Raw genomic sequence first — 52,861 nt, forward strand, 5'->3', positions numbered from 1 at the left:
GCCGTCAATGCAATCCGTGAGCTGGCCAAGGAGCCTGTGCCTCAGGAAATTTGCGAGGCATACGGTGTGGAGAGTTTCGAGTTCGGGAAGGAGTACATCATTCCCAAGCCGATGGACGTCCGCTTGCTGGAAGTTGTGCCGGCCGCCGTTGCTCGCGCTGCCGTGGATTCCGGCGTTGCACGTAATCCATACCCTGCGCACTACCCGCTGAAGTCAATGGACGACATTATCTGATCTGTCATCCAGGGTATAAAAAAACCGGCGGTGATCCCGCCGGTTTTTTTGTGCCTGCTCCTGATGTCAGAAGATTCGCCTTGACAGATCGTCTTCCTCGGAGCCTCCATTGCGGTCGTTCTCGGTTTCGGATGTCAGGGGCGGTGGCGCATCCTCTTCCCGGAAGACCTCGAAAATGCCATCCTCGCCCGGTCTTGCGCGCTGTCCGGTTTCGGGGTTGATCCGGATATTGACGATGCCATTGGGGCGAGGCATGAAGGAAGAGGGTGCCCCTTCGAGCGCTACTTCCATATAGTCCAGCCAGATGGGGAGCGCGGTGCTGGCGCCAAACTCGCGTCTGCCCAAAGGTGCCGGTTGGTCGAATCCGACCCAGGTGGTTGTGGCCACTTCGTGATTAAAGCCGGCAAACCAGGTGTCTTTCTGTTCGTTGGTGGTGCCGGTTTTACCGGCGATGTCATCCCGGCCAAGGGCCAGCGCCCGTCTGCCGGTACCGCGACGAATGACGTCCTGCATCATTGAATGCAGAATAAAGACCGAGCGTTCGTCCGCCAGTCTGGGCATAACCCGAACCTCGGGCGAGTCCTCACTTGTTTCAGAGACATTGGCGACGGTGTTTGGCGAGCCTTCTTGCTCGCCCGATGGTTCCTGTGCTGTATCGTCGTCGCAGTCTTTGTCGCACAGAACGGTTTTCGGCGCCTGGTAAATGGTCTCACCGCTAAAGTCAGTGATAGTCTCGATGAGGTAGGGTTCAACGTCGTAGCCTCCGTTGGCAATCACGGCCATGCCTCGGGCAAGTTCCATGGGAGTAAGCTGCCCGCTGCCCAGGGAGAGTGACAGGTCGTCCGGCATGTTTTCTACCGGGATTTCCAGTTGTGCCAGGTAATCCAGCGTGTTCTGGATGCCCAGGTCGCGCAGCAGTCGGATTGAGACCAGGTTGCGTGAGCGATAGAGTGCTTCCCGCAGGCGGGTTGGGCCATAGAACTGTCCGGAGGAGTTCTGGGGGCGCCAGGCAGTCTCCAGTTCCGAGTCATCGAAGACAATCGGCGCATCGTTGTAGATGGTCGCCGGTGTCATGCCGCTTTCCAGAGCGCTCAGATAAAGAAAGGGCTTGAAGGTGGAGCCAGGCTGTCGTCTTGCCTGTATGGCACGGTTATATTTGCTCTGACCAAAACTGTAGCCTCCGCTCAGTGCCTCAATGGCGCCGGTTTTGGCTTTCAGTGAAATGAGCGCGCCTTCAACCCTCGGGATTTGAGCAAGCGCAACAGAGGCTTCAGCGAGCTGCTCCGACTGCTCATTCGGGGATTCGTTCCCGTTGGCTTCTGGCTCTGGCGAGGCCGATTCCGGGTTCTGGGCGCGCACATAGATAACGTCGCCGGGAGCCACAACATCGGAGGGCTTCTCAGGCTCAGGGCCTGTGAGATTTTCAGTTTTGTAGCGCCTCGCCCAGGTCATGGTTTCGAAAGGCATGGTGGCGGGGCCGATGCGGCGCGCGTGGACCGCCACTTTGCCGGATTCGTCGTCAACCTCTGTGACGATTGCGGGAAGCAGGGACTCCACGCGAGGGTAGTTCAGGATGAGATCTGATGGCTCACTCTCGGCGAGGGTTTCCTGATCAATCTGCCCAATGGGGCCCCTGAAGCCGTGGCGCCGATCATAGGCTTCAAGGCCGTCTCTTAATGCCTCTGTGGCAACCTGCTGTTTCTTGCCGTCAACTGTGAGGGTGACGGTGTAGCCATCGGTGTAGGCGTCCTCGCCGAACCGCCGAACCATCTCGGATCTCGCCATTTCGGCAACATAGTCGGCGTCGACTTCAGTCTCCGTGCTGTTGTAGCTGGCAGTAATGGGGGCGGAAACAGCAAGTTCGTGGGCATCCGGAGTGATGTATCCCAGGTCGCGCATTCGTCCGAGAATCCAGTTGCGCCGGATCATCGCACGGTCCGGATTGGCCAGGGGGTTGAATGCCGAGGGCGCTTTTGGCAAGCCGGCGAGCATGGCCATTTGGGCCAGGGACAGTTCCGAGACCGGCTTGTTGTAATAAACCTGTGCAGCGGCGGCAATTCCGTAGGCCCGATTGCCCAGATAGATCTTGTTCAGATAGAGCTCGAGAATGCGGTTTTTATCCAGTTCACGTTCGATCTGAAGAGCCAGAAGTATCTCGTTGAACTTCCGGATAAAGGTTCTGTCCCGTGACAAAAAGTAATTTTTTGCAACCTGCATTGTGATGGTACTGCCCCCGGACTGGATCTCGCCGGTAGAGACCAGTTCGATTGCAGCCCGCGCCAGGCCTTTGATGTCGACCCCGAAGTGCTCGTAAAAACGCGAGTCTTCAGCTGCCATAAAGGCTTGTAACTGAATTGTTGGGATCTGTTCGATTGTGATGGGTGCCCTTCTCTTTTCACCGAATTCTGCTATTAATCTGTTGTCTTTGCTATAGACCCGTAATGGCGTCTGAAGCTTGATGTCCAGAAGCTGATGTACCGGCGGAAGGCCAGGGCGAAGGTAAAGATAGAAGCCTGACGTTACGATAACGGCGACACTCAGTCCGGTAAGAAACAACCAGGCAAAAAGGCGAGATGTGCGCAACAAATGAGACATTTTTTTCTGACAACTGTTGGATATAGGTCTATCATTTGAGAAATTGCTTTAGGATGGAAGAGGTGCTTCACCGCTGCAATAGTTCTCAACTAAAGAAGAACACGCATTGTAGACGGAATGGTGAAGAAATTCTCTTAAATAAAAAACACATAAGTTACGTAACCGGGTGCATCTAACCAGGTATAGGGTGAGCGCGTGTTTGGATTAGGAAAGAAATCCAGTGCAGTGCTGGGCGTGGATATAAGCTCCAGCTCGGTCAAACTTCTGGAGCTATCGAAGCAGGGCGACCGTTATAAGGTCGAAAGCTACGCGGTGGAGCCTTTGCCGGCCAATGCCGTGGTGGAAAAGAATATTACGGACGTAGAAGCTGTGGGCGAGGTAATGAAGCGCGTAGCTTCCAAGTCCCGTTCTGGTGTCAAACAGGTGGCTGTTGCGGTTTCAGGTTCTGCAGTTATTACCAAGCTCATCCAGATGGATGGCGGCCTGAACGAATTCGAGATGGAAGATCAGATTGCCCTGGAGGCCGATCAATATATTCCATACCCGCTGGATGAAGTGGCCATCGATTTCGAGGTTCAGGGACCTTCCGAGAACAACCCCGACCAGGTGGATGTGCTTCTGGCTGCTTGCCGGAAGGAAAACGTCGACATCCGCGAGGATGCACTCGAGATAGCTTCACTGACTACCAAGGTGGTTGACGTTGAAGCCTATGCCCTTGAGCGTGCCTACGCACTGATCGAGCCTCAGCTGGACTCTCAGGGAGAGGAGCTGGTGGTAGCGATCGTGGACATTGGCGCGACCATGACCACGCTGAGTGTTCTGGCCGGTGGCAAGACCGTTTATACGCGAGAGCAGATTTTCGGTGGCAAACAGCTGACCGAGGAAATCCAGCGCCGATACGGTTTGTCGCTCGAGGAAGCCGGTCTTGCGAAAAAGCAGGGCGGACTGCCTGACGATTACGAGTCAGAAGTGCTTACGCCGTTCCGCGAGGCTGTCGTGCAGCAGGTTGCCCGCGCGCTTCAGTTCTTCTTTGGTGCCAGTCAATACAATGCCGTCGATTACGTAGTTCTGGCCGGAGGCACGGCCTCGATTCAGGGGCTCACTGAAATGGTCGAAGAAAAAACGGGAACGCCGACCATGGTCGCGAATCCTTTTGCAGATATGGCGGTAGGTTCGAAGGTGAACGCGTCGGCACTGAGTAATGATGCGCCTTCCCTGATGATTGCCTGCGGCCTGGCAATGAGGAGCTTCGACTGATGGCAAAGATTAACCTCCGACCCTGGCGTGAAGAACTTCGTGCCGAAAAGCAGAAACAGTTCGTTGTGATGATTCTTGGTGCGGCGATCATTGCCGGTGGCCTGGTATTCCTCTGGAAGTCCGATATGGACAGCCGGATCGCTTACCAGCAATCGCGGAACGCTTATATTGAAACGGCGGCCAAGAAGCTGGACCAGCAGATCAAGGAGATCGAGAATCTCAAGCGCAAGCGGGATGAGCTTCTTGCCCGGATGCACGTTATCCAGGACCTTCAGGGTAAACGCCCGGTTATTGTCCGGGTTTTTGACGAGCTGGTCAGAACGCTGCCCGATGGTGTTTTCTATACTGACCTCAAGCGCACGGGAGACCGGCTGGATATCGTGGGCATGGCGGAATCCAACAGCCGCGTTTCCACGTTGATGCGCCAGTTCGAGGAGTCCTATTGGTTTTCTGATCCCAACCTGTCAAACGTGTCGGCAGCAGACAGCCGCCGGGCCGGCTACAGTCAGTTCAACCTCTCGGTACAACAAAACACACCTGAGCCCGAAGGGGAGGATAAGTAATGAGCCTCGCGGACTCACTCAAAAGCCTCAACGAATTTGATATCAACGACCTCGACGTCAACAACGCCGGTATCTGGCCAGCACCGATCAAGGCTGTTGTGGTTCTGATCATCTTCGGGCTCATTTTCGGGGGCGGGTACTGGTTCTTCATCAAGGATCAGTACGCCCAGCTTGAACGCGTTGAAAAAACCGAGCAGGAGCTTCGTAAGAAGTACGAAGAGAAAGCCTACCAAGTGGCGAATCTTGAAGTCTTCAAGGCTCAGATGGCGGAGATGGAAGAAACGTTTGGCGCGCTGGTAAGGCAGCTTCCCAGCGAGACCGAAGTGCCAGGCTTGCTGGAGGATATTACCAATACCGCCCTGGGTAGTGGTCTTGCGCTCCAGGAAGTGAAGCTGCAGCCGGAGCAGCGCCGGGATTTCTATTCCGAATTGCCGATCAATATCCGGGTGTCCGGTTCCTATCATGAGCTGGCGTCCTTTGTCAGCAGTGTGGCAAGCCTTCCCCGGATCGTGACCTTGCACGACTTGACCATCGAACCAACTGGCGGAGACGGAGAGCGGCTTGATATGCAAGTTGTGGCTCGTACCTACCGCTACCGGGCTGGAGAATGAGCATGACAGCAAAGCATGCGGTAAAAGCCTGGCTGGGTGTGTGTCTGGTGTCTCTCCTGGCAGCCTGTTCCCAGGACAGCGGATTTTCAGATCTTGACAAATTCATGGCGGAAACGAGGGCGAAGCCGCGGGGATACGTGGAGCCCCTGCCCGAGTTCAAGGCCTATGAAGCATTCACTTACTCGGCCGCAGACAGGCGGTCACCGTTTGAGCCGCCGATTGACATCCAACTGACAATGGTGGATGAGAAGCCGGTCAGTGATGTTGAGCCGGATCTGGACCGGCCAAGAGAGGTGCTTGAGAACTTTGATCTCAAGGCGCTTCGGATGGTCGGAACACTTCAGGGCGCCTCAGGTAACCTGTTCGCTCTTGTCGAAGACGATACCGGTGGCATTCACAGGGTGCGCGCCGGAAACTATATGGGGCAGAACTACGGTCGTATTGTGGGCGTCAGTGAAACCCGTATTGAGCTGATTGAAATTGTTCCCAATGGCCGGGGTGGCTGGGTCGAGCGTCCCCGCTCGTTGACCCTCGAAGAAGGCGCAGGCTAAGGAGCGGCTGGATGAAAGTTGAAAGAAACATGCACGTACAAAAAAGTTCAGGGTCGAGGCTAGCGATGTTCAGAAAACTCAATGTATACGTCAGCGTGATTGCTTTTGGGTTGTTCTCCGGCCTGGCCAACGCGGTCACGCTGGAAGACGTGTCGTTTTCGTCGCTACCGGGCGAGCGGCTTGAAGTAACGCTGGAATTCGATGGGCCGCCGCCGGAACCCACCGGTTACACCATTGAGCGCCCCGCTCGCATCGCGGTCGATCTGAGGGGCACGATCAGCGGTCTGGACAGTCGCAGCATTCCCCTGGGCTCCGGGAACGCCCAGAGCATGACGGTGGTGGAAACCAGGGACCGGACACGGCTGATTTTCAACCTCGTTGAGCTGGTTCCTTACGACACGGTTCGCAGGGGTGATTCACTGGTTATGACTATTGGTGGCGAGGCAGGGGGCAAGGCTCAGGGTGCCGTGGCGGGCGCGCCTGATTCGTCCTCCCGGGGTGGCTCGGGAGCATCGGGTTCTTCTTCGGCCAACGCCCTTGGCGGTGTGGATTTCCGTCGTGGCAAGGAGGGCGAGGGCCGGGTTGTTGTCGATCTGGGCAGCTCCGGCACGCCTGTGGATTTGTCGGAACGGGCCGGCAAAATCCGGCTGACCATGGGTGGGATTACCGTTCCTGCCAACCTGCGTCGCCGGCTGGACGTTACGGATTTTGCAACGCCGGTTACCCGCATCGATACCTTTATCGAGGATGGCAATGCAGTGGTCGAGATCAGCCCGCAAGGAAACTACGATTACATTGCCTATCAGTCCGGCAGCCAGTTCACGGTCAGTGTGGAAAAGCTTACTGAACAGGAGGCGGAGTCACGCCGTGAAGAGAAATTCCCGTATACCGGCGAGAAGCTCTCACTGAACTTTCAGGACATTGAGGTTCGTTCGGTTCTCCAGCTGATTGCGGATTTCACAGGCCTGAACCTGGTTGCCAGTGACACGGTGGGCGGCAGCATTACGCTTCGTTTACAGAATGTTCCCTGGGACCAGGCTCTGGATCTGATTCTGAAGACCAAGGGGCTCGACAAGCGGCAGATCGGTAACGTGCTGTTGGTGGCTCCGGCGGATGAGATCGCTGCCCGGGAAAAGCTGGAGCTGGAAACCAATAAACAGATTGCAGAGCTGGCGCCGGTGCGGCTGGACATTGTTCAGGTCAACTACGCCAAGGCTGCCGACATTGTTGCCCTGATCAAGGAAGATGAGGAGCTGATTTCAGACCGCGGATTTGTCTCCTCGGATGTTCGCACCAACACCATCAGTATTCGTGAGACTGCGCAAAAGCTCGAGGAAATCCGTCGGCTTGTCTCCACATGGGATGTGCCGGTGCGGCAGGTATCCATCGAGGCGCGAATTGTCCGGGCCCAGACCAATGTGGCTGAAGATCTCGGTATTCGCTGGGGTGGTGCCGCTTACGATGTGAGTGGCGATAATGTATTCACTGTCGGAGGCTCGCAGCAGTCCTTGCAGGAGGCGCGTGATGCTGCAGCCGGAAACAGCAGTACAATCACCTTCCCGGGTGCGCTGGCGGTCGATCTCGGTGTGAGCGGTGAAGGCACTTCCTCGTTTGCCATTGGCTGGGGCAGCGATGACTTCCTGGTTGACCTGGAGCTGTCTGCGCTGGAGAGCGACGGCCAGGCCGAAGTGGTTTCACAGCCTCGTGTTGTGACCGCGGATCGCCAGACAGCGTCTATCAAATCCGGTGAGGAAATTCCTTATCAGCAAGCGTCTTCCAGCGGTGCGACAGCGGTCTCGTTCAAGGAAGCCGTGCTTTCTCTCGAGGTGACGCCGCAAATCACCCCGGATGACAAGATTATTATGGATCTGGTGGTCAACCAGGACTCCCGTGGTGAAGTTACCGCCGGTATTCCTTCGATCAATACCAACCAGGTGACCACCCAGGTTCTGGTTGGCAACGGTGAGACGGTGGTGCTGGGTGGTATCTTCCAGTCGCAAGTTGCGACCCAAACTACGAAGACCCCGTTCCTTGGGGATATTCCCTACCTGGGTCGTCTTTTCAAGCGTACCGAGAAAATTGATGAGCGCAGTGAGCTGTTAATTTTCATAACGCCCAAGATCATCAAGAGCGATCTTGTCCGGTAACCGGGATCCCGAAAAAAAGCCGCCGCCTGGAACCCGGCGGCTTTTTTGTGCCTGAATTCCCCACAGGCCGGGTACGGAGCTTATGCAAGTACCGGCCCTGTGATATTCTCACCCGCCTGATCAAAACTGAGCGGAAGTTATGTCTTTGCCGAAACGCGTTGTCCTGGTTGGCCCCATGGGAGCAGGGAAAAGCACGATTGGCCGGATGCTCGCCAAAGAGCTCGGCTATCGTTTTCTTGATTCTGATCGCATCATTGAAGAGCGGTGCGGGGCTAACATTCCGTGGATTTTTGATGTTGAGGGCGAGGATGGATTCCGTTTGCGGGAAACAGCCATGCTGGACGAGTTGTCCCACGAGGACCGAACCGTGCTGGCTACTGGTGGCGGAGCTGTGATGCGCCAGGAAAACCACCCGATTCTCAAGAGAGATGCAACGGTCATCTATCTGAAAACATCCATAGAGCAGCAGGTAGAGCGAACACGCAAGGACCGCAATCGGCCTTTGCTACAGAACGACGACCCTGAGGCGGTCTTGCGGAAACTTTTCTCAATCCGCGATCCGCTGTATTCAGGTCTCGCGGACATCATCATGTTCACGGACAGAAAGAGTCCCCGGCTGGTGGTACGTCAGCTGGTCAATCGGCTGAACCCGAAAACGCCGCGTCACAAAAGGCAGATACGTAAGGAAGGTCGCAACCATGTCTAATCGGTATCGGGAGCTCTCGGTAGAGCTCGGTGAACGCAGCTACCCCATATTTATCGGTGAGGGTCTTCTCGGCACTCAGGATCTATCAGCTTTTGTTTCCGGGGCGCAGGTCATGATCGTCACCAATGAGACTGTGGCACCACTCTATCTTGAACGGGCGAAAGCCTGCTTTCCGGGGAAGCGGGTTGATACCGTCGTACTTCCGGATGGCGAGAAGTTCAAGGATTGGCAGACTCTTAACAGCATCTTTGACGGTCTCCTTGAACAGCGCCACACCCGAAAAACCACTCTGGTCGCCCTCGGTGGAGGTGTGGTCGGGGATATGGCTGGTTTTGCAGCAGCCTGTTATCAACGTGGTGTACCGTTCATCCAGATTCCAACGACGCTGCTTTCCCAGGTCGACTCTTCTGTCGGCGGCAAAACTGGCATCAATCACCCGCTTGGCAAGAACATGATTGGGGCTTTTCATCAGCCGCAAGCGGTGTTGATAGACACGGCAAGTCTACAGACTTTGCCCGCCAGAGAGGTGTCAGCGGGGCTGGCGGAAGTTATCAAATATGGGCTGATCCGGGATCAGGGCTTTCTTGGCTGGCTTGAAGAGCGCATGGATGCATTGGTCAGTCTTGATCCGGAGGCGCTGGCAGAGGCCATCTTCAGGTCCTGCGCTTGCAAGGCCGAAATTGTTGCACTTGACGAGCGCGAAGGTGGCCTCAGGGCGATCCTGAATCTTGGTCACACCTTCGGCCACGCGATCGAAACCTATGCCGGTTATGGCAACTGGCTGCACGGGGAAGCAGTGGGCACCGGTATGCTGATGGCCGCCGAATTGTCCGCGCTTGAAGGGATGATCAGCCGTGACGATTGTGATCGTATTAACCGACTGATCCTCCGGGCCGGTTTACCGGATAAGCCCCCGGCTGCGATGACGGCCGATGACTTTATGGGTCTGATGGCTGTCGACAAGAAAAACGTGGATGGCCTTTTAAGGCTGGTCCTGCTTCGTTCGGTTGGAGACGCCGTGGTCACATCCGAAGTGAGTCCTGAAAACCTTGCTCTCACCTTTGCGCGTTTTTGCAGCTCGATATGATGACGGCCCGAAGGCATCAATGATTTGGTAGCGGACCAGAAGACAAGGAAGACCCGTGACTGAAGAAAGCTTGAACAGTCTTGATGGCGGAGGCCTGTTCCCCAGGTTGCAGCAGCGCTACAGCCTCCGTGCCAACCCGCTGGAAATGGAGACGCCGTTCTTTCCGGATGCCATGCGTCATCACGCTCTGGAAGCGTTGCGCCATCTATGCGGCTTCGGTGATATGGCTCTGTTATTAACCGGAGCTGCTGGCTCGGGCAAAACCCGAATACTGGCGGAGCTGGTCCGCAGCGAATCATCCAGACTCGACTTTCACCGTATACCGGCGGCAGCGCTGACCAGCGCCCAGGCCCTTGCCCGGGACCTGAAAGCGGTTTCCCGCTCAAATCTCGGCCCGGAAGACAGCCCCCGAGACCTGGTTTATGGCTTTTTCAAGTGGTCTGAATCGCGGGTCCGAAAGGGCCAGCGTATGGTCCTTTTGATTGACGATGCCGACCGGGCGCCGACGGAGTTGCTAAGGCTTATCCTGTCCGCCTATCTGGCTTCAGAGCGTGGCTCTTCTGCCGTTCCGGTGTTTGCCGGAACGGATAGCCTGGTCCAGTCGATGGGCCTGGATGATGCGAGCACAAGTGTCCACCAGATACATCTGCGGCCTCTCACCAGGGATGAAATCGTTGCCTATCTGGAACCACGGGTTCACGCTGCCGGCGGCAAGGCAGGGGAACTTCTGAGTCCGGCCCGGGTCTCCAAAATTCACGCCCTGAGCCAGGGTAGCTTTGCGCGACTCAAGCGTGTGACTCCGGGCGTTTGGCTGGACATGGTGGCCTCGCGGAGTGTCGATCGCCCTAAGCACGTTCCGTGGAAGCGGTTCCTTTTGCCCGGGCTGGCCCTTGTGCTCCTTGCGGGCTCCTGGTGGTTTGTGTCGCGCCAGTATGATGAATCCGTGGCCGGCGAGACTGTAAAAGCACCGGAGCCGGTGAGAAAGAGTATAACCATTGGGCCTGAAACAGAGAATTCAGTGCCATCCCCGGAAGAGCCGTCGCAGGACCAGCCTGCCGTGGAGCCTGAAACGGTATTGACAGAGCCGGTAACCGAGCCGGAAGCTGATCAGCCAGAGCCAGAGCCAGAGCCAGAGCCAGAGCCAGAGCCAGAGCCAGAGCCAGAGCCAGAGCCAGAGCCAGAGGCCGCGCCGAGCTTCACTCCAGCAAACCCGGCGTATTTTTCGGCGATTGATCAGGTTCGGGCGCGTGGAGGCTGGACCATTCAACTGGTGGCCGGCAATCTCGAACAGACTGCTCTGAACGTTATTTCCCGCTATTCACAGCTTGGTGATCTGGTCTACACCCGCGGGGAAAGGCAAGGCCAGCCCTGGTTTATGGTATTCTATGGGGAGTTTCCTACCCGGGAGGCGGCAAATGCCGCGGCAGCTGGTTTGCCAGAGGAGCTGGCTTCCAGGTCACCCTGGGTGCGTCCGGTCGACAATTTATAGCGCCGCTGTTTCGGCGCTAACTCGTTGTTCCATAACCTTGTCGACTGGTAATCCCGGTTTCGGCTTCCCACAATAACGTCACGCCGATTTGAGTACGTATTTCTACGTGTGTAAAATAGCCAGCCCCCATTTTCAGTGTCGAAGGGTGGTTGTTTGGCTGTGCGCCAATTAACTCTTTGATTGAAAAGCATTTCTACGCGAGAGAACGCTTATGATGACAGGTTTGTATCATCCCGATGAATTCAGGGACAACTGCGGATTCGGTCTGATTGCCCACATGAAGGGCGAGGCCAGCCACAAGTTGTTGCAAACTGCCATCGAGTCTCTGACCTGCATGACCCACCGAGGTGGTATCGCTGCAGACGGAAAGACCGGCGATGGTTGTGGCCTTCTGATCCAGAGCCCGGATGGCTTTCTGAAAAAAGCCGCCAAGGCAGCGTTTGGTAAGGAGCCGGGTGATCTTTTTGCTGTCGGCCAGGTCTTCCTGAACCCCGACGAAGCCAAGGCTTCGGCTGGTCGTGCGGCCATCGAGAAACGGTTGACCGAGCAGGGCCTGGAGATTCTCGGCTGGCGCGAAGTGCCGGTCGATGACAGCTGTCTCGGTCCTATGGCGCTTGATTGCCTGCCCCGTATCGAGCAGGTCTTCGTGGTGCCTGGTGGCAAGGCGGAGCGTGATTTTGCGATCAGTCTGTTCGTGGGCCGTCGCCACGCCGAAAGCGATATGGCCGACGATCCCGAGTTCTACATCTGTAGCCTGTCACACCGCACCCTGGCCTATAAAGGCCTGATGATGCCGGCAGATCTGGCCAACTTCTACAAGGATCTGGGTGACCCCGATCTCGAGACCGCCATCTGTGTTTTCCATCAGCGGTTCTCCACCAACACCATGCCACGCTGGCCGCTGGCCCAGCCGTTCCGGTATCTGGCTCACAACGGTGAGATCAACACCATCGACGGCAACCGTAACTGGGCCATCGCCCGGGCCGCCAAGTTCAGCTCTCCGGAATTGCCAGATCTGCAGACCCTGCAGCCTCTGGTGAACCTCACCGGTTCTGACTCCTCAAGCATGGACAACATGCTGGAAGTGCTGCTTGCCGGCGGTGTTGACCTGTTCCGCGCGGTCCGCATGATGATTCCGCCAGCCTGGCAGAATGTCGACAGCATGGATTCAGAGCTGCGTGCGTTTTACGAGTACAACTCCATGCACATGGAGCCTTGGGATGGTCCTGCCGGTCTGGTCATGTCGGACGGCCGCTATGCCGTCTGTATGCTCGACCGGAATGGTCTGCGCCCGGCCCGGTGGGTCATCACCAAGGATGATTTCATCACGCTGGCCTCAGAGATCGGAACTTACGGTTATCAGCCGGACGATGTGGTAGCCAAAGGCCGTGTCGGACCGGGTCAGATGCTGGCGATCGACACAGAGTCCGGTGAAGTCCTGCACACCAAGGACATTGATCAGCGTCTCAAGACCGCTCAGCCTTACAAGCGCTGGCTGCGGGAAAACGCTCTCCGCGTCGAGACCACTCTGAATCAGGACACCCCGGATTTCAGGCTGATGGATTCCGGCGAGCTTCTGGTGCACCAGAAGATGTTCATGGTCTCCTTCGAAGAGCGTGACCAGGTATTGCGTCCGCTTGCGGAGAACGGCCAGGAAGCGGTTGGATCAATGGGCGACGATACCCCAATGGCCGTGCTCTCGAGCAAGGTACGCCACGTGGCGGACTACTTCCGGCAGAAGTTCGCCCAGGTGACCAACCCGGCGATTGACCCTCTGCGTGAGTCGATTGTCATGTCCCTGGAGACCTGTCTGGGTGCCGAGCGCAACGTATTCGAGGAAACCGCCGATCACGCAGACCGCATTATTCTGACGACACCGGTTCTGTCGCCTGCCAAGTTCCTCAAGATTGCCAACAATGAGCGCCCGGGTTTCGAGGTCGCGCGTATTTCCATGAGCTACCGCCCGGAACAGGGATTGGAGCAGGCGATTCGCCAGGTTTGTGAGGAAGCGGAACAGGCCGTCCGGGATGGTAAGGTGCTGCTGATCCTCACCGACAAAGATTTGAAGGAAGGTGAACTGCCGGTCAATGCCCTGATGGCAACCGGTGCGGTCCACCACCATCTGGTCAAGAAAGGACTGCGTTGCGATTCCAACATCGTTGTTGAAACCGGTTGGGCTCGCGATCCCCATCATTTCGCCGTGCTCTTCGGTTTTGGTGCAACAGCGGTCTATCCGTACCTGGCTTACCAGGTTCTGAACGACCTGATCCGTACCGGCGAACTGCTGATGGATCCGATTGATGCCAAGAATAACTACCGGAAGGGCATCAACAAAGGGTTGCTGAAGATACTGTCGAAGATGGGAATTTCCACCATCACTTCCTATCGTGGCGCCCAGCTGTTTGAGGCGGTCGGTCTGGCCGATGATGTCGTTGACCTGTGCTTCAAGGGTGTGCCCAGCCGAATCCAGGGTGCCGGGTTCTACGATTTCCAGCAGGACCAGGAGCAATTGGCGTCCGTGGCCTGGAAGCCGCGCAAGCCCATCATTCAGGGCGGTCTTCTGAAGTACGTCCATGGCCAGGAGTATCATGCCTTTAACCCGGATGTGGTCGGTAAGCTCCAGGAGGCGGTGACCAGCGGCGACTATGGCCACTACAAGGAATACGCGGGTCTGGTTAACGAGCGTCCGGTTGCGACGCTCCGTGACCTTCTTGTCTTCCGGAAAGACATCAAGCCGATTGATATTTCGGAAGTAGAGCCGGTTGAAAACATCTTCACCCGCTTTGATTCGGCCGGTATGTCACTTGGTGCCCTGTCACCCGAGGCCCACGAAGCCTTGGCGGTGGCCATGAATACCCTGGGCAGCCGGTCTAATTCGGGCGAGGGCGGTGAAGATCCCGCTCGCTATGGCACTGAAAAACGCTCGAAAATCAAACAGATCGCGTCCGGACGTTTTGGCGTTACAGCCGAATATCTGCGTAGTGCGGATGTCATGCAGATCAAGGTGGCCCAAGGTGCCAAGCCGGGCGAAGGCGGCCAGTTGCCCGGTGGCAAGGTCAATGAACTGATCGCCCGCCTGCGTTATTCGGTCCCGGGCGTAACGCTGATTTCACCGCCGCCGCATCACGATATCTATTCCATCGAGGATCTGGCCCAGCTGATTTTCGACCTCAAACAGGTCAATCCGCAGGCTCTGGTGTCTGTGAAGCTGGTCTCTGAGCCCGGCGTCGGTACGATTGCCGCAGGTGTGGCTAAGGCGTACGCCGACCTGATCACGGTGTCCGGGTACGATGGCGGTACAGCGGCGAGCCCGCTGACGTCGATCCGCTACGCCGGTTCTCCCTGGGAGCTGGGGCTTACCGAAACCCAGCAGGCGCTGCGAGCCAATGACCTGCGTGGCAAGATTCGCCTGCAGACTGATGGCGGCCTGAAAACAGGTCTGGACGTGGTAAAGGGCGCGATCCTTGGTGCCGAGAGCTTCGGTTTTGGTACCACCCCGATGGTTGCGCTGGGTTGTAAATACCTGCGTATCTGTCACCTGAATAACTGCGCGACCGGTGTGGCTACACAGAACGACCACCTCCGTGAAGAGCACTTCAAGGGCACGGTGGAAATGGCGATGAATTTCTTCCGCTTCGTGGCCGAAGAGACCCGGGAGTGGATGGCCAAGCTGGGCGTGCGTACCCTGGAAGAGCTTGTGGGTCGCGTTGACCTGCTGGAGCGCCTGCCCGGTGATACCGAACGTCAGAAGAAACTGGATCTGAGTCGCCTGCTGTCTAACGACCATATTCCTGCAGACAAGCCGCAGACCTGTCAGGTCGAACGGAATCACCCGTTTGATGAGGGCAGGCTCGCGGAACAGATGGTTCAGGATACCGCTGCGGCGATCAAAGAGAAGAGTGGAGGCGCGTGGTCCTATCGAGTCACCAACTGTGATCGCTCTATTGGCGCCCGCCTCTCTGGCGAAATCGCCCAGATCCATGGTAACCAGGGTATGGTGGATGCACCGATCACCCTGGACCTGACCGGTACCGCTGGCCAGAGTTTTGGTGTCTGGAACGTGGGTGGTCTCAACCTGATCCTTGAAGGGGACGCCAACGACTACGTCGGTAAGGGCATGACCGGTGGCAAGCTGGTTGTGAAGCCGCCCCGCGGCAGCGCGTTCAAGACCCAGGAAACCTCTATCGTCGGCAATACCTGTCTCTACGGCGCAACCGGCGGCAAACTCTTTGCTGCCGGAACCGCGGGTGAGCGATTTGCAGTTCGTAATTCCGGTGCCCATGCCGTTGTGGAAGGCGCCGGAGACCATTGCTGTGAATACATGACCGGTGGTCTGGTGACGGTGCTGGGCTCTACTGGCCACAACTTCGGTGCTGGTATGACCGGTGGCTTTGCTTACGTCATGGATATCAACAACACGTTCGTGGACAAATACAACCACGAGCTGGTGGAAATTCAGCGGATTTCCAGCGAGGACATGGAGTCCTACCGCAATCACCTGCGTGGTGTAATCCGGGAGCATATCTCGGAAACCGGCAGTGAGTGGGCAGAGCACATTCTTGAGAATTTCGACGACTACATTGGCCGCTTCTGGCTGGTGAAACCCAAGGCTGCGAATCTGCGCAGTCTGCTGGCCAGCACCCGGGCGCGTCCGGAATAAGAGGCTGAGAGGGTTTGGGGCGAGCAGCCTGGCTGCCGCCCTTGTCGAAATCGAGTTGATGAGAGCATCCAGATGAAAGAACGACTGAGTAATGACTTCCAGTTTGTCGAGGTTGGACGTGTCGACCCGAAAAAGGTCCCGGCCAAGAAGCGGAAGAAAGAGTTTGGTGAAATTTACCACCCCTTCACAGCAGATAACGCGGCGTCCCAGTCCCATCGCTGTCTTGAGTGTGGTAACCCCTATTGCGAGTGGAAGTGCCCGGTTCACAACTATATTCCGAACTGGCTCAAGCTGGTTTCCGAAGGCAATATCATGCGGGCCGTCGAGTTGTGTCACCAGACCAACTCCCTGCCTGAAGTTTGCGGCCGCGTTTGTCCGCAGGATCGCCTGTGTGAAGGTGCCTGCACGCTGAACGACGGGTACGGCGCGGTTACCATCGGGTCTGTCGAGAAGTACATTACCGATACCGCCTTTGCCCTGGGCTGGAAACCGGATATGTCCGCCGTGAAGTGGACAGACAAGAAGGTTGCCGTCATCGGCGCTGGGCCTGCGGGTCTGGGCTGCGCGGACGTTCTGGTTCGCAATGGCGTCAAGCCGGTTGTATTCGATATCTATCCGGAAATCGGTGGTCTGCTGACCTTCGGCATTCCCGAGTTCAAGCTGGAAAAATCCGTTATGACCCGCCGCCGCAAGGTGTTCGAGGAGATGGGCGTGGAATTCCGCCTGTCTACCGAGGTGGGCAAGGACGTTCAGTTGCAGGAGATCATTGACGAGTACGATGCCGTTTTCATGGGCATGGGCACCTACACCTACATGAAGGGAGGTTTCCCGGGTGAGAACCTGCCGGGCGTGTACGATGCACTGCCGTTCCTCGTTTCGAACGTCAACCGTCGTCTCGGCTTCGAGAAAGACGAAGCAGACTTCATCGACATGAAAGGCAAGCGGGTTGTTGTCCTGGGTGGCGGCGATACGGCCATGGACTGCAACCGCACCTCGATCCGTCAGCAGGCCGAGAGCGTCACCTGTGCCTACCGCCGGGATGAAGCCAACATGCCGGGTTCTCGCCGGGAAGTGGCCAACGCCAAGGAAGAGGGCGTTAAGTTCTTCTTCAATCGTCAGCCCATCGCCATTATTGGTGAAGACCGGGTTGAGGGTGTGAAGGTGGTTCAGACCCGTCTGGGCGATCCCGACGAAAATGGTCGTCGCCGTCCGGAAGTGGTCCCGGGTAGCGAGGAGGTTATTCCTGCGGACGCGGTTCTGGTCGCCTTCGGTTTCCGTCCGAGCCCGGCCGACTGGTTCGATGAGCTGAAGGTGAATACCGACGATTCGGGCCGGGTAACTGCTCCGGAAGGCGCAGAATTCATGTTCCAGACCAGCAACGAGAAAATCTTTGCGGGCGGGGACATGGTCCGTGGTTCCGATCTGGTCGTAACCGCTATCTGGGAAGGCCGTCAGGCTGCCGAAGGTATCATGGATTACCTGGATATCTGATTGCACGGTTGATCCTGATCAGAAGGGCGGTTTCCTAAGGGAAAGCCGCCCTTTTTTATTCCCGCAAACCGGGTATTATGGCCTCCATCCAATTTTCCCCTTTGTACAGAACACGCTGGATTTCCTATGACCGAGCTGAAGAATGATCGTTTCCTGCGCGCCCTGATGCGCCAGCCCGTGGACCGCACACCGGTTTGGATGATGCGACAGGCAGGGCGATATCTGCCGGAGTACCGTGCGACCAGGGCAAAAGCCGGCGACTTCCTCAGCTTGTGCAAGAACACGCCGTTGGCCTGCGAGGTAACTCTGCAGCCTCTCGAACGTTTCCCACTGGACGCGGCGATCCTGTTTTCAGACATCCTGACGATTCCGGACGCTCTGGGTCTTGGCCTGTACTTCGAAACCGGCGAAGGCCCGAAATTCCGGAATACGATCCGCTCCGAAGCCGATGTTGCGGCTCTGCCGAAGATCAACGCTGAGGTGGATCTGGACTACGTTATGAACGCGGTTTCCACCATCCGCGGAGCCCTGAACGGCAGCGTTCCCCTGATCGGTTTCTCCGGCAGCCCCTGGACCCTGGCGACTTATATGATTGAGGGTGGCTCGTCCAAGGATTTCCGGGAGGCCAAGAAGCTCATGTACGGTCAGCCGGAGGTGATGCATCGCCTGTTGGACCATCTGGCGGATGCGGTCATTGATTACCTCAACGGCCAGATCAAGGCCGGTGCCCAGGCTGTACAGATTTTCGATACTTGGGGCGGCGTTTTGAGCAGCTGGGCGTACGAAGAGTTCTCGCTCCGCTACATGAAGAAGATCGTTGACGGTCTGATTCGCGAGAATGATGGTCGCCGGGTACCGGTGATTCTGTTCACCAAGAACGGCGGCCAGTGGCTGGAAACCATTGCTGATTCCGGTGCAGATGCCGTTGGCCTGGACTGGACCACCGATATCGGCAATGCCCGCGCCAGAATTGGTGACCGTGTGGCACTCCAGGGCAACATGGACCCAGCCATGCTGTATGCGCCGCCAGAGCGGATTCGCCAGGAAGTGGCCGATATCCTGCGTCGCTTTGGCTCTGGCAACGGGCATATCTTTAACCTTGGTCACGGCATTACGCCGGATGTCGATCCGGAGCATGCCAAGGCGTTCATTGAGGCTGTTGTTGAACTCAGCCCCGAGTACCATCGCTGAGTATTGGAGTTGGTTTTCACCCAGCCTGCTGACCATGCGGGCTGGGCCGTGGTGGGGCCCTTTCCAAAAACCGCTACGAGCACGTCCATGTGCGCTTGTCCTCGGCCATCCTTGGCCTCCGACATTTTTGGAAAGGGCCCCACCACGGCCCGAGACCAACTTCAGAGCTATACCCGTTTCCCCAAAATCCTCTGGATGCAATCTCCTGTCCGGTCTATAGTCAGGTGAAACAAGACCGGTAAACAGGAGTAACCACTTGCCCCCCAAGAATCCCGAAAAACGCCGGTTCCACCGGATCGAATTCGATGCGCCCTGTGAACTCCATTGTCAGGAATCTGTCTGGACGACGGAGGTACTGGATATTTCGCTGAAAGGTGTTCTGGTCAAGCGGCCGGAGGGTTGGCAGGTCCCGTTAAAGCAGCCCTGTGAGGTGATTGTCCATTTGAACGACCATGAGGCTGGTATTGTCATGGCTGTTGAGTTGAGGCACGTGGAACCGCACCGGCTGGGCTTCAAATGTCAGTACATTGACCTTGATAGCGCCACGCACCTTAAACGCCTAGTGGAACTGAACCTGGGCGACCAGGCGCTGTTGGAAAGAGAGTTTGCACATCTGATTGATTAAAGCCGTTTGAAGTCCGAGTCTTGCAACTTCGTTTGCAGGACAGTCTGTTATCGGTATTTCCAAAATGTCTGAGGCCAAGGATGGCCGAGGACAAGCGCACATGGATGTGCTCGTAGCGGTTTTTGGAAATACCGATAACAGAGTGGCCGTCGACTCCAGAAAACTCAGGCTTAGAGTTCTTCGAGGGCAGTAAGCGCATCACTCAGTTTGGTAACGGGAATCACCTTCATGCCGTCGATGGTCTTGCGTGGAGCATTGGATTTTGGCACCAGGGCCCGGGTGAAACCGTGTTTGGCGGCTTCATAGATGCGTTCCTGGCCGCTGGGCACCGGGCGGATTTCACCAGAGAGGCCCACTTCTCCGAAGATCACCAGATCCTGGGGTAGGGCACGGTCTCGGAAGGAGGAAACGATGGCGGCAAGAAGTGCCAGGTCGGCGCTGGTTTCGTTTACCTTTACGCCACCAACCACATTGACGAACACGTCCTGGTCGGAGACGTGCATGCCGCCATGGCGGTGCAGAACGGCAAGGAGCATGGCGAGCCGGTTCTGATCAAGGCCGACCGCGACCCGTCTGGGGTAGCCGCCCTGAGCCATATCCACCAGGGCCTGGATCTCCACGAGCATCGGACGGGTGCCTTCCCAGACAACCATCACCACGCTTCCCGGGGCTGCGTCTTCGCCGCGGTTCAGGAAGATCGCGCTGGGGTTCTTCACTTCCTTCAGGCCCTGTTCCAGCATGGCAAACACGCCGAGTTCATTGACTGCACCAAACCGGTTCTTGATCCCCCGAAGGGTTCGATAACGGCTGTCGCTGGAGCCTTCCAGCAGGATCGAGCAGTCAATCATGTGTTCCAGAACCTTCGGGCCGGCCAGGCTGCCGTCTTTGGTGACATGGCCGACCAGAAACAGGATGGTGCCGGTCTGCTTGGCGAAACGGGTGAGGTAGGCGGCGCTTTCGCGTACCTGGGAGACACTGCCGGGGGCGGACTCGATATCCGCCATGTGCATCACCTGAATACTGTCTACCACCAGAATCCGGGGTTTTTCTGCCTCGGCCACCTGCATGACCCGTTCGACACTGGTTTCGGACAGCATCTTCAGGTCTTTGGTTGGAAGGCCCAGCCGTTTGGCGCGCATGGCCACCTGCTGCAGGGATTCTTCACCGGTGACGTACAAAGCGGGGACGCTTGCAGCCAGATGGCAGACGGCCTGGAGTAGAAGGGTACTCTTGCCCGCGCCCGGATGGCCGCCCATCAGAACAGCCGAGCCCTCGACGAGACCTCCGCCCAGAACCCGGTCAAACTCCTGCATGCCGGAGCTGATACGGGGCTGCTCTGCCAGGCTGACATCATCCAGGCTCTGGACCTCGGACAGGCTGCCGGCAAAGCCCTCAAAGCGGCCACCGCGGGCGCCTTTGCTGTTGCTGCTGACGCCGCGGACTTCGCTGATGGTGTTCCAGGCCTGGCAGGCCGTGCACTGGCCCTGCCATTTGGAATAGTCTGCACCGCATTCGGTGCAGACGTAGGCGGTTCTGGTTTTCGCCATCAGGCCAGCTTCTTGTACTTCATGCGCTGCGGCTGCATCGCCGAATCACCCTTGCGCTTCTTGAAGTCCTCGTCGTACTCGGTGAAGTTGCCTTCGAAGTACACCACCTCGCCATCATCCTCGAATGCCAGGATGTGGCTGGCCACACGGTCGAGGAACCAGCGGTCGTGCGAGATAACCAGGGCAGAGCCCGGGAAATTCAGCAGGGCTTCTTCCAGGGCGCGAAGGGTTTCCACGTCGAGATCGTTGGTCGGCTCATCCAGCAGCAGCACGTTGCCGCCCTGTTTCAGCAGCTTGGCCAGGTGCAGGCGGTTGCGCTCACCGCCGGACAGGTCGCCAACCCGTTTCTGCTGGTCGCTGCCCTTAAAGTTGAAACGGCCAACGTAGGCCCGGGAAGGGGTCTCGTAGTTGCCCACCTTGATGATGTCGTTGCCGTCGGAGAGCTCCTCCCAGACGGTTTTGCTGCCATCCAGATCGCGCATCTGATCCACGTAGGCCAGTTCCACGGTTTCCCCGACGGTGATGTCGCCAGAATCCGGCTTGTCGAAACCGGCAATCATCTTGAACAGAGTGGATTTACCGGCACCGTTACCACCGATAATGCCCACGATGGCGCCGGGTGGCACGCTGAAGGACACGTTTTCATACAGCAGGCGGTCACCGAAGGACTTGCTGATGCCGTCAACCTCGATCACCTTGTTGCCCAGACGGGGTCCGGGTGGAATGTAAAGCTCGTTGGTTTCGTTTCGTTTCTGGAACTCCTGGGAACTCATCTCCTCGAAACGGGCCAGACGGGCCTTGCTCTTGGACTGACGGCCCTTGGCATTACTGCGCACCCATTCCAGTTCCTGCTTGATGGCTTTCTGGTGAGAGGCTTCCTGCTTGGATTCCATCTCCAGGCGCTTCTCCTTGTTCTCCAGCCACTGGCTGTAGTTGCCTTCAAAAGGAATACCGTGGCCACGGTCCAGTTCCAGAATCCAGCCAGCGACATTGTCGAGGAAGTAGCGATCGTGGGTGATGGCTACCACAGTACCTTCGTAATCGTGCAGGAACCGCTCGAGCCAGGCGACAGATTCGGCATCCAGATGGTTGGTGGGCTCATCGAGCAGAAGCATGTCAGGGCCGGACAGCAGCAGACGGCACAAAGCTACCCGGCGACGTTCACCACCTGAAAGTACGTTCACTTTCTGATCCCAGGGTGGGAGACGCAGTGCGTCCGCGGCAACTTCCATCTTGCGCTCAATATCGTGGCCGTCAGTGGCCTGGATGTAGGCTTCCAGCTCGCCCTGCTTCTTGGCCAGGGCATCAAAATCCGCATCCGGTTCGGCGTAGGCGGCGTACACCTGGTCCAGTTCGGCCAGGGCGTCATGCACACCGGAAACCGCTTCATCGACGATTTCCTTGACGGTTTTCTCTTCGTCCAGCTCTGGCTCCTGGGGCAGATAGCCCACGTTGATGCCAGGCTGCGGACGGGCTTCACCGATGTAATCCTGGTCTACGCCCGCCATAATGCGGAGCAGGGTGGATTTACCGGCACCGTTGAGACCCAGAACGCCGATTTTGGCGCCAGGGAAGAAGCTCAGTGAAATGTCCTTCAGAATCTCGCGCTTGGGCGGGACCACCTTGCCCACGCGGTTCATGGTGTAAACGTATTGGGCCATGTTGGCGTACACCTCTTGATATAACAGGTTCGTGAATTCGGAAACTGACGGCTCGGGCTAATTGCTATTGATCCGGTAAGGTATCGAAACCTACCTTTGATAGCAATTGAGCAGAAACCGGAGTTGGCCGCATGCCGGTATCTGCGGACGGTATAAAGGATGATTTTTTACCCGTTTGTAAGATAGAATAGCGGCCCAATTTTTCAGGGAGCCTGCGGAGATCGCCAAAGCTCTCCGGGCCAGCCAAGCACACAGGGGCAGCGCATCCATGTTTAATCGTGAAATGAAAATCGCCGGCTTTGACGACGAACTCTGGAACGCCATGCAGGCGGAAGAGAAGCGCCAGGAAGCTCACATCGAGCTGATCGCGTCCGAGAACTATACCAGCCCCCGGGTGATGGAAGCCCAGGGCAGCGTGCTGACCAACAAGTACGCGGAAGGCTATCCGGGCAAGCGCTACTATGGCGGCTGCGAGTTCGTGGATATTGCCGAAGACCTTGCGATTGAGCGTGCCAAGGAGCTGTTTGGTGCTGCCTATGCCAACGTCCAGCCGCATTCCGGCTCCCAGGCCAACTCCGCTGTCTTCATGGCCCTGCTCAAGCCCGGTGATACGGTTCTGGGCATGAGCCTCGCCCATGGTGGGCACCTCACGCACGGCGCCAGTGTCAACTTCTCGGGCAAGATCTACAATGCCGTGCAGTACGGTATTAACACCGACACCGGCCTTCTCGACTACGATGAGATCGAATCGCTGGCTCTCGAGCATAAGCCAAAAATGATCATCGCCGGCTTCTCCGCTTACTCCCAGGAGCTGGATTTTGCCCGCTTCCGCGAGATTGCCGACAAGGTGGGTGCCTATTTGTTCGTTGATATGGCCCACGTAGCGGGTCTCGTAGCCGCCGGCGTCTACCCGGATCCAGTTCCCCATGCCCACGTTGTTGCAACCACGACTCACAAGACCCTTCGCGGTCCCCGTGGTGGTCTTATCCTGGCCTGCGATGACGCTGATCTGCAGAAGAAGCTGAACTCTGCGGTATTCCCGGGCGGCCAGGGTGGCCCGCTGATGCACGTGATTGCCGCGAAGGCGGTGTGCTTCAAGGAAGCCATGAGCGACGATTTCAAGACCTACCAGCAGCAGGTTGTGAAGAACGCCTCCGCCATGGCCCAGGTGTTTGTGGATCGTGGCTATGATGTGGTTTCCGGTGGCACCAAGAACCATCTGTTCCTGGTCAGCCTTATCAAACAGGACATTACCGGAAAAGATGCGGATGCGGCGCTCGGTCGTGCCCACATCACCGTTAACAAGAACGCGGTTCCCAATGATCCGAGGTCTCCGTTTGTCACCTCCGGTCTTCGCATTGGCACTCCGGCAATCACCACCCGTGGTTTCGGCGAGTCCGAGTGTCGCGACCTCGCTGGCTGGATCTGCGACATCCTCGATAACCTGGACGACGAGGCGGTCAACAGCCGGGTTCGTGAGCAGGTAAGTGCACTCTGCGCCCGTTTCCCTGTCTACGGCTAATCGTTTTGTAGCTAGACTACAGGCATGACCTGTCGGGCCGACTTTTCGGCCCGGCTTCCTCTTCGGAGCTCCTGACTATGCATTGTCCCTTCTGTGGTGAAGCAGATACCAAGGTGATTGACTCCCGGCTGGTGGCCGAGGGTGATCAGGTGCGTCGCCGCAGGGAATGTCTGTCCTGTCGGGAGCGTTTTACTACCTTCGAATCTGCCGAGTTGGTGATGCCAAGGGTGGTCAAACAGGATGGTACCCGACAACCGTTTGATGAGGAAAAGCTGCGCGCCGGGCTGATGAAAGCGCTGGAAAAGCGCCCCGTGAGCATTGAACAGATTGATGCGGCTCTCAATCGGATCAAATACCGGTTGCGGGCGACCGGAGAGCGGGAAGTGAAGTCCATGCAGTTGGGTGAAGAGGTGATGACCGAATTGCGCCAGTTGGACAAGGTTGCCTATGTCCGCTTCGCCTCGGTATATCGCAGCTTTCAGGATATCAACGAATTCAAGGAAGAGATCGAGAGGTTGTCTGCCAGCAACGGTGAGGCGGCCGTGGATGTTGCCAAAGCGCTGGCGGATAACCACGCCCCGAAAGGCAAGGCATGATTGAGAACCGCGACAGGGCCATGATGGCGCGGGCTGTCCAGCTTGCCTGGCGCGGTCGGTACTCTACCCACCCTAATCCCCGGGTTGGGTGTGTCATTGCCCGGGGAGATCTGGTCCTTGGCGAGGGGTGGCATGAACGTGCCGGAGAAGCCCACGCCGAGACCCGTGCCCTGAGCCAGGCCGGTCCGGATGCCCGGGGTGCGACAGCGTATGTAACACTGGAGCCGTGTAGCCATTTTGGCCGGACGCCGCCCTGCGCCAGGGCGCTGATTGATGCTGGTGTTGCCCACGTCTACGCCGCAACCAAGGACCCGAACCCCTCGGTGTCTGGCCGGGGGCTGGATATGCTCAGGGAAGCTGGAATCCGGGTTACCGAAGGCCTGCTGGCGGAAGAAGCTGCCCGCCTGAATCCGGGCTTCATGAAACGCATGAACACCGGCCGACCCTGGGTGCGGCTCAAAATGGCGGCAAGTCTTGATGGCCGTACCGCCATGGCTTCCGGCGAGAGCCAGTGGATTACCGGTCCTGAGGCTCGTCGGGATGTCCAGCGTCTGAGAGCGATTAGTGATGCCATTCTGACTGGTGTCGGAACCGCTCTCGCCGACGACCCCTCATTGACGGTCCGGCGCGAGGAACTGGGGGATATTGGTGACGCGACGGAGCCGTCCAGGCAGCCGCTTCGGGTGATTGCCGACCGCGATGCGCGCACACCGTCGTCTGCGAAGATCCTCCAGGGCGGTAACGTGCAGGTGTTCTGTGCGTCATCGACGCTGGCCACTGCGCCAGCCCAGGACCTCGCGGCCCTGGGCATCAGCCTTACCGGTGTCGCCTGGAAAGATAACGGGATCGATCTGGCCGAGCTGCTGGACTCGCTCGGCGAGCTCGGAATCAACGAGCTGCTGGTCGAGGCGGGACCCACTCTGGCCGGCACGTTTATTAACGAAAATCTGGTCGACGAACTCTGGCTCTATCAGGCGCCGGTTTTCCTCGGCAGCACGGGACGTCCGACCGCACATCTGCCGCTGGAGACCATGGCAGATAAAGTACAATGGAAGGTGCTGGACCGACGTCAGGTAGGTGAGGATCAGCGTCTGATCCTCACCCGCCGGTAATCCATAAACTCAGGTTGTTCCGGCAGCAATTATTTGCCGGAGCGCCGCAAGGGTGCAAAACCATATGGCACTGAACAGCATTGAAGACATCATTGAAGATATCCGTCAGGGCAAGATGGTCATACTGATGGATGACGAAGATCGCGAGAATGAGGGCGATCTCGTGATGGCTGCTGAGCATTGCACGGCCGAAGCCATCAATTTCATGGCTCGTTTTGGTCGTGGCCTGATCTGTATGCCGATGACCCGGGATCGCTGCGAGCAACTGGGTTTGCCTTTGATGGTCCAGCAGAACGCCTCCGGCTTCGGAACCAAGTTTACCCTCTCGATTGAGGCTGCCGTGGGTGTGACCACTGGCATCTCGGCGGCAGACCGTGCACGTACGGTGCAGGCAGCGGTAGCACGCAATGCAAAAGCCAGTGATCTGGTTCAGCCTGGCCATATTTTCCCGTTGATGTCTGATCCCGGCGGTGTTTTGAGCCGCGCGGGGCACACCGAAGCATCCTGTGACCTCGCCGCACTGGCAGGTTGCGAGCCGGCAGGCGTGATCTGCGAGATCATGAATGACGACGGCTCTATGGCCCGCCGCGAAGACCTGGAGCGATTCGCCGAAGAGCACGACCTGAAGATTGGCACCATTGCCGATCTGATCCACTACCGCACCATGAACGAGCGAACCGTTGAGTGTGTGGAAGAAAACGACCTCGACACCGAGTACGGCGTGTTCAAGCTTCGGACATACCGTGACAATATCCAGGGAGCCACCCATCTGGCGATGTTGATGGGAGACATTTCTCCCGATGAACCGGTCTATGTCCGGGTCCATATCACGGACACCCTTCGGGACCTCCTCGGTGCGCGCCGCAAGGATTCTCGCAGCTGGCCCCTGCATCACGCCCTTGAAAAGGTGGCAGAGGAAGGCCGGGGCGCGGTCGTCCTGCTGAACAGCGCCGAGGACAGCTATAACCTGGAAGACCGGATCCAGGAATTCTTTGATGAAGGTAAGGGCTCCTCTGGCAAGGGAAGCTCCGGCGTTTACTTCACGGTAGGTACCGGCTCCCAGATTCTCCGGGATATTGGTGTTGGCAAAATGCGCCTGCTGAGCCCGCCGATCAAATTTTCCGCCATTTCCGGTTTCGATCTGGAAGTGGTCGAATACGTTCCCTACACCCCCGAATGATAAACCCGGTCGTGGCCCCGATGCCGCGACACGTGAAGGAGCCATCGATGGCAGATATCAGAGTAATTGAAGGTGATTTTACCGAGTGCAGCGGGCGCTATGCGCTTGTAGTGGGCCGTTTTAACGGCTTTGTTGTGGAAAGCCTGGTAGAGGGCGCGCTGGATACCCTGCGCCGTCACGGTATTTCCGATGACGACGTCACCGTCGTCCGCGTGCCGGGAGCCTATGAAATGCCCCTGGCCGTCAAGCGCGTTGCCGAAACCGGTGAGTACGATGCGATTATTGCCCTGGGTGCAGTTATCCGTGGCGGCACTCCGCATTTCGAGTATGTTGCCGGCGAGGCCTCCAGCGGCCTTGGCGCGGTCAGTCTTGATACCGACGTGCCGGTAACCTTCGGTGTGCTGACGGTGGATTCCATCGAACAGGCCATCGAGCGTTCCGGAACCAAGGCCGGTAACAAGGGTGCCGAAGCGGCAATCACCGCCCTTGAAATGGTCAGCCTGTTCAAGAAGCTGGGTGAGTAATGAGCGAAACCGAAGGTACATCACCGCAGCCGGCTCCGTCTGGCCAACCGAAAGCCGGTGATCGACGCCGTGCCAGGGCCCTCGCCATGCAGGGGCTCTATCAGCGTCATTTCAGCAAGACGGCGATTTCTGACATTGAAGCCGAGTTCATGGTCGACAATGACATGAGCAAGGTCGACCTGCTGTATTTCCGGGATCTGCTCCGTGGGGTACATCGCGAGCAGGGCGAACTGGACAAGCTGATCGAGCCGTTCCTGGATCGGCCTATTAAAGAGGTTGATCCCGTGGAACTGGCGATTGTCCGCCTGGGAGCCTATGAGCTCAAGCATCGGCTTGATGTGCCCTACAAGGTGGTCATTAACGAGGGCATTGAAATGGCCAAGCGCTTTGGTGGCACCGAAGGCCATAAATTTGTTAACAGCATTCTCGACAAGCTGAGCGGCCGACTCCGGCTTGCCGAGACCCGCGCTCGCTAGTCGATGGGCGAATTCGAGCTGATTCGCCGTTACTTTCTGCCGCTTGCCGGGCGGCGGGAATCCGGATCCCTGATCCTGGGCCCAGGGGACGATTGCGCGATTCAGCGTATTCCCGCAGGCCGGGACCTTGTCTTTTCTGTGGACGCCCTCGTGGAGGGTGTCCACTTTCCCCGAAACTACCGTCCCGATTATCTGGGCTGGCGAGCACTTGCCGCCGCTGCCAGCGATCTTGCTGCCATGGGTGCCGACCCGGAATGTTTCACGCTTGCACTGACGCTGCCAGCTGTGGATGAGCAGTGGCTTGAAGACTTCTCAATGGGATTGCGAAAGGCCAGCGAGGCGTTTGGTCTGGAGCTGGCCGGCGGGGATACCACCTCCGGGCCGCTCACCCTGAGCCTGCAGGTGCATGGCACTGTAGAGCAGGGAGCCGGGATTCGACGCTCCGGCGCCCGTCCCGGAGATCTGATTGCCGTGTCCGGAACCCTGGGGGATGCCGGCGCCGCTTTAGACTATCTTTCGGAGCCTGCCCCTTCCGCTGACATGCTTGCCGTGCTCGAACGCTATCACCATCCCTGGCCGAGACTGGATCTGGCAGGAGCTATACGCCAATATGCCACTGCGGCGGTTGATATCTCTGATGGCTTGCTGGCAGATCTCGGGCACATTCTTTCCGCATCAGGGGTCGGTGCCCGGATCGAGAGTGCCAGGATGCCTCTTTCGCCAGCGCTTGTTCGGCTAAAGGGTGAGAAGGCCCTGGACTGCGCACTGCGCTCCGGAGACGATTACGAATTGTGCCTGTGTTTCTCGCGGGAAAACTGGGAGCGTGCCCCGGAATCACTGAAGCGCCAACTCACCGTGATCGGCTTCGTTGAAGCTGAGCCGGGCCTGTATCTCGACGGTGTCGATTGCGGTTTGGAAGCGGTGCCCGCCGGGTTTGACCATTTCAGGAGTGAATTATGAGTCAGGAAGGCGAGACCCCGGAACCGGAGGCGCCGGCAGTCATACTCCCGCCGGGATTCTTGCGTAACCCGGTGCATCTGCTCGCTTTTGGTTTTGGCAGTGGTGCAACGGCGAGGGCGCCCGGTACCTGGGGCAGCCTGGCCGCGATTCCGCTGTGGTACGTCTTCGCCTGGTTGCCGCCCGTGGGCTACTGGCTGGTGGTACTGGCTGCTTTTATCGTAGGTATCTGGCTCTGCGGAAAGACCGCTGAAGACCTGAAGGTTCACGACCATGGCGGCATTGTCTGGGACGAATTCGTCGGGATGTGGATTGCCCTTGGCCTCTTCCCTGACACTATCTATGGGGTTCTGGGGGCGTTCGCTCTGTTCCGGCTTTTTGACATTGCAAAACCGTGGCCCATCAGTTGGCTGGACCAGCACCTGCCTGGCGGTTTGGGTATCATGGTTGACGATGTTATTGCCGGCGTCATGGCCCTGATCTGCCTGTGGGCAGTAGACGTGTGGCTGGTGCCCGTCATGGTCTAGACGGGCACGAAGGCCTGTCAGTGAAGCTGTTGTTCTTCCGGCAGCATACGGACCACGTGCAGAAAGCGTTTGAGGCCTGTTTCCGCCCGCTCCCGTGAAGCGAACGGGCCACTGTCAAACCCTTCCCGGGTGGTAAAGTACCATTTGCTCCCTACGCAGAAGAATCGACTACTGCGAAAGGGAACCGGCCCTTCTTCTCCGGTCCTGCGATGGGTGTCCATGGCGTCTCCTGTACTGCCCGCTTTTCGTTCTTGCTTCTCGGGCGCCGCGTTAATATCTGCCGATCTGTTTAAAATTAACCCAATTCGGGGCGAATTCAACATTTTTTTACAATTTTACGGGTTGGGTCTCAATCGGGATCTGCGTTGAAAAAGCCGGAGTGGGTCAGCGAAGCCCGCCGTTGTCTTGCACTCGTCAGAATGCTACCAAAGCGGCGGAAGCCGGGGAGACCTATGGGTTCGAATTTGATCGGCCCGAGTCGCGTCAGGAGGCCGAGCAGGAAATGCCGGAGTTCTCCGGCAAGTGCTGAAAACGCGCTTGAACAGTTGAAAACCATTTGGGAAACAGCGAGTGACGAGGAAAAGAAAGCGTTTCTTCGTTGGGCGTTCGAATAAGCGAGTCTTGCTTGACCGTTTCCGGGTCCGGTTCAGGCCCGGAAACGTTTCAGGGCTTTCTTGAGAAGCCCCTCCATCGCGGTCATGGCATCATCTGCGAGGGTCTGTGTTGGGGAGGCTGCGATGGGTTCTTTGGTTGCCTCTGTTCCGAGCCGTTCCATGGCTGCTTCAATGGCGTTGAGGCTTTCATCCACGTGAGACTGCAATGACTCTCCGTGGGCCACCACATCGGGGCAGGTGGTGAAATTCAGTGTCAGCCTTCCCTCATAGCTCACCGCTACAATAACCAGTCCCATACTGTCGAACAGCGGCGCCGTATTGTATTGCTGAACCAGGCGTGCCCCCTGCAGATACAGTGGAACCTGTGGTCCGGGAACATTGGTGATTGGCAGATTGAATACCGGCTGGTAACGCTGGGCAATTTGCAATTCCGAGTAAAGTCTTGCGGAAAGCGCCAGCATGGTTGAAGGCAGCAGTTCCGTCAGCCGATCTGCAGCAATAGCCTCCCGGTAGGGCTCCGAGGCAACCGCGTTCCAGTGTATGCGCCGTATCCGCTGGGCAGGATCGGTTTCATCGGTCGCGAGATCCAGCAGCATGGCAGACATCTGGTTCCCGGTGGCTCGTCGTAGGCTGTTGGAACGAACCGAAATCGGTGTCATTGCCACCAGGGATTTGTCGGCATTGGCGCCCTCGCTGATCAGATAGCGCTTCAGGGCCTCGGCACAAAGGCCCAAAACCACATCGTTCAACGTTACGTCCCCGAGAAACGCCTTGATCGCCTTCAGGCGCGAAAGCTCCACGCTGGGGGCGACAATCTGCCGATTTGCCGTAATCTGCCGATTGAAAGGGCTGTTTGGGGCGGAAAACAGGGGCAGCGGGAGTGGCAGTTTGCGTAATTGCTTCTGGATCAGTCCCCGGGCTGTAGCCTCGGCTGCGTTGAACGCCAGAGAGGTGAACTGCAGTGGCGTGCGAATGATGTTCGCACCGGCCTGGAGCATGACCCGTTCTTCCGAGGGTTCTGGTCTGGGCTGCCAGGGTCGAGGTGGCGCAATCGGGCTGGGCTCGGGCGTATACTCCAGCAGTTTGCCAATAATCTCCTCGCCACTGAATGCGTCGATGGCAGCGTGGTGCAATTTGACGATCAAGGCGAAGCCATCACTGCCGGTGTCCTGCTCGTCCAGTTTGAAACCGTCTACGAAGGTGATGTGCCACAGCGGGCGGTCCCTTTTCAGAGGTTCTTCCAGAATCCGTGAGGCCAGCGTCATCAGGCTTGCCTTGCGGCCGTGTTCGCCCAGATTAACGTAGGCAAGGTGGCGCTCGATGCTGAAATCGGGGTCATCAATCCAGTAGGGGCGGCCCAGGCGCAGGGGAATTTCTTTCAGGCGTTGCCGGAAAACCGGCACAACATGCAGGCGGCTTCGAAGGTAGGCGACAAAGGTGCTGAAGGCCAGCGGTTTCTCCCGTTCGGAAGCATCGAAGAGGTAGATGCCTCCGATGTGCATCGGTGTGGTTTCCGACTCGAGATACAGGAACGAGGCATCCAGTTCCGACAGTTGCCGCATCAGAGAGCTCCCTTCGGCGTTGGTTTCAGCTGCAGTATAAACGAAGTGCCCGCGCAAACGGTTGACTCATTTGCCTGGTATGACTTCGAGTTGGAGTCATACCATTTGCTTTATTTTCAGCTTGTTAGCCAGTCTGAAACGGCTCCCTCCGCGCTGAGTCGGTCCCAAAACCACATCAGGGCCTTGCCCTGGTCCTCGGCATGCCTGGCCAGTTGCAGTTTGATTGGTTGTCGCGATTCCTGCACTTCCTTGATGACCAGCTTGCCTTCCTTCAGTTCTGCGCTGATTCGTGCCCTTGGCAACCATCCCACGCCGAGGCCGGCTACCTGTATGGCGATCTTCTGGTCAATGTTGGCCACCGTCAAGGTTCGCTGGCGGTGGAATATGCCGGCGTGGCCCGGGGGCAAGGACCTTGATGTGTCTGCAGCGACGGCTGCCGGATAACGGGAGATTTCGTCCTCGGAGAGCGGCGCTTCGGCATCGGCCAGGGGATGATCGGCGGCAACGGCAAAAACGAACGGCATGTCGCCCAGGGATTGGGTTGTGTAGTTTCCCGCTGGCTTGCTGAAATTATCGGCGCCGATGATCAGATCCACGCGGCGGCTTTGCAGAGCATCCCAGGTTCCGGCAAAGACCTCTTCCACGATTTGTACATCTACCGGTACGCCCAGCTCATAGAATTCCCGGATTGCCGGAAACAGGCATTCCGCCGGCAGCAGTGAGTTGAACCCGATCCGTAACCGCGTTTCCCAGCCCTGGGCGACCTGGCGCGTGGTGTGCGCGAGGTTTTCTGCCGCCTCGAGCAGTGTGCGGCCCTCTTCCAAAAGGTAGCGGCCGGCCGGTGTCAGTCGGGCGCGGTGACCGGTTCGGTCGTAAATGGCGACATTCAGGTCTTCTTCCAGCTTCTGCACGGTGTAACTGATGGCGGAGGGAACCCGGAACAGTTCGTTGGCGGCACCGGCGAAACTGCCTTTGCGGTCAATGGCATCAAGGACTTTGAGGGCGTCAATGGTGATGGCTGTATGCATGTTCGAATTATCTGAGGTTGTTGGCCAGAAATGCTTGTTTGAGAGCGTAGCAGGGTCCCCGGTATTCTGCCTGTATTGATTTCATCATGTTCAGGAATTTTAACGGGAGGGCTTTATGGGCCTGCTGATTGATGGCAAATGGCACGACAAGTGGTATGACACCGACAAGACTGGTGGCAAATTTGAACGGGAAGCGGCGCGTTTCCGGAACTGGGTGACCGCCGATGGCTCGCCGGGGCCGGATGGCGAAGGCGGTTTCAAGGCGGAATCCGGGCGCTATCACCTGTATGTCTCAATGGCCTGCCCCTGGGCGCATCGGACGTTGATTTTCCGGAAGCTCAAAGGTCTGGAGAAGCACATTTCAGTGTCAGTGGTGCACCCTGACATGGTTGAAAACGGCTGGGAATTCCGGCCCGACAGCGAGCAGCACCGGGACCATCTCCATGGATTCCGCTTCATGCATCAGGTCTACACCAAGGCTGCACCGGAATATTCTGGCCGGGTAACAGTGCCGACCTTGTGGGATAAAAAGAAAGAAACGATTGCGAGCAACGAGTCGGCCGAAATTATCCGGATGTTCAATTCGGCATTTGATGGCCTTGAGGGTGTTCGTACCGATCTGGATTTCTATCCCGGGGAGCTGCAAGAAGAGATTGATTCTGTGAACGCCCGGGTTTACGACACGGTTAATAATGGCGTTTACAAGGCGGGCTTTGCCACTGCGCAGGATAAGTACGAGGAAGCCTACAATGCGTTGTTTGATTCTCTCGACTGGCTTGAGGAGCGGTTGTCTTCTCAACGGTATCTGGTCGGTGGCCGGCTGACCGAGGCTGACTGGCGGTTGTTCACCACGTTGATCCGGTTTGATGCAGTGTATTACAGCCACTTCAAGTGCAACCGCCAGCGGATCAGCGATTTCCCGGCGCTTTCTGCCTACGTTCGGGACCTCTACCAGGTGCCAGGCGTGGCGGAGACCGTGGATATTAATCAGATCAAACGCCACTACTACGTAAGCCAGAGAACCATCAACCCGACTCAGATAGTACCGGTTGGTCCGGAGCTGGACTTTGACTCACCCCACGGGCGTGAGTCGCTTAGCTAACTCTCGCGACTGCGACCTCGGTCAGCAGTTCCATGGCTTCTTTATGGCCTGAGTCTGGAAGGGGGTGAAGGCAGGTCTGGGCCAGTTCCGCCTGCTCCCGCGCTTTTGCCATGGTGTATTCGATTGCGCCTGAGCGCTCAACAATATCGAGGATGCGGGGCAGATCGTCCAGGCCGCCCTTGCGGATGGCCTGACGGATCAACTGCCGTTCTTCCCCGGTGCCATGGTTCATGGCGTGGATCAGCGGCAGGGTGGTCTTGCCTTCAGCCAGATCGTCGCCCACGTTTTTGCCCATGGCTTCGGCGTCGCCGCGGTAATCCAGGACATCGTCCACCAGCTGGAAAGCCAGGCCCAGATGCTTGCCGTAGTCTTTCAGGCCCAGCTCCTGCTCTGCATTGGCGTTGGCAAGCAGTGCGCCGGTGTGGGAGGCGGCTTCGAACAGCATGGCAGTCTTGTTGTGGATGACCTTCATGTACTGCTCTTCGGTGAGGTCCGGGTTTTTCACGTTCATCAGTTGCATAACCTCGCCCTCGGCGATTACCGCCGTGGCGTGGGACAAAACGTCCATGATTCGCAGGCTTTTCAGCTCCACCATCATCTCGAAAGCACGGGCGTAGAGGAAATCACCTACCAGAACGCTTGGCGCGTTGCCCCAGCGGGCGTTGGCGGTGCTTCGGCCGCGGCGCATGTCCGAGGTGTCTACTACATCATCGTGCAGCAGGGTGGCGGTGTGCAGGAATTCGATCACGGCTGCGAGCTTGAGGTGGTCGTTTTCCTCGTAGCCGGCGGCCTGGCTGGAAAGCAGAACCAGTAGCGGTCTCAAGCGCTTACCGCCGCTTTCAATGATGTACTGGGCGATTTTCTCCACCAGGGGAACATCTGAGGAAAGCCGCTGGATGATCAGATCATTAACGCGGCTGAAGTCGTCGGCCACGGTGTCGTAAATGCGCTGGGCTGTCATGCGGCTTGTGGATCCCTTGCTGGTGTTATCGTCGTTACGATTGTTGATATTAAAGGCAGGTCGCGGCAATGCTAGGTATTGCCGAAGGTAGTGTCAACTTGGCTTGTGTTGCGGTGCGTCTTTTCGTACAATCACGCGCCCAACTCATCCCAACCTGCGCTCCCTGCTATAGGGTCGCCAGAGCGCCTCCCTTAGAACCAGGTGGATAAGAGCAGGGATGGGTCAATCGTGGAGAACGAGTGAATGTACGCAGTTATTGTTAGCGGTGGCAAGCAGCACCGTGTAAAAGAAGGCGAAACCCTGAAGCTGGAAAAGCTGGAAGTTGAAACCGGCGGTAACGTTGAGTTTGATCGCGTTCTGCTGATCGCCGACGGCGACAAGGTTCAGGTAGGCGCGCCGGTAGTTGATGGTGCCAAAGTGACCGCAGAAGTGGTTAGCCACGGCCGTCATGACAAGGTTCAGATCATCAAGTTCCGTCGTCGTAAGCATCACATGAAGCGTCAGGGCCACCGTCAGTGGTTTACTGAAGTCAAGATCACGGGTATCAAGGGCTGAGGCTCTCGAATTACCCCTTAAATAAGGAGGCTGGTAATGGCTCATAAAAAGGCAGCAGGTAGTACCCGTAACGGTCGCGATTCCGAGTCTAAACGACTTGGTGTGAAGCGCTTTGGCGGCGAGACTGTATCTGCAGGCAGCATCATCATCCGTCAGCGTGGCACTCGTTTCCACGCTGGTAGCAATGTTGGCATTGGCAAGGACCACACCCTGTTTGCGAAAGCAGACGGCCAGGTGAAGTTCGAAACCAAAGGCCCGCAGAGCCGTAAGTTCGTGAGCATCGTTCCGGCTGCGTAAGCAGCGGCGATCCGGTTCTGTCGAACCCTGGGTGGCGCTGATATCCTGATATTATCAGGTGCTCAGAACCATCCGGAGCCCCGCAAAGCTTCCTAGAGGCTGCGGGGCTTTTTAGTTTATGCGCATGGCGCAAAGGGTTGATTCATGAAATTCGTAGACGAAGCCACCATCATTGTGGAAGCCGGCAAGGGCGGTCACGGCTGCCTGAGCTTCCGGCGAGAAAAATACGTTCCCAAGGGTGGCCCCGATGGCGGCGACGGGGGCGATGGTGGTTCCGTATATCTGGAAGCCGAGGAGTCGCTGAACACGCTGATCGACTACCGGTTCCAGCGCAAACACAAGGCCCAGAATGGCGAGCCGGGCTCCGGCCGCAACTGTACCGGCAACAAAGGCGAGGACCTGGTTCTGCCGGTTCCGGTCGGCACCACGGTGGTCGATATGGATACCCATGAGGTCCTGGGAGATCTGACCCACGCCGGCCAGCGCCTCAAGGTGGCCCAGGGCGGGTTTCATGGTCTTGGCAACACCCGTTTCAAATCCTCGGTGAATCGCGCCCCGCGCCAGACTACCAAGGGTTCCGAGGGCGAGTTGCGTAACCTGAGGCTGGAGTTGAAGGTGCTGGCGGACGTGGGTTTGCTGGGCATGCCCAATGCTGGCAAGTCTACCTTTATCCGTTCGGTGTCGGCGGCTCGCCCGAAGGTTGCGGACTATCCGTTTACCACGCTGGTACCCAATCTTGGTGTTGTCAGTGTACAGGCGCACCAGAGTTTCGTGATTGCCGATATCCCGGGTCTGATTGAAGGTGCCGCCGAAGGTGCCGGCCTGGGTATCCGCTTCCTGAAGCATCTCGTGCGCACCCGTCTACTCCTGCACCTTGTGGATGTGGCACCGTACGATGGCTCATCGCCCGCCGATGCGGTTAGAGCAATCGAGCATGAGCTTGAGAAGTTCAGCGAAACACTGGCCAACCGTCCGAGATGGCTCGTGCTGAACAAGGTCGACATGGTGGCCGAAGAAGATCGCGATGCTCATTGTCAGGCCATTGTCGATGAGCTCGGATGGGAAGGGCCGGTTTTCTGGATCTCTGCGCTCAGTGGCGAGGGCACCAAGACCCTGGCTCAGGCCGTTATGCGCTGGATCGAAGAGCAGGCTGAGGAAGAGGCCCAGAATCCGGAATTCGCGGAGCGGGAGGCCCAACGTCGCCGGCAGATGGACGACGAAGCTCGCGCCCGTATTGAAGCCGAGCGTCAGGCACGCCGCGCGGCTCGCGAAGAGGACGATGACGACGACTTTGACGATGATGATTACGATGTCGAAGTGGTCTACGCCCCGGAGTAAACCAAGGACTGATACCAGAGAGATCGCTCACGCACCATGACTGAACGCCTACAGCTGCGCCAGGCCCGTCGCCTGGTTATCAAGATCGGAAGCGCTTTGCTGACCAACGATGGTCGTGGCCTGGATGTGGCGGCCCTGGGTTTGTGGGTGGATCAGATCGCCGAGCTTATTGAAGATGGCGTGGAGGTGGTTGTCGTTTCCTCTGGTTCTGTCGCCGAGGGAATGAGTCGTCTTGGCTGGACTGTTCGGCCAGAGCAGCTCCATGAGTTGCAGGCTGCTGCGGCAGTTGGTCAGATGGGGCTGGTGCAGACCTGGGAAGCCCAGTTCAAACGGCACGATATCCATACCGCCCAGATTCTGTTGACTCATGATGACCTCTCCGACCGCAAGCGCTATCTGAATGGCCGGGGAACCCTCAGAGCCCTGCTGAACCTCGGTGTCGTGCCCATTGTGAACGAAAACGACACTGTGGTTACCGACGAGATCCGGTTTGGCGATAACGACACCCTGGGTGCCCTGGTTGCCAATCTGATTGAGGCGGATGGCCTGATTATCCTCACTGACCAGCTGGGCCTCTTTGACAAGGATCCCAGGAAGCATTCGGATGCCTGTCTGGTGACCGAGCGCAGGGCCGGCGATCGCGAACTGGATGCCATGGCGGGTGGCGGCGCCGGTGTTCTCGGGCGCGGCGGCATGCAGACAAAGTTGCGTGCTGCGCGGCTTGCTGCCCGGTCCGGGGCTTTCACCGTCATCGTTGGTGGTCGCATCGAGGGCGTGATTGGTCGCCTGCGGCAGGGTGATGTAATCGGTACTCTGTTATTGCCGGAGCAGGGCCGGATTGCTGCCCGAAAGCAATGGCTCGCCAGCCACCTGCAGACCCGTGGCAGGCTGACTCTGGATGATGGTGCGGTGAAAGTGCTGTGCCTGGGTGGCCGCAGTCTTCTGCCGGTGGGTGTTAAAGGTGTGTCGGGGCAGTTTCGCCGTGGCGAGATGGTGTCCTGCTTCGACCAGAGTGGTCGTGAAGTCGCCCGGGGGCTGGTTAATTACGACGCCGACGAAGCCAGGGCTATTGCCGGCCGTTCCAGTGACCGGATTACCGAGATCCTTGGCTATATGTCAGGCGAGGAGATGATCCACCGGGACAATCTGGTGATTGTGTGATAATCGCTCGTCCATAAAAAAACCGGCCAGATGGCCGGTTTTTTTGCCTGAATCGAGCTAATTAGGCGCTCTTCAGGGCCTTGATCTTGGCGCTCAGGCGGCTCTTGCTACGAGCAACCTTGTTCTTCGCGAAGATGCCTTTGTTGACCATGCTGTCCAGAATCGGCTGAGCCTGCTGGAAAGCGGCCTGGGCTTCTTCGTAGTTGCCGGCTTCGATCTTGGATTGGATCTTTTTCACATAAGTACGAGCCATGGAACGCAGGCTTGCATTGTGCTTGCGGTTCTTCTCGTTCTGACGTGCGCGCTTCTTGGCTTGCGGGGAATTTGCCACCGTAAAACTCCTGAAAATCTCAAATTCGTTGCTGAATGATTCGTTACATCGCGGGCGCGCCAAAACCAGCGCGTCGAAATAAATGACGCGGAACTATGCCGCTCAAACCTTCAAATGTCAAGGCTAAAACCCATTTCATGCCCCGACACAGAAGGCCTGTGGTAAACTCGCGGCTCACTGAACGCGGGCTTGACCGGGAAGCAGGTAATTCCCGAAATACGAGCGCCAAAAGGATATCCAGAATGCCAAGCAAGGGCCTGCATGTCGTCGGAACCTGAATCAACGCCTGAACAGAAGCAATTACCCAAGCCGCCAGGACTGCTCAGATCGTCGGGGCTCGTCGGTATTATGACCATGCTGTCCCGGGTGCTGGGTCTGGTTCGGGATATGGTCATCGCTCGCTATTTCGGTGCCGGTGCCGGTGCCGATGCTTTTTTTGTGGCTTTCAAGATTCCGAATTTCCTGCGTCGGCTATTTGCGGAAGGCGCCTTCTCCCAGGCTTTTGTGCCTGTCCTGTCATCCTATCGGGAGAATCAGTCGCTCTCGGACGTTCAGCGGCTGGTCAATGCGGTGGCCGGCTCCCTCGGCTTGGTGCTGTTGGGCGTCACGCTGGTGGCCATTCTCGGGGCGCCGGTGCTGACGGCGGTCTTTGCCCCTGGTTTCCTGGATGATGAGGTGAAATTTGCGCTGACCAGCGACATGTTGCGCATCACCTTTCCGTACCTGTTGCTGATATCCCTGACAGCCTTCGCCGGCGGCATCCTCAACAGTTACGATCGCTTTGCGGTACCCGCGTTTACCCCGGTTCTTCTCAATCTGGCGATGATTGCGGCAGCCATCTGGTTGACGCCGCTGATGGATGAGCCGGTGATGGCTCTGGCCTGGGGTGTTTTCATTGCCGGGGCACTGCAGTTGTTTTTTCAGTTGCCGTTTCTGATGCGATTGGGCCTGCTGCCACGGCCTCGTGTGGATTATCGCCACGAAGGTGTCAGCCGGATTCTCAAGCTGATGGCGCCTGCGCTGTTCGGGGTGTCCGTCAGCCAGATCAACCTGTTGCTTGATACGGTTCTGGCGTCCTTTCTCCAGACCGGCAGCGTTTCCTGGTTGTATTACTCTGATCGGCTCTCGGAATTGCCCCTCGGCGTGTTCGGGATAGCCATTGCGACGGTTATTCTGCCGAGCCTTTCCCGTAAACACGCAGCGGCGTCAGCGGACCAGTTCGCCGCTACTCTGGATTGGGCGGTTCGGGCGGTTCTCTTGATTGGTCTTCCGGCCGCCCTGGCGCTTGCGCTGTTGGCCGAGCCGCTGATTGCCACCCTGTTCCACTATGGCGCGGTTACCGACCGGGATGTGGCCATGTCGGCCCAGAGCTTGCGAGCCTATTCCGCAGGGTTGCTGGCGTTCATGCTCATCAAGGTTCTGGCGCCGGGGTTTTTCGCAAGAGAAGACACCAAAACCCCGGTCAAGATCGGCATCATTGCCATGGTGGCAAACATGGTGTTCAACCTGATTCTCATTTTCCCGCTGGCCCACGCCGGTCTCGCGCTGGCCACCTCAATATCGGCCTGGTTGAATGGCTACCTTCTTTGGCGCGGACTGCGCAAGGAAGGGGCCTGGCAGAGCCAGCCCGGCTGGCCCCGTTTTCTGCTACAGCTGCTTTTTGCCAACGGTGCCCTGGCGGCTGTCATTGTCTGGCTCAACGCCCCGGTGTCGGTGTGGTTGGCAAACGGAGGCTATCAGCGTGCAGCGGACATGGCGATGCTGGTAGGGGCGGGCGTCGCCGTCTACTTTGTTGCACTGGCGCTGGCCGGGGTTCGGGTAAGACATTTCCGCCACAGGTAAGGTATAATCGCGCGTTTTCTCACCAGCGTTGCGGTAAAAGTGAGCGCTGAAAGCTAGCTGGCAATTGAAGGTTCGCATTGCATGCGTCTGATCCGGGGCCTGACCAACCTGAAAATGCTTTCCCGTCGGGAGGACTCACCGCTCGCCAACGGGTGTGTCGCCACCATCGGTAACTTCGACGGTGTGCACCTTGGGCACAAGACCATTATTGATCAGGTCAAAAGCAAGGCCAAGGCTCTGGGCGTGCCCTCGGTGGTGATGATTTTCGAGCCCCAACCCCGGGAGTTTTTTCAGGGCAGGGAGGCGCCGCCGAGGCTGATGGGGTTTCGTCAGAAGTTCGAGGCCCTGCTGGCGGAAGGCATCGATATTGTGCTGTGCCTGCGCTTCAACCAGGCGTTCCGTAGTTATTCGGCCATGGGCTTTATCGACGATGTTCTGATCCATGGATTGGCCGTTCGTCATCTGGTGGTCGGCGATGATTTCCGTTTTGGCTGTGATCGGGCGGGCGATTTCGCGCTTCTCGAGAAAGTTGGATACGACGCCGGATTTTCCGTCGAGAATACCCTGACAGTAACCGTCGACGGCGAGCGAGTAAGCAGCACACGTGTCAGGGATTTACTCACGGTGAATGGGCTCGAGAAAGCCGAATCGCTGCTGGGCCACCCCTATCGAATCCGGGGGAGGGTCGTGTATGGCCGCCAACTGGGGCGCCAGATTGGTGCGCCAACCGCGAATATTTTGTTACATCGGACACCCGCCCTGCGCGGTGTCTATGTGGTTGCCGCCACCCTGGACGACGGCGCCCGATTCGATGGTGTTGCCAATATTGGTGTACGTCCGACCGTTGACGGCAAGCGGCCCTCACTGGAAGTGCACCTGTTTGACTTTGCTGGCACACTTTATGGCCAGCACCTGGAGGTTGTGTTCCGGCATGGCCTGCGGGACGAGGAAAAATTCGGTTCTGTGGACGAGCTGAAAGATCAGATTGCCCGGGATTTTGACCAGGCCCGAGCGTGGATTGCCGAAAACGGCTCTGTGAAAAGCGCGGATTGAAACGCCCGGCTGCGCCCCAACGAATAAATGACCGACCCAAACTGACCAAGACCAAAAGAGTACGCACACAAACCATGAGCGACTACAAGCACACCCTGAATCTGCCGGAAACCGCCTTCCCCATGCGCGGCAACCTGGCCAAGCGCGAGCCGGAAATGCTCAAGCGCTGGCAGGATCTCGACGTCTACGGCAACCTGCGCAAGCAGCGTGAAGGGCGGGAAAAGTTCATCCTTCATGATGGCCCTCCTTACGCCAACGGCAGCATTCACATTGGTCACGCGGTCAACAAGATTCTCAAGGACATGATCGTCAAGTCCCGCAGCTTCATGGGCTATGACGCGCCTTACGTGCCGGGCTGGGACTGTCATGGTCTGCCGATCGAGCACAAGGTGGAGCAGGAGATTGGCAAGGCCGGTGTGAAGGTGGATTACAAGACCTTCCGCCAGGCCTGTCGCGACTACGCCACCAAGCAGATTGCCGGTCAGAAAACCGATTTCATTCGCCTGGGCGTGATGGGGGAGTGGGACAAACCCTACCTGACCATGGATCCCAAAGTTGAGGCGGGTATTGTTCGTGCCCTGGGCAAGATTGTCGCCAAGGGCCACCTCGTGCGTGGTTACAAGCCGGTTTACTGGAGTGTGGTGGGTCAGTCCGCACTGGCAGAGGCCGAGGTTGAATACCAGGACAAGACCTCGACCCAGATCGATGTGCGCTTTACCGCGGTTGACCAGGCAAAAGCCCTGTCACTGTTCGGCACCGATAATGGCAATGGCGATGTGTCCGTGGTTATCTGGACCACCACGCCCTGGACCATTCCGGCTAACCAGGCCGTTTCCCTTAATGCCGATCTGGACTATGCATTGGTACAGACCGATGTCGGGCACGGCCCGGAGCGGATGATCCTGGCTGCCGACATGGTCGATGGCATCATGGCCCGCTGGCAGGTTGAGAGCTACGAAGTGCTGGCAACCTGTGCTGGCGCGGCTCTTGAGAATCTGATTCTCCAGCACCCGATCTACGACAAGCAGGTGCCGGTGATCCTGGGTGATCACGTGTCCACCGATGCCGGTACCGGCGCGGTTCATACCGCGCCTGACCACGGTATGGAAGACTTTGAGGTGGGCAAGGCCTACAACATCGGCACTATCAACCTGGTTCAGGCGGATGGCACCTACACTTCGGCCGCCGGTGAGCTGGCCGGTGTACACGTTTACAAGGCCGATGAGCCGGTTTGCAGCGCCCTCGAGCGCGAGGGCAAGCTGGTCCGCTCCGAGAAGTTCCGTCACAGCTATCCCCACTGCTGGCGTACCAAGACCCCGCTGATCTACCGGGCCACACCCCAGTGGTTTATCAGCATGGATAAGGAAAACCTGCGCGCTGATGCCCTTGAAGCGATCCAGGGTGTACGTTGGGTGCCGTCCTGGGGTAAGAACCGTATCGAAGCCATGTTCAACCAGTCGCCGGACTGGTGCATCTCCCGTCAGCGGACCTGGGGCGTGCCCATCACCCTGTTTATCCACAAGGAAACCCAGGAGCTGCACCCGGACACCCAGAACCTGATTGAGCAGGTGGCCCAGCAGATCGAAGAGGGCGGTATCGATGCCTGGTACGAGCTGGATGCGTCGTCCCTGCTGGGTAGTGATGCCGAGCAATACGAGAAGGTAACGGATACCCTGGATGTCTGGTTCGATTCCGGTGTCACCCACGAGTCTGTCCTGCGGGTTCGCGAGGAGCTGGGCCAGTTCCCGGCGGATATGTACCTCGAAGGCTCAGACCAGCACCGTGGCTGGTTCCAGTCGTCCTTGAAAACCTCCATCGCCATGAATGGCGTGGCGCCTTACAGGCAGGTTCTGACCCACGGCTTTACCGTCGATGGCAAGGGCCACAAGATGTCCAAATCCCTGGGCAACGTGATCGCGCCCCAGGAAGTCATGAACGAGCTGGGCGCCGACATCCTGCGCCTGTGGGTGGCCGCAACCGACTACAGCGGCGAAATGACCGTGTCCAAGGACATCCTGCGCCAGACCGCCGATGGTTACCGCCGGATCCGGAACACCTCCCGCTTCCTGCTGAGCAACCTGACCGGATTCGATCCGGAGCAGCATATGGTCGCGCCGGAAGACATGATCGCGCTGGATCGCTGGATGGTGGACCGTGCCCTGCAATTGCAGGAAGAGCTGCATGAGGACTATGGCAACTACGCCTTCCTTCGGATTTACCAGAAGGTGTACAACTTCTGTGAAGCCACCCTGGGCGGCTTCTATCTGGATATCATCAAGGATCGCCAGTACACCACCCAGGCTGACAGTCTGGCTCGTCGTTCCTGCCAGACAGCCCTGTACCATGTGGCCGAAGCGCTCGTTCGCTGGATTGCCCCGATTCTCAGTTTCACCGCTGATGAAATCTGGCAGCACCTGCCTGGCAAGCGCAGCGATACCGTGTTCTATGAAACCTGGTATGAAGGCCTTACTGCGTTGCCGGATAACGCCGAGCTTGGCCGCGACTACTGGCGCGAGATGTACAGTGTGAAAGAGGCCGTCAACAAGTGCCTGGAGGAAGCCAGGGCACGGGGTGAAATCAAAGGCTCTTTGAGTGCCGAAGTCACCCTGTTCTGTGAAGGCGATCTGGCAGCTGATCTGAAGCACCTCGGTGAAGAGCTGCGCTTTGTTCTGATCACTTCAGAGGCCAGCGTTAAGCCAGTTTCAGAAGCCGGCGATGCGGAAATGACTTCCCACGAGGGTCTTCGAGTCAACGTAGCACCGGCTGCCCATACCAAGTGCGAGCGCTGCTGGCACCACCGGGAAGACGTCGGCCGCAATGCCAAGTACGACGACCTCTGTGGTCGCTGTGTGACCAACGTGGAAGGGCCCGGCGAAGCCCGCGCCTACGCCTGATGGAGGCGACCATGGCTGAGCAGGTCACCGGGAGCAAATTGAAGTGGCTTTGGCTGGCGGTACTGGTGATCGCTCTGGATCTCGGCACCAAGGCCATGGCCACCGCCATGCTGACTTACGGCAACCCGGTTCCGGTGATTCCGATGTTCAACCTGACGCTGCTGCATAACACTGGAGCAGCGTTCAGCTTCCTGGCCGGCGCTTCTGGTTGGCAGCGCTGGTTCTTCGTAACCCTGGCGCTGGTGGTCAGTGTGGTACTGATCTACTGGCTGAAAAATCTACAGCGCCATGAGACCTGGACCGCTGTTGCCATCGTACTGATACTCGGCGGCGCCTTGGGCAACGTCTACGATCGGGTGGTGCACGGCTACGTGGTCGACTTCCTGCACTTTTACTGGCAGGACTGGCACTTTCCCGCCTTTAACCTGGCCGACACCGCGATCACTATCGGTGCCGCCATGATGATACTTGATATGTTCCGCAAACCCGCCGATTCGGACGGGGATGCGTAAAGGAGTGAGTAACTCTTATGAATGAACTGCCTGTCGACAAGGGTACCCGGGTAAAACTGCACTTCGCCCTGAAGTTCCCGGATGGCGAAGTGATTGATTCGACCTTTGAGAAAGAGCCGGCGTCCCTGGAAATCGGCGATGACAACCTGCCGGAGAATTTCGAGGCCTACCTGATGGGTATGAAAGCTGGTGATAAAGGCAGCTTCCAGGTGCCGCCCGAGAAAGCCTTTGGCCAGCACAACCCGAATAACGTACAGACGTTCAAGCGCCATGAGTTCAGCCCCGATATGGTGCTGGAACCCGGCGTAATGATTTCCTTTGCCGACGCGCGCCAGAGCGAGTTGCCCGGTGTTGTCAGCCGTGTAGAAGGTGACGAAGTGGAGGTGGATTTCAATCACCCCCTGGCAGGGCGTACACTGACGTTTGAAGTAGAAATCATCGACGTGGAACCGGCAGGCCCGGCCCACTAACCAGAATAGCAGGTTGATATGCAGATCCGACTCGCCAATCCCCGAGGTTTTTGTGCCGGCGTGGACCGCGCCATCGAAATTGTAAACCGGGCGCTGGACGTGTTCGGGGCGCCTATCTACGTTAGGCACGAGGTGGTCCACAATAAATTCGTGGTGGATAACCTGCGCAACCGTGGCGCCATTTTCGTGGACGAGCTGGACGAAGTGCCGGACGACAAGCTTGTTATCTTCAGCGCCCACGGCGTCTCCCAGGCAGTGCAGAATGAAGCAGCGCGCCGTGGCCTGAAGGTCTTTGACGCGACTTGCCCGCTGGTCACCAAGGTTCACCTGGAAGTCATGCGCTACAGCCGCGACGGCCGGGAATGCGTACTGATCGGCCACCATGGCCACCCGGAAGTGGAAGGCACCATGGGGCAGTACGACCACAGCAATGGCGGTGAGATTTACCTCGTGGAAAACGAGGAGGATGTTGCCAACCTCGAAGTTAAAGACCCCGGCAAGCTCTCCTACGTTACCCAGACCACCCTGTCCATGGACGATACCGCCCGCGTCATTGACGCGCTCCGCGCAAAGTTCCCGGAGATCCAGGGCCCTCGCAAGGACGATATCTGCTACGCAACCCAGAACCGCCAGGATGCTGTGAAGCAGTTAGCGGGCGATTGTGATTTGATGCTGGTGGTAGGCTCGCCGAACAGCTCTAATTCAAATCGTCTGCGTGAGCTGGCGGAGCGGATGGGCACGCCGGCCTATCTGATTGATGAGGCCTCCCAGATCAATGCTGCCTGGCTGGAAGGTAAGACTTCGATTGGGGTTACTGCGGGAGCTTCTGCCCCCGAGGTTCTGGTGAACGAAGTTATTACCCGTCTGCGAGAGCTTGGCGGCAGCGTTCCGGAGGAAATTGCCGGGCGTGAGGAGAATATTGTGTTTTCTATGCCGCGGGAACTCAGAATCGATGCAGTCGATCTTAGCTGAACTCTCCAGCATCGATCCCGAGTTTGCACTGCTACCAGCAATTAGCTATCGCTGCCCCCCGATTGCCCTGCTCATCCAGTGTTAGTGTGCCACAGTCGTCATTGGCTTGCGCGGCAGTAGGTGCTGCTTGGAGTGTGTACGTATCCCTGGTTGCGTTCCCAACGAAACTTATGTCGTAGAAGGCCGTTCCCTCCTGGGGTGATTGGGTAAAGGGAAGCACAGGATTGGCGCCAGCGTCCCGGTAATCGAACCCGTTCGAGTAGCGTCGTTCCATCCACTGACTCAACTCCAGCAGGTCGGCTTGGGCCGTGGTTCGCCGGGTTTGCTCTACCTGATTTTGATACAGTGGAAACGCGACTACTGCGATAATGCCAATGATCGCGACCACGATCACTAACTCAATGAGGGTGAAGCCGCGATTTGCGCTGGGTGAAATTGTACTGACATCCTGTATACGTAGCATTAACAAGCCTCGTTCATTCGAAAAAAGTCGTCAATCTCGGGACCGAATTGAGATGATGCGTAGAGTTCTCCCTTTGGCCTCAGGATCCACCTCAAAATAGATCTTCAGCCCTTCATCCAGCTCCTTGACCAATCTCTCTCTGGACCAGGAGGCGCCGTTGAACCTTACTACAGCGGCGAGCTCAACAAGCTGGTCGTCGATAACTACAGCTCGCCCATCTTCTGAAACTCGGTTTACCACCCCGGCCAGTTCCCCAGAATTATCCTCGCCCGCCCCGACTACGAGAGGGGTTTGAATCGTCCTCTCAGCACTGGAAGAAGGTCCCGTGAAAAGCAGGGATGCCAGAGCCATGGACAGCACCAGCACAAATTTGTTGCGTTTGGATTCTGAATCACGCATAGCAATTCCCTTTAAGTAAGAGGGGGCAGCTCCTAGCGGAGCTGCTCCCAGGTTTGCCTACCAATGTTGTTTTCTAAGGCCTTGCCACAGAGTGCTGTCGTGCAGGGATCATCGCTGTCTATCTTGTTGGGATCAGTGATGAATGCTTCTGTATCGCCCTCGGTTATAGTCCGGACTTCTGCGCCTTGACCAATGTTTATACCGCTGGGAGCGTCGCCGCCGCCGCCGCCGCCGCCGCCGCCGCCGCCGCCGCCGCCGCCACCGCCGGAACCGCCGCCGGAACCACCAGATCCGACTAGATCTCCCGTAGTGAACTCGCCATCACTGTCGAGATCGAAGACTGGATCAGTCGGAGCCGCGCCGGAAATGAGGTTAAGATCCATAATGAAGCCGGTCCGGCCACTCCCGCAAGGGTTTGAATCTGGTATCAGGGTGCTGAATCGAACCCGATCCGGGAAAATGCCGAACGGATAACTGGATCGACTGACTACTCGTTCACCCGTTTTCTGAGAGTTGTAGATTAGGTCGAGATACCAGCCTTGCTCGGATGTCAGCACGTTACTGGAGGTTTCCCGAACGATATAGCTGTTGTTGCCCGTTCCATCAGTACGAGCGACCTGCACACCGTTTTGAGAGGTGATGGTTTGTTCGAGTAAGTCGCCGCGATCAAGCCCAGACTGATTGAGGTCGTCCCTGATTGCGTAAAGGCTCTGAACCTGGTCTGTTGTATCATCGCCAGTTTGTATAAAACTGCCCGTTCCGAAGGTAAGAATCAGTTCGTCAAGATCAGACGGGTTTACGGTCAGTCGAGGCGCTGAGGTAATAGGTTGAGGGGTTCCGGATTGATCAGTAGCTGTGAACAGCTTCGTAACTGACCAGGAACTGACTTGCTTCTCAACGAAGCTGAACCGCCAGATGTTACCTTTCAGGTCGCCGGCATACGCATACTGGGAAATGGCGCCGCCGTCGGGAAAGCTGGTCAGGACCGGTGCCGCGAGGCCGTTTGAATTGCCGCTCCCCCCTACACCGGTCTCAAACTGCTTGAGAAGCGCTCCATCCGAAAGGCGAACGACGAATAGGCTGGCAGAATCGTCAGTACCGTTGTAGCCATTGCCGAAGACAGCCGCCCATTCGCCGTTGGGAAGGCGTGCTATTTCAGCATTACTGACGCCATACCCTAAATCTGGATGACTGAATTCCCAAAGGACGCTATTTTCGGTTACAGCGGTTGGGTCCGTGATATCAATGGCGAAGACACTGCGTCCACCGGCACCCATGGTCCCTACCAGGATTGTTCTCCATTGACTTGAGCCATTAATATCAACGTAGGCATCGAGGGCCGTCGGCGTACCATCTACGAAGTAGCGGTGGTCGTAATCCGATTCGATAAGGGAGGAAATTTGTGCGTGGGTTTTGCCCGGTCCCGGGCGTAAGAGCTCACCCGGCATGAAGGCAAACAGCTCGTCACCGGTTTCACTGTCGAAAGCATGCAGCATGCCGTCGTTTGCGGCGACGTACAGTGCTTTGGTTCGGCTTTGATAGTCTGTAGAGGAACGGAACGCCCCATAACTTGTACCCTCATTGCCAGGTAAGCGACGGAATCCATAGTTGGGGTTGCCGACGAACAGCGGATTTGCGTTCACTATATCGCCGAGCAAGCGGCGGACCGTTGTGCCGGATTCGTTAGTGAAGCTGCGATCGCGGAAAGTCGGGTGAACGTTGGCGGCACCTCGAAGCCAATTGATTCTGTCGCTGCCAAGGTTGTCTAGCTGGCCAGGATTCTCTGGGTCTGCATTCAGCGCCGCGATCTGGGCCGCCGCAAGATCCTGAATATCCTTGAGCTGGACCGCGTTACTGCCATTGAAAGTAAAGATGTTGCGGTTGGCTGGCAGAGTCTGGCGCAACTGCTCTTCAGCATCCCAGATCTGGGATCCCGAATCGAAGTTGAAGCCAATTAGGGTGCCTGACCAATCCTCGCTGCGGAACCCTGCGAAGAAGCCAGCGGAGTCGGTTCTCAATACCGCAGAGCTCACCGCAGCAGCGGATGATGAGGTTTCTGCTCGCGCGATTACCGTGTCAAGAAACCCGGAGATTTCTCTCGAGAACTCATCAGGATTTTGGGCACTTGCGAATCCTCCACGTCCATTAACCGCAGCGTGGAGCAAATCATCAATGTTCTGTGAGCCAGCGTTTGAAGAGGGCTCTGGCCAGTTAATGGTGTTCCCGTTGCTGATTGCAGCGAAAGCATCTGATTCGCTGACGGAGCCCTCGACACCCAAGCCGATGGTGAAGGTGGTCATGTGCTGCCAAAAGGCTTCATCAATCCCGGCCGTCGGTACCTTATCGTCGAGATCGGGGCGGAGGTCGTTTTTCCAGTACTCCATGGCAACGTCTGCCAGAGTGTTAGAGTGGCCATCGCTGAATGGGGACACGGCTTTATAGTCGAAATCGTCCCCGGTGGGGTCTGGATTGGTATGGGAAGGCCCGGGTGTCCCGTCGGAGTTTCCGACAGAGGGGCTGCTTCCGTTCCAGATGCCGTCCGTCATCAAAATGGCGTAGCTCGGACGACATTCCACATGCGAATTGGTGTCGTTGGTACCTGGTGTATTCCCCCAGGGCCCGGGATTGTCTGTTCGCGAGTAGTATGTGCCCACATCTTTAAGAGCCGTCCGCAGCGGTGTTCCACCCGATACGTTCTTGGTTTGCAGCCAATCCAGGAATTGTTCCCGGCGGTTTGTGTTAAACGGCCGAACGCCACTGATGAGTGTGTTACCGGTAACTCCATCAATCGTGTTGTTGTTGGAGTTTATTGCACCGTATCCAACCCGGATATTTTCGGGGAGATCAAAGAATGCCTCACTGATACCGGCACGTGATGCAAAGTATCGGAGCCGGTAGTACGAAAACCAGTTTGCAAAGTTCTGTTGTTGTTCAGCGCTTTCGTTCGCCAGGAAAACCAGAGAGTAGCAACTGTTGTTCTTTGGGTTGGTGTCGCAGGAGGCGGACGAATTGAACTGGTAGTAAAATGCGCCATTCCGAAAATCGAAACGTGATGTCTGGTACCTGTTGGCCAAGTCGACCGAACCGGTTTGGGAGTACCCATTGACCCAGGCACTAGTGAAGTTCGAATCTGGCCGTCGACCAGTTCCGTCCGGTTTGAACGGTGGGCGGTAGGCTATGTTCGGATCGTAATAGACGGTATTAACAGCGCTACTATAGTACCAGTAATTCCGAACACTAATGGATCGGAAGTTACCGTTTCCATCGCGGTAGGTAAACGGGCCGTTGTTATCGATGTAAAGGCCCAAATCGGACCCGACGCTGTCAGGCATATACTCCCAACCCATCGACCCAGAATCATCGAAAACGAAAACCAGGTTCGGGTCCACGGATTCTTTGAGAAAAACCGGCGCGGAAGCAAGGTTCACATTTGCGACGGCGGCATTCATTGTCCCTGCAGACAGTGCGAAGGCCAGAGCGGCATGTCCAATCTTGCTGGCGCGCCGCGAAAAACGAGGGCTGGTAATTTTCATAACATCTCCTCCTGTTGGGAGAAATAAATCAAAAAATGCCTATTGGTTCGCTCCCGCGAAACGGTCATTCTGGAGGCAGCAGCGCGGTTGACTGAAGAACTGTAACCGCTTCTGCGCTACCACCTTCAGCCCGGCTCGTAATCTGGAAGCGCTCAAAACACGGTTCCGTTGGATCGATGGAGCAAACATCTGCCAAGCGTGCCTGGTGGTAAACTGGCTCAGAATTCACTTGAACGCCGACATTGCCATTGCCTGATGGGGCTGGGTTTGCACCATCCCAGTCCCAGGCCGTTGTCAGCCTTGCGGTTACAGTCGCTGCCTGACGAGTTGCCAAGGTGTTCAGAATATCGGCCTCACCCTGTCTCAAGGCAGTTTCTGCGGCCTGGAAGGAAATTGATCCATCGTGGGCATTGCTCGCCATGCGCTCCTGCATGATCGAACCTTGCATACCGCCGACAGCCAGCAATGAGATCAGAAGCAGCATAACCAGTGCCACTATGAGCGTGGCTCCACGCTCACGATGAGATGGGTGGTTAACTTTGGGTGCACTGGAAAGGTTCTGGAAACTAGCCATTACATTCTCCCCCGGATCGCGGTTGTTCCGACGGACACCAGTCTCACACGACGATCCCCGTTGTTAGCTTGCGCAACTTGGCTCCCAAGCATGTCGAAGTTCCGATTATTTGGTTCGTCCAGTACCTCATCCTGGCTCCGGGTCATTACCGAGAAACGCACGCTCACGACCGTGTTCCAGTTGGCGATCTGGTCGGCAGGAAGGTAGTCGTCGGCTGCATTAGTTCCGGCGGTGTCGACGCCGTAGAGGATCTGCAGTGTTTCGACGCCTGAAACCATTTCCTGTGGCGCCTCAAGCGGCGTGAGTAGCCGACGGAACAGCGCAGGCTCCCCGTTCGTGCCCTGACCTATGTAGTAAGCGGTTGAAGTGAATTCGTAAACTCGGGTTTGAGGTTCGTATGTTAGGTTAAAGTTATTTCCGTTATTGCCCGGGTTTACGTTTCCGCCTGCCATGGTGATTGAGCTGGAGTTTGCGTTGTTGGACTTTTGGAAAAGCTCTCCCGCAGAGCAGTCTCCGAGTGTTGCCAGTACCACCCTGTTGACGGGGACTCCTGAATTGTCGACCAAGTTGATACTGTTGCCATTCTGTGGATTTGCGGCATTGACTGGTACTCCGAGCGGGGTCATCGCGTTGACCACGAGGACATCCGAATTCGTCACCACAGAACCAGCAAGATTGGCAGGCAAGTTCGCTCCTGCCGTCCCTGATGCCCAGTTGCCCGCACCTGGTGTCGCCATCGCGTCCGCCAGAGTTACATTATCGCCCGGTCCAGTATTATTGTACTCCCATCCTTGAAGGGCCTGCGCAAGCGGAACTGTCAAGCCGCCGTTGAGGCGGTTGTCAACAACCTGGTCCAGGGGCCTCCCCATCTCAGCCAGACAGCCAAAACTACCCGCTGACCGAAGGTCCGGTGCCATGATAGCTGACACGAATCGTGTGCTTTCCTGGGCATGAGCTAAGCCCTGAGTCTGGCGATAGGTTTCATTCCCGCTCAGGTATATCTGGGTAACTCCGAGTGTCAGGATAAGGCCAAGGGCCGTTGCGATCAGAAGCTCAACCAGGGAGAGGCCAGATTGCGCCGACACGAATAGCTGCTGAGACTGGGTTGATGATGAAGTGATCAAATCTGGGTCCTCACTACAACAGGATTCATGTTCGCGTCGTTCTGGTCCCAATCAATGGTGACCGTGACAACGTTGCCGTTGACTGTAACCGCGCGAGTAGCTTCCGGCAGCAGGCAGGCCAGGCTGTTTTCCCAGGCAGCAATGTCATTGGCTGCTACCGTTGCGTTCGCGGGGACGAAGGAAGTGGCACATCCGCCATTGTTTGCCCCTTGTGCATCGCCCTGTGCCAGTGCGTAGTCATTCGGCGTGTCAGGATTAGCTCGAATACGGTCGAACAGATCTTCTGCCAACAGAACCGCCTGGCTTCTGCTCTGTGATTGGGTGTTCATCTGGAGAGAAACGACCTGTGTCGATGCCACGCCGAGAATGCCAATACCCAGAATGAGCACGGTAATCAGGATTTCAATCAAACCCAGTCCGCACTGGCTAGTGCCCATCCAGAAATTAGCAAGCCTCTGATTTCCAGATAAAATTCTGAGAATAGATAAAAAAATCCTCTTGGCTTTGGTATGTTTTAAGTGCGACCAAAAAACATCAAACAACCAAGAGGATCCAGCATGCGAGAGATCCGCAATGCTCAGGTCAGTATATTCGAACATTACTCGAATCACGAGTATGGCGTCCGACTCCGGAAGCTGTCGGAGGTCCTGGACAGGCAGCCCGAGATTCTTGAGCTGGTGGCGGCAGATTTAATCGATGCTTCCGTTTCAGCCGTTGGGCGATCCGGTCTCAGCGCAGAGACTGTTCTGCGTTGCATGGTATTAAGG

Annotated in this window: 46 protein-coding genes and 1 pseudogene (1 of these 47 running past the window's edge); 33 read left to right on the forward strand and 14 right to left on the reverse strand. The window is 57.3% G+C overall.

The window, feature by feature from the left end; translation table 11 throughout:
* Positions 1-234, forward strand: the 3' portion of a protein-coding gene (locus BM035_RS15300; protein WP_053114367.1) for a malic enzyme-like NAD(P)-binding protein. It extends 1,032 nt beyond the left edge of the window; 234 of the gene's 1,266 nt are visible here — the last part of the coding sequence; its start codon lies off the left edge, out of view; its stop codon occupies positions 232-234.
* A gap of 66 nt (positions 235-300) precedes the next feature.
* Here BM035_RS15300 and BM035_RS15305 read toward each other — a convergent pair whose 3' ends face one another.
* Positions 301-2,829: a penicillin-binding protein 1A gene (locus BM035_RS15305; RefSeq protein ID WP_092032962.1), complete on the reverse strand. Its 2,529-nt coding sequence runs from the start codon at positions 2,827-2,829 to the stop codon at positions 301-303.
* A 195-nt stretch (positions 2,830-3,024) separates the two neighbouring features.
* Between BM035_RS15305 and BM035_RS15310 the strand changes: the two genes are divergently transcribed.
* The 12 genes from BM035_RS15310 (at position 3,025) to BM035_RS15365 (ending at position 19,207) form a co-directional block, all read left to right on the forward strand.
* On the forward strand, positions 3,025-4,086 hold the full coding sequence (locus tag BM035_RS15310; RefSeq protein WP_062786515.1) for a pilus assembly protein PilM: 1,062 nt from the start codon (positions 3,025-3,027) through the stop codon (positions 4,084-4,086).
* Complete coding sequence (locus BM035_RS15315; protein ID WP_092032965.1) at positions 4,086-4,649, forward strand: PilN domain-containing protein; 564 nt, start codon at positions 4,086-4,088, stop codon at positions 4,647-4,649. The genes BM035_RS15310 and BM035_RS15315 overlap by 1 nt, the downstream gene beginning before the upstream one ends.
* Positions 4,649-5,260: a type 4a pilus biogenesis protein PilO gene (locus BM035_RS15320; RefSeq protein WP_092032967.1), complete on the forward strand. Its 612-nt coding sequence runs from the start codon at positions 4,649-4,651 to the stop codon at positions 5,258-5,260. Before BM035_RS15315 ends, BM035_RS15320 begins: the two co-directional genes overlap by 1 nt.
* A gap of 2 nt (positions 5,261-5,262) precedes the next feature.
* A complete protein-coding gene (locus BM035_RS15325; protein WP_092032970.1) occupies positions 5,263-5,811 on the forward strand; it encodes a pilus assembly protein PilP in 549 nt (182 codons plus the stop codon).
* 65 nt (positions 5,812-5,876) lie between these two features.
* Positions 5,877-7,958: a type IV pilus secretin PilQ gene (pilQ, locus tag BM035_RS15330; RefSeq protein WP_175497404.1), complete on the forward strand. Its 2,082-nt coding sequence runs from the start codon at positions 5,877-5,879 to the stop codon at positions 7,956-7,958.
* 139 nt (positions 7,959-8,097) lie between these two features.
* Positions 8,098-8,664, forward strand: coding sequence for a shikimate kinase AroK (aroK, locus tag BM035_RS15335; RefSeq protein WP_008170790.1), 567 nt, complete (start codon positions 8,098-8,100; stop codon positions 8,662-8,664).
* Entirely contained in the window at positions 8,657-9,751 is a 1,095-nt protein-coding gene (aroB, locus tag BM035_RS15340; protein ID WP_092032976.1) for a 3-dehydroquinate synthase, read from the forward strand. The genes aroK and aroB overlap by 8 nt, the downstream gene beginning before the upstream one ends.
* 55 nt (positions 9,752-9,806) lie before the next feature.
* A complete protein-coding gene (locus BM035_RS15345; protein ID WP_092032978.1) occupies positions 9,807-11,240 on the forward strand; it encodes an SPOR domain-containing protein in 1,434 nt (477 codons plus the stop codon).
* 211 nt (positions 11,241-11,451) lie between these two features.
* Complete coding sequence (gltB, locus tag BM035_RS15350) at positions 11,452-15,900, forward strand: glutamate synthase large subunit (RefSeq protein WP_092032981.1); 4,449 nt, start codon at positions 11,452-11,454, stop codon at positions 15,898-15,900.
* 72 nt (positions 15,901-15,972) lie between these two features.
* Positions 15,973-17,391 carry an FAD-dependent oxidoreductase gene (locus tag BM035_RS15355; RefSeq protein WP_053114383.1) on the forward strand — a complete coding sequence of 473 codons (1,419 nt, stop codon included), beginning with the start codon at positions 15,973-15,975 and terminating at the stop codon, positions 17,389-17,391.
* 126 nt (positions 17,392-17,517) lie between these two features.
* Complete coding sequence (hemE, locus tag BM035_RS15360; RefSeq protein WP_062786497.1) at positions 17,518-18,582, forward strand: uroporphyrinogen decarboxylase; 1,065 nt, start codon at positions 17,518-17,520, stop codon at positions 18,580-18,582.
* Positions 18,583-18,838: 256 nt separating this feature from the next.
* Entirely contained in the window at positions 18,839-19,207 is a 369-nt protein-coding gene (locus BM035_RS15365) for a PilZ domain-containing protein (protein ID WP_062786494.1), read from the forward strand.
* Between the two features lie 170 nt (positions 19,208-19,377).
* Here BM035_RS15365 and radA read toward each other — a convergent pair whose 3' ends face one another.
* Positions 19,378-20,754 (reverse strand): DNA repair protein RadA, encoded by a 1,377-nt coding sequence (gene radA / locus BM035_RS15370; RefSeq protein WP_062786491.1) that lies wholly within the window; start codon positions 20,752-20,754, stop codon positions 19,378-19,380.
* On the reverse strand, positions 20,754-22,415 hold the full coding sequence (gene ettA, locus BM035_RS15375) for an energy-dependent translational throttle protein EttA (protein WP_092032984.1): 1,662 nt from the start codon (positions 22,413-22,415) through the stop codon (positions 20,754-20,756). The genes radA and ettA overlap by 1 nt, the downstream gene beginning before the upstream one ends.
* A 268-nt stretch (positions 22,416-22,683) precedes the next feature.
* On the opposite strand from ettA, the gene glyA reads away from it, so the two are divergent.
* The 8 genes from glyA (at position 22,684) to BM035_RS15415 (ending at position 29,309) form a co-directional block, all read left to right on the forward strand.
* On the forward strand, positions 22,684-23,937 hold the full coding sequence (gene glyA / locus BM035_RS15380) for a serine hydroxymethyltransferase (RefSeq protein WP_092032987.1): 1,254 nt from the start codon (positions 22,684-22,686) through the stop codon (positions 23,935-23,937).
* A gap of 77 nt (positions 23,938-24,014) precedes the next feature.
* Entirely contained in the window at positions 24,015-24,533 is a 519-nt protein-coding gene (gene nrdR, locus BM035_RS15385; RefSeq protein ID WP_008170769.1) for a transcriptional regulator NrdR, read from the forward strand.
* On the forward strand, positions 24,530-25,645 hold the full coding sequence (ribD, locus tag BM035_RS15390; protein WP_092032989.1) for a bifunctional diaminohydroxyphosphoribosylaminopyrimidine deaminase/5-amino-6-(5-phosphoribosylamino)uracil reductase RibD: 1,116 nt from the start codon (positions 24,530-24,532) through the stop codon (positions 25,643-25,645). The genes nrdR and ribD overlap by 4 nt, the downstream gene beginning before the upstream one ends.
* 64 nt (positions 25,646-25,709) lie before the next feature.
* On the forward strand, positions 25,710-26,825 hold the full coding sequence (ribBA, locus tag BM035_RS15395) for a bifunctional 3,4-dihydroxy-2-butanone-4-phosphate synthase/GTP cyclohydrolase II (RefSeq protein WP_062786483.1): 1,116 nt from the start codon (positions 25,710-25,712) through the stop codon (positions 26,823-26,825).
* 47 nt (positions 26,826-26,872) lie between these two features.
* A complete protein-coding gene (ribH, locus tag BM035_RS15400) occupies positions 26,873-27,349 on the forward strand; it encodes a 6,7-dimethyl-8-ribityllumazine synthase (RefSeq protein WP_092032992.1) in 477 nt (158 codons plus the stop codon).
* Positions 27,349-27,825 carry a transcription antitermination factor NusB gene (gene nusB / locus BM035_RS15405; RefSeq protein ID WP_008170760.1) on the forward strand — a complete coding sequence of 159 codons (477 nt, stop codon included), beginning with the start codon at positions 27,349-27,351 and terminating at the stop codon, positions 27,823-27,825. The genes ribH and nusB overlap by 1 nt, the downstream gene beginning before the upstream one ends.
* Before the next feature lie 3 nt (positions 27,826-27,828).
* A complete protein-coding gene (thiL, locus tag BM035_RS15410; protein ID WP_092032996.1) occupies positions 27,829-28,785 on the forward strand; it encodes a thiamine-phosphate kinase in 957 nt (318 codons plus the stop codon).
* The gene (locus tag BM035_RS15415) at positions 28,782-29,309 is read left to right on the forward strand and encodes a phosphatidylglycerophosphatase A family protein (RefSeq protein ID WP_008170757.1); all 528 of its coding nucleotides are present in this window, start codon (positions 28,782-28,784) and stop codon (positions 29,307-29,309) included. Before thiL ends, BM035_RS15415 begins: the two co-directional genes overlap by 4 nt.
* A gap of 17 nt (positions 29,310-29,326) precedes the next feature.
* Here BM035_RS15415 and BM035_RS15420 read toward each other — a convergent pair whose 3' ends face one another.
* The 3 genes from BM035_RS15420 to BM035_RS15430 all read right to left on the reverse strand — a co-directional run bounded on the left by BM035_RS15420 (position 29,327) and on the right by BM035_RS15430 (position 32,513).
* Entirely contained in the window at positions 29,327-29,530 is a 204-nt protein-coding gene (locus BM035_RS15420; RefSeq protein WP_008170755.1) for a DUF6316 family protein, read from the reverse strand.
* A gap of 425 nt (positions 29,531-29,955) precedes the next feature.
* Positions 29,956-31,485, reverse strand: coding sequence for a WS/DGAT/MGAT family O-acyltransferase (locus tag BM035_RS15425; RefSeq protein ID WP_008170752.1), 1,530 nt, complete (start codon positions 31,483-31,485; stop codon positions 29,956-29,958).
* Positions 31,486-31,601: 116 nt separating this feature from the next.
* Positions 31,602-32,513 (reverse strand): LysR substrate-binding domain-containing protein, encoded by a 912-nt coding sequence (locus BM035_RS15430; RefSeq protein ID WP_008170750.1) that lies wholly within the window; start codon positions 32,511-32,513, stop codon positions 31,602-31,604.
* A 115-nt stretch (positions 32,514-32,628) separates the two neighbouring features.
* Between BM035_RS15430 and BM035_RS15435 the strand changes: the two genes are divergently transcribed.
* Positions 32,629-33,615 carry a glutathione S-transferase family protein gene (locus BM035_RS15435; protein ID WP_008170748.1) on the forward strand — a complete coding sequence of 329 codons (987 nt, stop codon included), beginning with the start codon at positions 32,629-32,631 and terminating at the stop codon, positions 33,613-33,615.
* On the opposite strand, the gene ispB is transcribed toward BM035_RS15435, so the two are convergent.
* On the reverse strand, positions 33,608-34,576 hold the full coding sequence (gene ispB / locus BM035_RS15440) for an octaprenyl diphosphate synthase (protein ID WP_008170746.1): 969 nt from the start codon (positions 34,574-34,576) through the stop codon (positions 33,608-33,610). The genes BM035_RS15435 and ispB overlap by 8 nt on opposite strands.
* A gap of 243 nt (positions 34,577-34,819) precedes the next feature.
* On the opposite strand from ispB, the gene rplU reads away from it, so the two are divergent.
* From rplU to proB, 4 genes are all read left to right on the forward strand, one after another.
* Positions 34,820-35,131 (forward strand): 50S ribosomal protein L21, encoded by a 312-nt coding sequence (gene rplU / locus BM035_RS15445; protein WP_008170744.1) that lies wholly within the window; start codon positions 34,820-34,822, stop codon positions 35,129-35,131.
* A 36-nt stretch (positions 35,132-35,167) separates the two neighbouring features.
* Entirely contained in the window at positions 35,168-35,428 is a 261-nt protein-coding gene (gene rpmA, locus BM035_RS15450; RefSeq protein WP_008170742.1) for a 50S ribosomal protein L27, read from the forward strand.
* Between the two features lie 144 nt (positions 35,429-35,572).
* Positions 35,573-36,766, forward strand: a complete 1,194-nt coding sequence (gene cgtA / locus BM035_RS15455) for an Obg family GTPase CgtA (protein WP_092032998.1) — start codon at positions 35,573-35,575, stop codon at positions 36,764-36,766.
* Between the two features lie 36 nt (positions 36,767-36,802).
* Positions 36,803-37,927, forward strand: a complete 1,125-nt coding sequence (gene proB / locus BM035_RS15460) for a glutamate 5-kinase (protein WP_008170737.1) — start codon at positions 36,803-36,805, stop codon at positions 37,925-37,927.
* 61 nt (positions 37,928-37,988) lie between these two features.
* Here the strand turns inward: proB and rpsT are convergent, their stop codons facing one another.
* Positions 37,989-38,258, reverse strand: a complete 270-nt coding sequence (rpsT, locus tag BM035_RS15465; protein WP_008170735.1) for a 30S ribosomal protein S20 — start codon at positions 38,256-38,258, stop codon at positions 37,989-37,991.
* Positions 38,259-38,519: 261 nt separating this feature from the next.
* Between rpsT and murJ the strand changes: the two genes are divergently transcribed.
* The 6 genes from murJ (at position 38,520) to ispH (ending at position 46,001) form a co-directional block, all read left to right on the forward strand.
* Complete coding sequence (gene murJ, locus BM035_RS15470) at positions 38,520-40,100, forward strand: murein biosynthesis integral membrane protein MurJ (protein ID WP_082814068.1); 1,581 nt, start codon at positions 38,520-38,522, stop codon at positions 40,098-40,100.
* Between the two features lie 81 nt (positions 40,101-40,181).
* A complete protein-coding gene (gene ribF, locus BM035_RS15475; protein WP_008170730.1) occupies positions 40,182-41,153 on the forward strand; it encodes a bifunctional riboflavin kinase/FAD synthetase in 972 nt (323 codons plus the stop codon).
* Positions 41,154-41,227: 74 nt separating this feature from the next.
* On the forward strand, positions 41,228-44,047 hold the full coding sequence (ileS, locus tag BM035_RS15480) for an isoleucine--tRNA ligase (protein WP_092033001.1): 2,820 nt from the start codon (positions 41,228-41,230) through the stop codon (positions 44,045-44,047).
* On the forward strand, positions 44,047-44,559 hold the full coding sequence (gene lspA / locus BM035_RS15485; protein ID WP_092033003.1) for a signal peptidase II: 513 nt from the start codon (positions 44,047-44,049) through the stop codon (positions 44,557-44,559). Before ileS ends, lspA begins: the two co-directional genes overlap by 1 nt.
* Positions 44,560-44,576: 17 nt before the next feature.
* Positions 44,577-45,029: an FKBP-type peptidyl-prolyl cis-trans isomerase gene (fkpB, locus tag BM035_RS15490; RefSeq protein WP_008170725.1), complete on the forward strand. Its 453-nt coding sequence runs from the start codon at positions 44,577-44,579 to the stop codon at positions 45,027-45,029.
* 18 nt (positions 45,030-45,047) lie between these two features.
* A complete protein-coding gene (gene ispH / locus BM035_RS15495) occupies positions 45,048-46,001 on the forward strand; it encodes a 4-hydroxy-3-methylbut-2-enyl diphosphate reductase (protein WP_092033006.1) in 954 nt (317 codons plus the stop codon).
* A gap of 31 nt (positions 46,002-46,032) precedes the next feature.
* On the opposite strand, the gene BM035_RS15500 is transcribed toward ispH, so the two are convergent.
* The 6 genes from BM035_RS15500 to pilV all read right to left on the reverse strand — a co-directional run bounded on the left by BM035_RS15500 (position 46,033) and on the right by pilV (position 52,636).
* On the reverse strand, positions 46,033-46,464 hold the full coding sequence (locus BM035_RS15500; protein WP_169054489.1) for a type IV pilin protein: 432 nt from the start codon (positions 46,462-46,464) through the stop codon (positions 46,033-46,035).
* 30 nt (positions 46,465-46,494) lie between these two features.
* Positions 46,495-46,863, reverse strand: a complete 369-nt coding sequence (locus BM035_RS15505) for a hypothetical protein (RefSeq protein ID WP_092033008.1) — start codon at positions 46,861-46,863, stop codon at positions 46,495-46,497.
* A 32-nt stretch (positions 46,864-46,895) separates the two neighbouring features.
* Positions 46,896-50,396 carry a pilus assembly protein gene (locus BM035_RS15510; RefSeq protein ID WP_092033011.1) on the reverse strand — a complete coding sequence of 1,167 codons (3,501 nt, stop codon included), beginning with the start codon at positions 50,394-50,396 and terminating at the stop codon, positions 46,896-46,898.
* 64 nt (positions 50,397-50,460) lie between these two features.
* Complete coding sequence (locus BM035_RS15515; RefSeq protein WP_092033013.1) at positions 50,461-50,970, reverse strand: pilus assembly PilX family protein; 510 nt, start codon at positions 50,968-50,970, stop codon at positions 50,461-50,463.
* A complete protein-coding gene (locus BM035_RS15520) occupies positions 50,970-52,094 on the reverse strand; it encodes a PilW family protein (RefSeq protein ID WP_092033016.1) in 1,125 nt (374 codons plus the stop codon). The genes BM035_RS15515 and BM035_RS15520 overlap by 1 nt, the downstream gene beginning before the upstream one ends.
* Positions 52,091-52,636 carry a type IV pilus modification protein PilV gene (gene pilV / locus BM035_RS15525; protein ID WP_175497405.1) on the reverse strand — a complete coding sequence of 182 codons (546 nt, stop codon included), beginning with the start codon at positions 52,634-52,636 and terminating at the stop codon, positions 52,091-52,093. Before pilV ends, BM035_RS15520 begins: the two co-directional genes overlap by 4 nt.
* Before the next feature lie 15 nt (positions 52,637-52,651).
* Between pilV and BM035_RS15530 the strand changes: the two are divergent.
* Positions 52,652-52,861 (forward strand): annotated as a pseudogene (locus BM035_RS15530) (ISNCY-like element ISMaq5 family transposase); the annotation flags it as partial.

The sequence above is a fragment of the Marinobacter sp. DSM 26671 genome (genome assembly GCF_900112835.1).
GTDB classification, from domain to species: Bacteria; Pseudomonadota; Gammaproteobacteria; order Pseudomonadales; family Oleiphilaceae; genus Marinobacter; species Marinobacter flavimaris.

Bases quoted from the DNA above. Each gene is read 5' to 3' on its own strand.
- BM035_RS15500 (WP_169054489.1), bottom strand. From the start codon at position 46,464: ATGCTACGTATACAGGATGTCAGTACAATTTCACCCAGCGCAAATCGC.
- BM035_RS15315 (WP_092032965.1), top strand. From the start codon at position 4,086: ATGGCAAAGATTAACCTCCGACCCTGGCGTGAAGAACTTCGTGCCGAA.
- BM035_RS15325 (WP_092032970.1), top strand. From the start codon at position 5,263: ATGACAGCAAAGCATGCGGTAAAAGCCTGGCTGGGTGTGTGTCTGGTG.
- nrdR (WP_008170769.1), top strand. From the start codon at position 24,015: ATGCATTGTCCCTTCTGTGGTGAAGCAGATACCAAGGTGATTGACTCC.
- ispH (WP_092033006.1), top strand. From the start codon at position 45,048: ATGCAGATCCGACTCGCCAATCCCCGAGGTTTTTGTGCCGGCGTGGAC.
- ribBA (WP_062786483.1), top strand. From the start codon at position 25,710: ATGGCACTGAACAGCATTGAAGACATCATTGAAGATATCCGTCAGGGC.
- nusB (WP_008170760.1), top strand. From the start codon at position 27,349: ATGAGCGAAACCGAAGGTACATCACCGCAGCCGGCTCCGTCTGGCCAA.
- BM035_RS15355 (WP_053114383.1), top strand. From the start codon at position 15,973: ATGAAAGAACGACTGAGTAATGACTTCCAGTTTGTCGAGGTTGGACGT.
- rpmA (WP_008170742.1), top strand. From the start codon at position 35,168: ATGGCTCATAAAAAGGCAGCAGGTAGTACCCGTAACGGTCGCGATTCC.
- cgtA (WP_092032998.1), top strand. From the start codon at position 35,573: ATGAAATTCGTAGACGAAGCCACCATCATTGTGGAAGCCGGCAAGGGC.
- lspA (WP_092033003.1), top strand. From the start codon at position 44,047: ATGGAGGCGACCATGGCTGAGCAGGTCACCGGGAGCAAATTGAAGTGG.
- proB (WP_008170737.1), top strand. From the start codon at position 36,803: ATGACTGAACGCCTACAGCTGCGCCAGGCCCGTCGCCTGGTTATCAAG.
- BM035_RS15420 (WP_008170755.1), bottom strand. From the start codon at position 29,530: ATGGACACCCATCGCAGGACCGGAGAAGAAGGGCCGGTTCCCTTTCGC.
- radA (WP_062786491.1), bottom strand. From the start codon at position 20,754: ATGGCGAAAACCAGAACCGCCTACGTCTGCACCGAATGCGGTGCAGAC.
- murJ (WP_082814068.1), top strand. From the start codon at position 38,520: ATGTCGTCGGAACCTGAATCAACGCCTGAACAGAAGCAATTACCCAAG.
- pilQ (WP_175497404.1), top strand. From the start codon at position 5,877: ATGTTCAGAAAACTCAATGTATACGTCAGCGTGATTGCTTTTGGGTTG.
- BM035_RS15505 (WP_092033008.1), bottom strand. From the start codon at position 46,863: ATGCGTGATTCAGAATCCAAACGCAACAAATTTGTGCTGGTGCTGTCC.
- hemE (WP_062786497.1), top strand. From the start codon at position 17,518: ATGACCGAGCTGAAGAATGATCGTTTCCTGCGCGCCCTGATGCGCCAG.
- ettA (WP_092032984.1), bottom strand. From the start codon at position 22,415: ATGGCCCAATACGTTTACACCATGAACCGCGTGGGCAAGGTGGTCCCG.
- aroB (WP_092032976.1), top strand. From the start codon at position 8,657: ATGTCTAATCGGTATCGGGAGCTCTCGGTAGAGCTCGGTGAACGCAGC.
- BM035_RS15510 (WP_092033011.1), bottom strand. From the start codon at position 50,396: ATGAAAATTACCAGCCCTCGTTTTTCGCGGCGCGCCAGCAAGATTGGA.
- ispB (WP_008170746.1), bottom strand. From the start codon at position 34,576: ATGACAGCCCAGCGCATTTACGACACCGTGGCCGACGACTTCAGCCGC.
- BM035_RS15430 (WP_008170750.1), bottom strand. From the start codon at position 32,513: ATGCATACAGCCATCACCATTGACGCCCTCAAAGTCCTTGATGCCATT.
- glyA (WP_092032987.1), top strand. From the start codon at position 22,684: ATGTTTAATCGTGAAATGAAAATCGCCGGCTTTGACGACGAACTCTGG.
- ribD (WP_092032989.1), top strand. From the start codon at position 24,530: ATGATTGAGAACCGCGACAGGGCCATGATGGCGCGGGCTGTCCAGCTT.
- rplU (WP_008170744.1), top strand. From the start codon at position 34,820: ATGTACGCAGTTATTGTTAGCGGTGGCAAGCAGCACCGTGTAAAAGAA.
- BM035_RS15320 (WP_092032967.1), top strand. From the start codon at position 4,649: ATGAGCCTCGCGGACTCACTCAAAAGCCTCAACGAATTTGATATCAAC.
- ileS (WP_092033001.1), top strand. From the start codon at position 41,228: ATGAGCGACTACAAGCACACCCTGAATCTGCCGGAAACCGCCTTCCCC.
- fkpB (WP_008170725.1), top strand. From the start codon at position 44,577: ATGAATGAACTGCCTGTCGACAAGGGTACCCGGGTAAAACTGCACTTC.
- aroK (WP_008170790.1), top strand. From the start codon at position 8,098: ATGTCTTTGCCGAAACGCGTTGTCCTGGTTGGCCCCATGGGAGCAGGG.
- BM035_RS15305 (WP_092032962.1), bottom strand. From the start codon at position 2,829: ATGTCTCATTTGTTGCGCACATCTCGCCTTTTTGCCTGGTTGTTTCTT.
- ribF (WP_008170730.1), top strand. From the start codon at position 40,182: ATGCGTCTGATCCGGGGCCTGACCAACCTGAAAATGCTTTCCCGTCGG.
- BM035_RS15415 (WP_008170757.1), top strand. From the start codon at position 28,782: ATGAGTCAGGAAGGCGAGACCCCGGAACCGGAGGCGCCGGCAGTCATA.
- BM035_RS15515 (WP_092033013.1), bottom strand. From the start codon at position 50,970: ATGGCTAGTTTCCAGAACCTTTCCAGTGCACCCAAAGTTAACCACCCA.
- ribH (WP_092032992.1), top strand. From the start codon at position 26,873: ATGGCAGATATCAGAGTAATTGAAGGTGATTTTACCGAGTGCAGCGGG.
- BM035_RS15425 (WP_008170752.1), bottom strand. From the start codon at position 31,485: ATGCGGCAACTGTCGGAACTGGATGCCTCGTTCCTGTATCTCGAGTCG.
- thiL (WP_092032996.1), top strand. From the start codon at position 27,829: ATGGGCGAATTCGAGCTGATTCGCCGTTACTTTCTGCCGCTTGCCGGG.
- BM035_RS15435 (WP_008170748.1), top strand. From the start codon at position 32,629: ATGGGCCTGCTGATTGATGGCAAATGGCACGACAAGTGGTATGACACC.
- gltB (WP_092032981.1), top strand. From the start codon at position 11,452: ATGATGACAGGTTTGTATCATCCCGATGAATTCAGGGACAACTGCGGA.